This is a genomic window from Micromonospora sp. H61, assembly GCF_018070325.1.
Taxonomy (GTDB): Bacteria; Actinomycetota; Actinomycetes; order Mycobacteriales; family Micromonosporaceae; genus Micromonospora; species Micromonospora salmantinae.
Window position 1 is genome coordinate 1 of sequence record NZ_JAGPXY010000057.1, and the last position, 43,642, is coordinate 43,642.

The following is a 43,642-nucleotide window of genomic DNA, read 5'->3' on the forward strand; positions in this document are numbered from 1 at the left end:
GCTTGGTGGGCTGGAACATCGGGCTGCCGGTGTCCAGCACCCAGAGCCGGTCGGCCGGGTCCACCACGATGCTCTGCACCGAGACGAACGCGCCCGCGTCGTCGTCACCGGACGGGTCGTTCCAGGCCTGGTCGGGGTAGGGCATCTCCCGACCGTCGCGCAGTTCGACGACGGTGGCCGGCACCTCGTCGCCCCACTTGGGGAAGTTGACGAAGATCCGGCCCCGGTGCGAGACGCTCACCCCGGTCGGCATCGGGCCGGTGAAGGTGTGCACCAGCTCCAGTTCGCCCATCGGCTCGTCGCCGACCGGCCCGTTCATGACGTCCGCCCCACGGTGCTCATCGGCTCGCTCCCTACCGGTCGGCTGTTGCGGCGCTTCGGTGGGGTTGTTCCCGCCCTGGCGTCCGATATGCCTCCGATCAGCTCGCTGGCGAACTGGCCCGCGCGGCGGGCAGGCCGGGCACCGGGACGTCCACCGCGAGCAGCGCGCCGTCCTGGGGGCCCGCCGAGTCCAGCCCCACCCGGGCGGTGCCGATGAAGAGTCGCCGCAGGTCGGGGCCGCCCAGGCAGATGCCGGCCGGCTGCTTGGCCGGCAGCCGGATCTCCCGGTCGAGGGTGCCGTCGGGCCGGTAGCGGCGTACCGCCGAGCCGCCCCACAACGCGATCCAGAGGTGGTCGGCCGCGTCGAGCGTCATACCGTCCGGGCCGCCGTCGGCGGGGGACAACCGCAGGAACGGCTCCCGTCCGCGCAGGTCGCCGGTGGCGGGGTCGACGGTGAACCGGTCGATCTCGCCGCGCGGGGTGTCGGCCAGGTACATGGTGGTGCCGGTCGCGTCGAACGCCGGACCGTTGGGGATGGTCAGCCCGGTCACCGCGGGGACCGGCGCGGCGCCGGGGGTGAGGCGGAACAGCGTGCCCCCGCCGGGCACCATCGCGTACGTCATGCTGCCGGCCCAGAAGCGGCCGTGCGGGTCGGCGACCGCGTCGTTCATCCGGGTCGGCTCGGGCGCGTCGGCGACCAGCTCGGCGACCGGACGGGCGTCGCCGGTGGCGGGCAGCACCGTGACGCCGGTCCCGGCGGCGGCCAGCCAGTCGCCAGGTCGGTCGGCCACCGGGGCGACCGCGCCGAGCGGCACATCGAGGCGGCGTAGCTCCCGCAGCGGGGTCGGGGCGTTGCCGTCGGTCTCCAACAGTCGCCCGGCCAGCAGGTCGACGAGGACCAGCCGGTCGTCGACCCAGCGCAGGCCCTCACCCAACTCCAGCCGGTCGATGCTCCAGACGGTCGGCTCGGTCAGCTCCATTGTGCTCCTCCAAAGGATCGTCAGCGGACCGTACCGCCGGGGCCGTGGTCGAGCAGCGCCAGCTCGGCCCGGTCGGGCAGGCCCTCCCAGTCGCCCCGGCTGGCGACCGCGAACGCGCCGGTGGTGACGGCCCGGTCCAGTCGGGTCGACGCGTCGACGCCGTCGAGCCAGCCGGAGAGCAGCCCGGCGACGAAGGCGTCGCCCGCGCCGACGGTGTCCACCACCGGCACCGTCCGGGCTGGACGGTGGATGGTGCCGGCCGCGCTGTGGCTGGTCGCTCCATCGGCACCGTGCTTGACGACGACCTCGGTGACGCCGGCCGAGAGTAGCGCCGAGGCCGGGTCGGTCGCATCGGTGAGCACCGCCAACTCGTCGTTGGAGGCGATCACCAGGTCGATCGAGGACAGCAGCGGGCGCAGCGCGGCGGCGGCCTCGGCGACCGACCAGAGCCGGTTGCGGTGGTTGACGTCCAGGCAGATCGTGCTGCCGGCGACGCGGGCGCGCCGCACGGCCTCCGCCACCGCGTGGTACGGCTCGACGCCGAGCGCGCAGGTGATGCCGGTGACGTGCAGCAGCCGGGGTGGCGGCCCGGGCGCGTCGAAGGCCCGGGTCACGTCGGCCGGGCCCAGCCGGGAGCCGGCCGACCCGGCACGGTGGTAGGTGACCCGGTTGATGTCGGCGACCCGGTTCTCGAAGAGGATCAGCCCGGTGGGAGCGGTCGCGTCGACCCGGGACCAGGTCAGGTCGACACCCTCGGCGCGCAGCGTACGGCGGACCAGCTCGCCGGGCTCGTCGGCGCCGGTGACGCCGACCCAGGCCGCCCGGTGGCCGAGCCGGGCCATGCCGATCGCCACGTTCGACTCGGACCCGGCGACGGAGATGCCGGCCGTGCCGCCCAGTCGCAGTGGGCCGGTGGTGCGGAACGCCGCCATCGTCTCGCCGAGCGTGAGCAGGTCGGTCATGGCCGGACCGCCGCGAGGAAGGCGGCGGCGCGCTCGCGCAGCGCCGTCGTGTCGCCGCCTCGGACGGCGTCGCCGAGCAGCGGGGAACCGACGCCGACCGCTGTCGCGCCCCGGTCCAGGTAGCGTCGAGCACCGTCCGCGTCGACACCACCGACTGGCACGAACGCGGTACCGGGGAACGGGTCGCGCAGAGCGCCGAGGTAGTCCGGCCCGCCGAGCGAGGCCGGGAAGAGCTTGATCGCGGTGGCCCCGCCGTCGGTGGCCTGCACCACCTCGGTGGGGGTGAGGGCGCCGGCGAGCACCGGCAGCCCGAGCCGGCCGCCCTCGGCGAGGCTCGCCGCGATGGCCGGGGTGACCAGGAAACCGGCGCCGGCGTCGGCCGCCGCGCGGGCGTCCTCGGCGCTGAGCACGGTGCCGGCGCCCAGGGCGTAGTCGGGCCCGAGGGCGGCCCGGGCGCGGCGGATGACGCCGAGCGCGTCGGCGCTGGTCATCGAGACCTCGACCAGTGCGACGCCGCTATCGGCCAGGGTGAGTACGGCGGTCAGGGCGGCGGCCGGGTCCGGGCCGCGCACGATGGCCAACAGCCGGTGGGTACGCAGCTCGTCGAGCAGGTTCATCACGGTGTCCTCAGTGGGTGCGGTGGGCGGAGATGATGAGTCGCCAGGTGACCTCACCGGCGGGCGGGACGACCGCCGCGTCGGCGGGGCCGGCGTCGGCCAGGTCGAAGGCCGCGCCGAGCATCGGTTCGACGCCGACGCTGCGGTAGGGGCCGTTCGCCGGCCAGCCGCCCAGGTTGCGCCAGAGCGCTGTGCTGCGGGGCTGGCCGGCGCACTCCAGCTCCAGAGTGAGCCGGTCGGCTCCGTCGATCACCTGCACCCGGGCGCAGTCGAGCAGCACCGCGCCGAGCGCTGTCCCGTCGTCCGGGCCGAACGTGTCCAGGATCAGCCCGGCCGGGGCCGGCCACGACCCGGTCAACCACGGGTCGCCGGTGGGCCAACTGCCCGGTGGCAGGAGCGCGGCGGCTTCCGGGTGCAGCCGGGTCGGGGTGCCGGTGGGCGCGTCGAGGCGGGCGGCGGGGGAGAGGTCGAGCAGGGCGTGCGCGGCCCAGACGAACCGGTACCCGGGGTCGGCGGCCAACCGGTACTCGGCCACCACCACGCCGCCGGAGTCGCTGATCCGGCGGGTGAGGGTGAACGTCGGCCGCTCGATGACCGCACTGCCGGGGCCGCCGCCGCGCCACGGCCGCGACCACACCTCGCCGTGGTCGGGCTCGCCGCGCACTGTGGGCAGGCACTCCTCCAGACCGCCGGCGTCGACGAAGGCGTCGTCGGGGCGTACCTCGTGCCGGCCGGGTTCCGGGCCACGCCACAGCCACTCCCGGCTGCCGCCGCGCAGACTCGTCCACCGACCGCCGTGCGCCGCGTCGTACGCCACCCGCAGGGCCACCGGCCGCACGTCGGTCACCACTCGGCGAAGGACCCGTCGGCGTGCTGCCAGACCGGGTTGCGCCAGACGTGGGGCGTCTGGGCGGCCTTGCGGACCGCCGTCTCGTCGACGGTGATGCCCAGACCGGGCCGGTCGAGGCGGGCGATGTGCCCGTCCACGAACCGGAACGGCTCCGGGTCGACCAGGTAGTCCAGCAACTCCGAGCCGGCGTTGTAGTGGATGCCGATGCTCTGCTCCTGGATCAGGAAGTTCGGCGTCGCGAAGGCCACCTGGAGGCTGGCCGCCAGGGAGATCGGGCCGAGCGGGCAGTGCGGGGCGAGCAGCGCGCCGTACGTCTCGGCCAGCGCGGCGATCCGGCGGACCTCGGAGATGCCACCGGCGTGCGACAGGTCCGGTTGGACCACTGCGACCCCGGCCTGCAACGGGCCGAGGAACTCGGACCGGCCGTAGAGCCGCTCGCCGGTGGCCACCGGGATCGGCGTGCTGGCGACGATGTCGCGCAGGTGGTGAGCCTGGTCGGGCAGGACCGGCTCCTCCACGAAGAACGGGCGCAGGGCGGCCAGCTCGGGCAGGACCCGGCGGACGGCGGCCATTCCGGCGCGACCGTGGAAGTCCACGGCGATGTCCCGGTCGGGGCCGAGCACCTCACGGGCGGCGGCCACCCGGCCGATGACCGCGTCCACTTCGGCCGAGGTGGGGATCGGCGAGAGACGCCCGCAGGCGTTCATCTTGACCCCGGTGAGGCCGGCGGCGATCTGCGCGGCGGCGGCGTCGGCCACCTCGCCGGGTTCGTCGCCGCCGATCCACGAGTAGATCCGTACCCGGTCGCGCACGTGCCCGCCGAGCAGCGCGTGCACCGGCGCGCCGTACGCCTGACCGGCGATGTCCCAGAGCGCCTGGTCGAGGCCGGCGACCGCGCTGGAGAGGATCGGGCCGCCCCGGTAGAAGCCGCCCTTGGTGAGCACCTGCCAGTGCTGCTCGATGCGCAGCGGGTCCGCACCGATCAGATACTCGGAGAGCACCTCGACCGCGCTGCGCACCACCTCGGCGCGGCCCTCGACCACCGGCTCACCCCACCCGACCAGCCCGTCGTCGGTCTCCACCCGGCAGAACAACCACCGTGGCGCGACCAGGAAGGTCTCGATCCGCTCGATCTTCACTGACTGCCCCTTCGTCCCCGTGCCTTCTCGACGTCGCGGACGGCCTTGTCCAGCAACTGACGCATAGCGGTCTCGGCCGCCGTCTCGTTCCGGTCGCGCAGCGCGTCGACCACCGCGCGGTGGCTGGGCACCGGGTCGTCGTGCGGGCTGCCACCGTGCACCAGCCGGTCCCGTTCGGCGAGCCCGGTCTCCATCACCACCTCCATCCGCTCCAGCAGCTCGTTGTGGGTGGCGGTGAGCAGCGCACGGTGGAAGGCGAGGTCGGCGGCGATGGCGGCGGCGGGATCACCGTTGGCCTGGGCCATCTCGGCCAGCGCCCGGTCGAGGGCGGTCAGGTCGTCCTCGGTGGCGCGGGTGGCGGCCAGGCGTGCGGCGGCCGGCTCGATGATGGCGCGCACCTCGTGCAGTTGGTCGAGCAACCGCTGGTCGGTGCCCTCGGCGAACTGCCAGCGGATCACGTCACCGTCGAGCAGGTTCCAGTCCGCACGGGGTCGGACGAAGGTGCCGCGCTTCTGTCGAGCGTCGACGATGCCCTTGGCCGAGAGGACCTTCAGCGCCTCGCGGAGCGCGGTGAGGCTGACGTCGAACTCCTCCTGCAACGCGATGATGTTCAGCGTCGCGCCGGCGGCGATCTCGCCGGTGAGGATGCGACGGGCGATCGCTTCGACGGTCTGCCCGTGGACGCCGCGGCGTGCGTACTGTGCCAATGCTCCTGGCCTTTTCGCTGGTCGGTATCGATCTCTCAGGCCGAGGCTTTCACCGCTGTCCAGCCACCGTCCACCACGAGGCTCGCGCCGGTGATGTAGGCGGCGTCCGGCGAGGCGAGGAAGGCGACAGTGGCGGCCACCTCGTCCGGTGTGCCGAAGCGCTTCGCGACGGTCTCCGCGATGCTGCGCTGGCGGTCCTCTTCGGACACGTCGGCCCAGGCGGCGGTGAGGATCGGCCCGGGCAGCACTGTGTTGACCCGGACCTGCGGGCCGTACTCGACGGCGAGTTGGCGGCCGAGCGCGACCAGGCCGCCCTTGGCCGCCGCGTACGCGGGCCGGCCGGGCAACCCGACCAGCGCGTGCACCGAGGAGATCAGCACCACCGCGCCGGAGCGTGCCCGCAGGTCGTCAAGGCAGGCGCGGACGCCGAGGAAGGAGCCGGTGAGGCTGACGCCGAGCTGGTGGTCCCAGGACTGCCGGCTGGTCTCGTGCGCCGGGGCGACCCGGACGGCGTACGCGGTGCTGACCAGGATGTCGACCGGGCCGAGGCGGTCCCGTACGGCGCTCACGGTTGCCGTCCAGTCGGCCTCGTCGCTGACATCGCCCACTACGGACAGTGCTCGGTCGCCGCGCGCTGTCAGTTCCTCGGCCAGTGGGGCCGGATCGGCCACGTCGAGCAGCGCGACAGCTGCTCCTTCGGCGGCGAGTCGCCGGGCGATGGCCGTGCCGATCCCACCCATCGCACCGGTGACCAGCGCGTTCTTGCCCTCAAGCCGACGCATAAGCTGATCCACCTGACCCTCGCCTTGGTCTCGTCTAATCATTAATTACGAAGATATCTTGACAGTCGGCGACGGCCGATGCAACCTTCTCGTCACAGCATTCACATGGACGACACATCGCGTGGTGACGCTGAGTGTCGTAAAGGAAGGGATACCTCCGTGAGCGACTTCGACCCCGGTCGCCGGCGATTCCTTGGCCACCTTGGGCTCGCCGGACTGGGCGCGCTCGGCGCCAGCTCGTTCCTCAGCGCGTGCGCCAGCTCCGCCAGCGGGCCGACGAGCAACGGCTCGGGCGCGGTCACCATCCAGTCCAACCTCTCCTCGCCGCAGGCCAAGGCGGCGATGGAGAAGCTGATCGAGACCTTCAACGCGCAGGGCAAGGGCACGGCGAGTCTCAACACGATCGCCTCGGAGACCTTCCGGACCCAGCTGCCGACCTACCTGACCTCGGCCAACCCGCCGGACCTCTACACCTGGTACGCGGGCTCGGTCGCCAACGACTACGCCAGCAAGAACCTGCTGCTGGACGTCTCGGACGTGTGGAAGTCACTGGACGACTACCCCCAGTCGTTACGCACGCTCTCCACCGACGCCAGCGGCAAGCAGATCTTCGTGCCGATGAACAACTACTGGTGGGGCTTCTTCTACCGCAAGTCCAACTTCGCCAAGTGGGGCGTGCAGGAGCCGAAGACCTGGACCGAGTTCCTGGCGCTGTGCGAGACGCTGAAGAGCAAGGGCGTCCCGCCGATCGGCATCGGCCTCGGCGACACCCCGTGGGTGGCCTCGGCCTGGTTCGACTACCTGAACATCCGGATCAACGGCGCGCCGTTCCACCGCGAGCTGCTCGCCGGCAAGCAGCGCTTCGACGACCCGAAGGTCAAGGCGGTCTTCACCCGCTGGCGCGAGGCCCTGCCCTACTTCGATCCCAAGGGCAAGGCGTACCCGTTCCAGGAGGCGACCACCGCGCTGCTGGCCGGCAAGACCGGCATGTTCCTGATCGGCACGTTCTTCGCCGACGCCGCACCCAAGGACGCGCTCGGCGACCTGGACTTTTTCCGGTTCCCGATCATCGATCCGGCGGTGCCGCTGGCCGAGGAGGCGCCGACCGACGGCTTCTTCGCCAGCGCGAAGACCGCCAACCCGACCGGCACCAAGGCCCTGCTCAGCTACCTCTCCGGGGTCGAGGCCCAGGAGGCGTACGTCAAGGCCAGCTCCGGCATCGTGCTGCCGGCCAACCCCAGGGCCAAGGCGTCGGACTCGCCGCTGGTGGCCAAGGGCAAGGCGATGCTGGACGAGGCCAAGGAGCTGACCCAGTTCTTCAACCGCGACTCCAGCGACGCGCTCCAGCCGACCGCGGACACCGCGCTGACCAAGTTCATCGACAAGCCGGACCAGATCGACGCGATCCTGCGGGAGTGGCAGGCCGGCGCCGAGAAGGTCTTCAAGGGCTGACGTGACAGCAACGATCTCCACGACGTCGGTCACACCCACCCGGCGGCGGCGACGGTCGGCTCGACTGTCGCCGCTGCTGGTGGCGTTCGTCCTCGTGCCGTTCGCGGTCGAGAGCGTCTGGGTCTTCTGGCCGGCGATCCAGGGCTTCTGGTTCTCCCTCACCCGCTGGGACGGGATGACACCGCCGACCTTCGTCGGCACCGACAACTACGTCGAGCTGGCCGGCGACGCCACCTTCCGGGGTGCGCTGGTCAACACGGTGATCTGGCTGGTGCTCTTCGGCGGCCTCTCCGTGCTGGGCGGGTTCGGCATGGCGCTCGTCCTGCAGAAGGAACGGCGCTTTGTCGGCTTCTACCGGGCCGCGCTGTTCACCCCGGTGGTGTTCTCGCTGGTGGTGACCGCACTGGTCTGGCGGGTCTTCTACCAGCCCGACGGCATCGCCGACACGCTGCTGCGGGCCGTCGGCCTGGAGCAGCTGATCCGGCCCTGGCTCGCCGACCCGCAGACCGCCCTGTACGCGGTGATCCTGCCCGCGCTGTGGCGGCAGATCGGGTACGTGATGGTGCTGTTCCTGGCCGGGTTGAAGGCGATCGACCCGGCGCTGCACGAGGCGGCCCGGGTGGACGGCGCCAACTCCTGGCAGCGGCTACGACACGTCACGATTCCCCAGCTCAAGGGGGTCAACGCAGTGGTGCTGTCGGTCATCGTGATCGACTCATTGCGCTCGTTCGACATCGTCTGGTCGCTGACCAAGGGCGGGCCGTACCACTCGTCGGAGCTGCTCAGCACCTACATGTACTCGACCGCGTTCCAGAGCCTGCGGCTGGGCTACGCCTCGGCGATCGCTGTCGTGATCTTCGTGCTCGCGCTGGCCGTCATCCTCGGCTACCTGGTCCGCGCGTTCCGGGAGGAAGCGTCATGAACAAGCTCCGTACCGGGGCCTTCCACACCGGCATGATCCTGCTCTCGCTGCTCTGGCTGGGCCCGGTGCTCTGGGTGGTGGTGATGTCCACCCGGTCGTTCGACGACATCGCCGCGCACGGTGTGGGCAGCCTGCCCCGGTCGTTCACACTGGACACCTACCGGCAGGCGTGGACCGACGGCGGCGAGCTGCGGGCGCTGATCAACAGCATGCTGGTCACCGTCCCGTCGGTGGCGCTGAGCCTGGGGCTGGCCGCGACGGCCGCGTTCGCGCTGAGTCGCTTCCGGATCCCCGGACGGCGGACGATCCTGCTGCTGATGCTCGCCGGCAACCTGCTCCCACCGCAGATCCTGCTCATCCCGGTGGCCAAGTTCAGCGAGCTGACCGGCCTGTACGACACGCTCTGGGCGTTGATCGCGGTGCAGGTCGGCTTCGGGCTCGGCTTCTACACGTTCGTCCTGCACGGCTTCATGCGGGACCTGCCGGGAGAGATCCAGGAGGCGGCCACCATCGACGGCGCCGGCACGGCACAGATCTTCACAAAGGTGATGCTGCCGCTGACCCGGCCCGCGTTGGCCGCTCTCGGGGCGCTGTCGTTCACCTGGATCTTCAACGACCTGCTCTGGGCGATCACCGTGCTGCGTACCGATGACAACATGCCGGTCACCCCGGCGCTGCTCGCCCTCCAGGGCCAGTTCGTCTCGTCCTGGAACGTCATCGCCGCCGGTACTGTCATCGCGGCCGTGCCCACCGTCGCGGTGTTCCTCCGCTTCCAGCGGCACTTCGTCTCCGGCCTGGCGCTCGGAGCGGTCAAGTGACCGCCGAGGCCGGGCAGCGCTGGACGCTGCGGGGCACGCACACCGAGTACACAGTGCGGGTGCCCGCGCACGGTCGCTGGCTGGAACTCGTCGCGTGGGGGCCGCACGGCGTCTCCGACGGGCCCTCGCCGGTCGCCTACGACGGCCCGGTCCCCTTCCTCACCGCCGGGGACGCGGCCCCCATCGAGTACGCTACCGACGCCGACCGCCCGTTCACCGGCGCCGACCTGGTGATCGAAACCTCCAACGGGCAGCGCCGGGTGGGCTTCGTGCACACCGACGCGCGGATCGACGCAGACCAGCGGGAGCTGGCCGTCGAGTTCGCCGACCAGGTCACCGGGCTGCACGCCACGGTGCACTACCGGGTGCCCGTCGGCACCGACGTGGTGCAGCGGTGGGTCGACCTGACCAACGACGGCACCGGCGCGCTGGGGGTCGTCCGGGCCGGATCGGGCGGGTTCTGCGTACCGACGCCGCACGGCGCGCTGCTCAGCCACCAGTGGGGCCAGTGGGAGCAGGAGTTCCAGCTCTCCCACGTCGAGCTGGGCCACGGCACGTTCAGCATCGGCAGCTCCCAGGGCGTACCCGGGCATCTGCACGTGCCGTGGCTGGCCGTGCGCGACACCGCCGAGCCGGCCGGTCCGACGTGGGGGATGGCGCTGGCCTGGACCGGCTCGTGGGAGATCAGCGCCGAGCGGGACACCGGCGGCCTGACCCGGGTCCGGGTCGGCCGTCAGCTGGTCGACGGCCCGCTGGAGTTGGCCGCCGGCGAGCGCCTGACACTGCCGGTGGCCACCGGGGCGTACAGCCCGGACGGCCTGGACGGGCTGGCCCGGGTCTGGCACACCCACCAGCGGTTGCTGGCCGCCGACCGGCTCAGCCCCCGCCCGGTGCTCTACAACTCCTGGGAGGCGACCTACTTCGCGGTCGAGGCGCAGAGTCAGCTCGCGCTCGCCCGGATCGCCGCCGAGCTGGGCGTGGAGACGTTCGTCGTGGACGACGGCTGGTTCGTGGGCCGCGACGACGACACCGCCGGGCTGGGCGACTGGACGCCCGACCCGGCGAAGTTCCCGGCCGGGTTCGACACGTTCATCGCCGACGTCCGCGCGCTCGGGCTGAACTTCGGGCTCTGGGTCGAGCCGGAGTGCGTCAACCCGAAGTCGTCGCTGTACGCCGAGCACCCGGACTGGGTCTACTCCGTCGACGGCCGGCCGCTCACCCCGGTCCGCAACCAGTACCTGCTCGACCTGGGCCGGTCGGAGGTCGCCGAGTTCGTCCACTCCACAGTCGACGGCCTGCTGCGCCGGTACGACATCGACTACCTGAAGTGGGACTTCAACAGGCCGCGTACCGAGCCGGGTCGGTCCGGCGGGTCGGGCCCGCTCGACCTGGACGGCGCGCACGTCGCCAACCTGCACCGGATCTACGAGCGGTTGCGCCGGGACCATCCCGGTGTGCTGATCGAGGCGTGCGCCGGCGGGGGCGCGCGGACCGACCTGGCGATGGCCGCCCGGGCCGACGTCTTCTGGCCCAGCGACAACACCGGCCCGCTGGACCGGCTGGCCATCCAGTACGGCTTCCTGCACGCCAACGCCCCACACCTGCTCAGCTCCTGGGTCACCGACGCGCCCGGCCTGTTCGACGCCCGTCCCCGGTCGTTGGCGTTCCGATTCGTCCTGGCGATGGCCGGTGTGCTCGGCATCGGCGCGGACATCCGGGCGTGGACCCCCGCCGAGCGGGCCGAGGCGGCCGGCTGGATCGCCCGCTACAAGGACATCCGGGACGTCGTCACGCGCGGCGAGGTGCACCTGATCGGTGGCCCCGACCAGGCCCGCTGTGCGGTGCAGTACACCGCGCCGGACGAGAACCAGGTCGTCGTGCTGGCCTGGCACACCGGCCGGCTCGACGGCGCCGGGCTGCTTCCGTCCCGCCCGGTCCGGTTGCCCCTGCGCGGCCTCGACCCGGCGGCCCGTTACTCGCACGGCGATCGGCACTACTCCGGCAGCCACCTCGCCACCGTCGGCCTGCCCGTGCAGTGGAGCGCGACCCACGACGCCGACCTCATCGTGCTGACCCGCGACTGAGATCGGAGCACCACCACCCCCACCCCCGAGGGACAGGAGTACCTCCATGCGCCTGAACCGACAGCTGACCGCTGCCCTGGCCGTGCTCGGCCTGGGCCTGGCCAGCCCGATGCCGGCGATGGCCGGCCCACCCCCCGCCGACCCACCACGGGCCGGCCACGGGCCCGGCCGCCCCGGTCACGCCCCGCCGGCCACCGGCGCCGAGGACCAGGGCGCGCCGGCCTTCTTCAACAGCGGCCTCGCCCCGACGCCCTACCAGGGCTGGAACACCTACTTCGGTCTCGGTGGCGACCCCACCGAGGCCGAAGTACGGTCGGTGACCGACTACGTGGTCACCAGTGGTCTACGGGACGCCGGCTACACCTACGTGTGGATCGACGGCAACTGGGCCGCGCCCACCCCGCGTAACGACGCCGGTCAGCTCGTCGCCGACCCGGCCCGCTTCCCCGGTGGAATGGCCGCGCTGGCCGCGTACATCCACAGCAAGGGGATGAAGGCCGGCATCTACACCGACGCCGGCCCGTACCTGCCGGGACAGTGTGGGCTCGGCAGCAACGGCCACTACCGGGCGGACATCGCCCAGTTCGCCGGCTGGGGCTTCGACGCGCTGAAGGCCGACTGGCTCTGCGGCCGGGCCGCCGGCCTCGACCCGGAGACCACCTTCCGGGAACTGGCCGAGGCGGTACGCCAGTCGCCCCGACCGATGCTGCTCAACATTTGCAACCCGGTCAGCTCGGACTGGGGCGGCGGCCCGTACCCCCCGGAGCAGCTCTCCACCTGGAGCTACACGTACGCGCCCACCATCGCCGACTCCTGGCGGACCTACACCGACGTGGGGCTCACCGACCCGACTCCGCAGTGGGCGTACCCGTGGGTGCTGCGCAACATGGACGTCAACGCGTACCACCCGGCGGCCACCGGACCGGGGCACTACAACGACCCGGACTACCTGCTGCCGATGCGTCCACTGCCCGACGGCGGGTACGAGTTGAGCCTTGACGAGTCCAAGACGCAGCTCGGCATGTGGGCCATCATGGCCGCGCCGCTGGTGATCGGCTCCGACCCGCGGGGCCTGCCGAAGGAGATGATCTCGGCGCTGACCAACCCGGAGATCATCGCGGTGGACCAGGACCCGCTGGTCCGGCAGGGCGTCAAGGTCGCCGACACCGGCACCGACGCGCAGGTGTGGAGCAAGGTGCTCACCGGCTCCGGAAAGCGGGCGGTCGCGCTGCTCAACCGGCACGACACCGCCCAGCAGATCACAGTGAACTTCGCCGACGTCGCCCTCGGCGGGTCGGTCAGGGTCCGTGACCTGTGGTCTCGCTCCAACGTGGACGCCAAACCGGGCAGCCCGGGCGTACAGCCGTTCACCGGCTCGTACACCGTCGAGGTGCCGGCGCACGGGGTGGCCATGCTCGGCCTGACCGGCACCGACCAGGTCGCCGGCGCCGACCTCGGTGGCACCGCCAGCGCCAGCCCGGCGCTGGTCCGGGTGGACGACACCCACGCCACCGCCTTCGTCCGCGACGCTTCCGGTGCGCTGGCCGTCAACACCCGCACCGGTACGACGTGGGGCACGCACTGGACCTCGCTCGGCGGCCCGGTGGGCGGCCGGATCCTCGGCCAGCCGGCGGCGTACGGCTCCGCCGACGGGCGGCTCGACGTCTTCGTCCGCGGCACCGACAACGCCGCCTGGCAGCGCAGTTACGTGGCCGGTAGCTGGGGACCGTGGCGCAGCCTCGGCGGCACGCTGACCGACGCGCCGACGGTGGCGTGGACCAACCCGACGCAGTGGACCCTCGTCGCCCGCGGCGCCGACGGCAAGCTCTGGTCGCGTACGCCGAACGCCGGCTGGACCGGCGTCGGGGCTCCCGAGAATCGGCCGTTCTACGGTCGGCCGAGCGCTGTCGTCGACGACGCCGGCGTGCTGCACGTGGCGGTCCGCAGCCGCACCGACGAGGTGTGGTGGAGCAGCCGGACCGGCACCACCTGGTCGGCCTGGACCAACCTGGGCGGCACCACCAGCGGCAGCCCGACACTGCTCGCCACCTCCGGCCGGGTCTACCTGTTCGCGCTGGCCGCCGACAACCGGCTCTGGCAGCGCAACCTGGCCGACGGCGCCTGGGGCGGCTGGTTCCGACGCGGTGAGTTCGCCACCGACGCGTTCCGGGGGGCTCCCGGAGCCGCCGCCGGTGCCAACGGCAGCGCCTGGCTGGCGGTACGCGGTGTCGACGACCGGGTGCACCAGGTCATCCTCTGATCCAGGTGGCGGGCCGTCGACCGACGGCCCGCCACCGGCACCATCCGTGCCGGGCCGTCCCACGGGGGGACCCAGGCGGCGGCCTGGTCGGCCAGCGCCTCCGCCGCGTACCGGACGGGCTCGTCCGGACGCCCGGCCACTCTGAGCCGGGCCAGCGCCGAGAGCGCCTGCACCAGCGGCCAGATCGCACCGACCCGCCGAGCGTCGGCCACCACCTCCCGCAGCGCCCGTTCGGCCACCTCCACGTCGTCGCGTCCCTCGGCACTGCCGGCGCCCTCCTCGGCGTTGCCGCCACCCGGCCATCGTCCGTCCCATCCGGACAATCCACGGCGCGGCTGGTCAAGCCGTGGGTCAGGTGCGCGGTTGCTCGGAGTTCCACAGGCGTGCGGTCGGGCGGCTCTCCGCGTGGCCGAGCACCCGGAGCAGTACGTGCGCCATCGCCCAGGCAGAGCGGCTAGGCGCGGTGTAGGAACGGACGCATCTGCCTAGCCCGCGTCGTCAAGCGCGGAGCGGCGCCTGTGTCCCGTCGAGCGGGTGAAGCGCAGCCCCGGCCCGACCCCGGCCACCGGGAGCGAGCCCGTCGCCCGGAACGCGCGCATGTGGTTGCCCGGCTTGAAGGGCTGCGCGGGCGTTGGCTGGCTGCTCTTACGTTCGTCGGTGGTAGTGGTTGCGGCGGGGGAGTTGTTCGGGGTCGAGCCAGGCGGGTGGGATGAACTCGGGGTGTCCGTCGTCGCCGAGCCGGACGACCCAGTCGGCCTGGTGGACGTGTCGGTGGTGGTGGCCGCAGAGGAGGACGGCGTTGTCGAGGTTGGTGGTGCCGCCGTCGGCCCAGTGGTGGATGTGGTGGGCGTGGCACCAGCGGGGTGGTCGGTCACAGCCGGGGAAGGCGCAGCCGCGGTCGCGGATGACGAGGGCGCGGCGCAGTGGCCCGGTGATGAGGCGGCGTTGTCGACCCACGTCGAGGACCTGACCGGTCCCGCCGAGGACGGCCGGCAGGATAGCGGCGTCACAGGCGAGCCGGCGCACCGTGCCTGGGGTGAGTTCTAGGCCGATGTCGAGCGCCCCGGTCGACAGCTGCCGGGTCAGCCCGTCGTAGTTGGTGGTGATGACGATCTGGGCGGAGTCGCCGCCGCTGTCGGGCAGTTCGCCGGTTCGGAGGGCGAGTCGGCAGATGTCGGCGAGGGCGTCGTGGCGGCGTTGTCCGGGGGAGCGGGTGTCGTCGGGGCCGGATGGTGCGGTCAGTGGGTCGATGGCGGCGCGGAGTAGGCCGGCGGTTTCGGTGTCGAGGGTGCCGGTGAGTCGGAGGCGACCGTCGGTCTGTTCGGAGAGGGTGAGGTGGCGGTCGCGGGTGGCGCGGCGGTGTTCGGCGTCGAGTGCGGCTTGGGTGGCGGCGTCGGCGATGTCGGGGGCGACGTGGTCGAGGATGCGGGTGCCGAGTTTGCGCAGGTGGGTGGGGTCGAATTGTGCGGCCCAGCCGACGAGCACACCGACTGCTTTGTCGGCGGTCTCGGCGTCGGCCGACCTGTTCACGGTGTCGAGGGTGTCGGCGATGACCCGGGCCTGGTCCAGGCTGATGGCGCCATCAGCCAGCGCTTGTCGGATGCCGGGGTTGCCGGTGTCGAGGGCCGTGGAGAGGTCGACGAGGCGTCGGGCGGCGGGAACGGTCAGCCGCAGTCGCTCGCGGAGCCAGACCCCAGTGCAGGAGACGCCCTGCGCCCGGGGCGTGCCGCGGCCGTCGAGCTCGCGGACCAGAGCGAGTTTGACGGCGGCGAGCCGTTGCTCCAAGCGGTGCGCGGCATCGAGCGCGGCGATCAGGTCGTGCTCCGGCAGGGCCCAGGCGGCGGCGTCGACGCAGGCGGCGACGGCGTCGTCTGCCAGCGCCAACTCCTCGACCATGGCCCGACACTAGAACAGGTGTACGACACTTTCAGTCATCATGATCGATTGCTTCGCGGCAGGCAACGTGTAGCTGGCAGGGCAGGGCAGGGCAGGGCAGGGCAGGGCAGGGCAGGGCAGCCTGTCGGCAGTGTCGCTTCGGAGCGTGGTCGTTGGCCGGAGCGTCAGTCGCGCCGGACGAGGCCCGGGCCGGCGATGATGTCGATGTCGCCGTCGGCGATCTCATGGCCGGCGGCGCAGCGGAGCACCGCGCGGATCGGCTCGCCGCAGTCGTGGTGGGTGGCGACGACGGACGGGCCGGTGTCGGTGGCGGCCCAGGTGTCGCCCCAGTTGCGCAGTGCGGTGATGACGGGCAGGAGTTCGCGGCCCTTGCGGGTGAGTTGGTACTCGTGGCGGGTGCGCTGCCCGGGCTCCCGGTAGGGAATTCGTTCGAGCAGTTCGGCGGCGACCATCTCCTTGAGGCGGGCCGCCATGGCGGGCTCGCCGACGCCGACCCGGCGGACGAAGTCGTCGAAGCGGCGCGTGCCGAGCAGGGCCTCGCGCATGATCAGGACCGTTGACCTGCTGCCCACGATGTCCATCGCCCGGGCCACCGAGCAGTTTTCGCTCGTCCAGGAATCGCGATCGTCTCGTAGGTCCTCCATGCCTCCAGCGTACCTGACTTGCATGGAGGCTAGTCAGGTGCTTCACTGGGTCGAGCTGACTTCAGCATACGCAAGTCAGACCACCAGCCTGAAGGATCTTCAGTGACCACCAGCGCCACGGCCCCAACCCCACCCGGGAAGACCCCACCAGGACCGGCGGCACCCGGGTCGGCCGCCGTCGCCCGCTCATCCTTGCGCGGCTCCCGCGCGGTGACCCTGATCGCCATGTGCCTGGGCGCGATGATCACGTTCCTGCAGATCACCGCGACGGTATCCGCGTTGACCACGATCCAGCAGGACCTGCGGGTCGACCCCACCACTCTGGTCTGGATCCCCAGCGCCTACACCCTGATGGTGGCGAGCGCCGTGCTGTCCGCGGCCACCCTGGGCAGCCGCTACGGGCGTAAGCGCATGTTCGGCGCCGGGGTCGTCGCGATGATCGTCGGCGCAACCGTCGTGGCTGGCGCTCCGACCGTCGCATGGGTGATCGTCGGACAGTTGGTCGCGGGCCTCGGCGGAGCCCTGATCCTGCCGAACAGCCTGGCGATCCTCGGCGCGACCTTCACCGATCCGCACCGACGGACCGAGGTCATCACCGCGTGGTCGGCGGCCTCCGGCATCGGCCTCGCGATCGGCCCGCTCATCGCCGGCACCCTGCTGCGGCACTACCAGTGGCACAGCGTCTACCTGTCGACGATCGCGCTGGGTCTGGTCACCCTCGTCGTCGCCATCGTCGGGGTGGCCGAGTCCCGGCCGAGCGCCGCCCGACTCGACGTGCCCGGCCTGCTACTGGGCACCGTCGCCATCGCGGCCGCCGTCTACGCGCTGATCCAGGGCGGCAAGGTCGGCTACACCAACCCGGTGGTGTCGACGGCCTGGGTCGTCGCGGTCGTCGCACTTGTCGCGTTCGTGCTGGTCGAACTGCGGGCCAACGCGCCAATGCTCGACGTGCGGCTGTTCCGGTCCCGGTCGTTCAGCGCCGTCATGGTCGTCGGCGCGGTGTCGCTGTTCGGCTTCACCGGCGTGGCGATCCTGCTGGTCCTCTTCCACGAACGTGCCCAGGCGCTCAGCCCGCTGGACACCGGCTGGCGCATGTTGGTGCTCTTCGGCGCGTACGTGCTGGTCGCCTTCGGTGCCGGGCGCGCGATTCGTCGTACCGGATTCAAGGCGCCGTTGACCCTCGGCCTGGTCCTCGGTGCGGTGGCCAGCTTCGCGTTGGCCAACCAGGGGCCGACCACGTCGTTCGGTGACCGCTGGGCGCTGTTCGCATTGTTCGGCGCGGCCAGCGGTCTGGTGGTGGCCCCGGCGACGGCGGCGGCATTGGCCAGCGTCGCGCCCGCCCAGGCCGGCATGGCCTCCGGCGCGGTCAACGCCGCCCGACAGGTCGGCTCGGTGCTCGGCTCGTCAGTGCTCGGCACTCTCCTCACCACCACGATGGTGGCCGACCTGCCGGACCGGCTCGCCGCGCACCAGATCGGCGAACCCACCCGTACCGCCGTGCAGGCAGCGGTGGCCTCCGGCGCCAACGGCGGCCAACCGCTGCCCGACCCGGTCCGGGCGGCGATCGCCGAGGCGCTGACCTCCGGTGTCCAGGCGGGGTTGCGGGTCAACGGCGTCGTCTTCCTCGTCACCGCAGTGCTGGCGCTCACCCTGATCCGCAACCGGCCGCACCAGCACTAGTCAGGAAGCCAACGCGTCCAACTCCTCGACGGCGTCGGTCGGCAGTTTCAGGTCGGCCGCCGCCATGTTCTCCCGCAGGTGCGCCAGGCTGGAGGTGCCGGGGATCAGCACTGTGGTGGGGGAGCGCTGGAGCAGCCAGGCGAGGGCTACCTGCTGCGGTGAGGCACCCAGTCGGGCGGCCACGCCGTCGAGCGTGTCGGACTGCAACGGCGTGAACCCGCCGAGCGGGAAGAACGACGCGAACGCGATGTTCTCCTCCGCGCACCGGTCGAGAAGGGCGTCGTCCTGCCGGTTCGCGAGGTTGTAGAGGTTCTGCACGGTGACCACCGGCGCGATGGCCTGCGCCTCGTCGAGCTGGTCGAGCGTCACGTTGCTGAGCCCGAGGTGCCGGATCAGGCCCTCCTGCCGCAGCTCCGCCAGGGCGGCGAACTGCGCACCGAGCGGCGCGTCGCCGGTGCCCTCGGCCATGCCTACCCGCAGGTTGACCACGTCGAGCACGTCCAGGCCGAGGTGTTCCAGGTTCTCCCGTACCTGGGCCTTGAGGTCGTCCGGCTCCAGAGCCGGGATCCAGGAGCGGTCGGCGCCGCGGCGCGCGCCGACCTTGGTGACCAGGTGCAAACCCTGGGGGTACGGGTGGAGCGCCTCGCGGATCAGCTCGTTGACCACGACGGGTCCGTAGAAGTCGCTGGTGTCGATGTGGCGGACGCCCAGGTCGACGGCCTCGCGGAGCACGGCGAGCGCCTGCTCGCGGTCGCGGGGCGGGCCGAAGACACCCGGGCCGGCCAACTGCATCGCCCCGTAGCCCATCCGGCTCAGGGTGAGGCCGTCAGCGGGGGTGAGGGCACCGCCGGGAAGGTTCTCGCTCATCTCATCCTCTGTCCGTTGTCGTCGTGACATCTGCGGCCGTTCGGAACCGGCCCTTCGACGACTGTCCGCCGGCAGCCGCCCAGGCGGCAGGGCGAGCTGTTCCTGGTAGTGACACAGCCAGTCACCGGGCCGCCCGGCGATCTACCGTCGGTGGCATGGACGCAACGAACCCGCTCGGCGACTTCCTGCGCGCCCGCCGGGAGCAGACCCGGCCCGAGGACGTCGGGCTCGGCCCGGGCGTGGGCCTGCGCCGGGTGCCGGGCCTGCGGCGTGAGGAGGTGGCGATGCTGGCCGGCATCAGCGCCGACTACTACCTCCGATTGGAGCAGGGTCGCGAGCGGCACCCTTCGGTGCAGGTCCTCGATGCCCTCGCCGGGGTGCTGCGGCTGGATCCGGAGGCGACCGCGTACATGATCGGGTTGAGCCGTGCGCGGTCGCGCCGGGCGGCCCGACCGGCCGCCGAGCGGGTGCCGGCCAGCATCCTGCACCTGCTGCGGCAGCTCTCCATGCCGGCCTTCGTGCAGAATCGCTACCTCGACATCCTGGCGTCGAACCCGATGGCGAGGGCGTTGTCGCCGAATCTCGCCCCGGGCGCCAACCGACTCCTGGCGGTGTTCCTGGACGAGGCCGAGCGGGAGCTGTTCCGCGACTGGCGGCAGGCGATGCAGAGCGTCGTGGGGCAGATGCGTGCCGACTCGGGCGGGGCCACCGACGACCCACGGTTGACGGCGCTGGTGGGCGAGTTGTCACTCAAGAGCGACTGCTTTCGGCAACTGTGGGCGCGCCACGAGGTGCGTCGGCGGGAGGGCATCGTCAGCCGGCTGCACCACCCCGAGGTGGGCGATCTCGACCTGTACTGCGACAAGCTCGCGGTGGCGGGCGCCGACGGGCAGCTGCTGGTGATCTACCACGCCGAGCCCGGTACGGAGTCCGCCCGCTCGTTGGCGCTGCTCGGCTCGATCGCCGCCAGCAGCGCCGACGACGTGCCGGACAGCCTCCGCCCCGGCGACCCGGCCCGCCTCCATCCGCTGGAGTGAGCCGGTCAGGGCCGCTGCGGGGTAACCCGGGTGGGGATGTGCTCGTAGCGTTTGCGCATGGTCTCGCTGGCGGCCGGGCCGGCGGCGAACACGAAGTCGGCGTCGTCGAGCGGGCGACCGGTGCGGCGGTCCACGATCACCGGGTCGGCCTCCACCCCTGTGGTCCGGTCGACGAGGATCATGCTGCGCTCGCTCGGCTCGAGGCGTGAGTTACCCCAGGCGGCGAGGGCGACGACGACGGGCCGCAGGCTGCGGCCGAGGTCGGTGAGGACGTACTCGTAACGGTCGGGCCTGGTCTGGTAACGGCGACGTTCGAGCAACCCCTGACCGGTGAGGGTCTTCAGCCGGCTGGTCAGGATGCTGGACGAGACGCCCAGGTTGGCCTGGAACTGGTCGAACCGGGTGTAGCCGTCGAAGGCGTCGTGCAGGATCAACAGCGTCCACCACTCGCCCACGTGGCCGAGCGCGCTCGACAGCGGGCATTCGCGGTCCTCCAAGCGGATCTTCCCGGCCACAACTGTGCCCTCTCCCGAGTAGGTGCTAGTGTCGAAGTTAGTAGCTGCTGTTTCAGCAGTAACTATACGACTGCCGCTTCATGCTGCCCAGACAGGAGTAACAGATGTCCCAGCGGGACTCACTGCACGGTCGCCGCGCGCTGGTGACCGGAGGTACGAAGGGGGCCGGCGCGGCGATCGCCGCCCGGCTGCGCGAGGTCGGGGCGGACGTGTGGGTCAGCGCCCGCAGTGAGCCGGCGGGGTACGAGTTCGCCGATCGGTTCATCGCCGCCGACACGTCGAGCGTCGACGGCGCGGGGACGGTGGCCGAACGCCTGCTCGCCGAGGGGGGCGCGGACATCGTCGTGCACGTCGTCGGTGGGTCGCACGCTCCGTCCGGTGGTTTCGCCGCGCTCACCGAGCAGGCCTGGATGGACGAGCTGAACCTCAATCTCCTCGGCGCGGTACGCCTGGACCGGCGCCTCGTTCCGTCAATGATCGAAAAGCGCGCCGGCGCGATCGTGCATCTCACCTCGATTCAGCGGCGCAAGCCGATGTACCAGGCCACCCTGGGGTACGCGGCGGCCAAGGCGGCGCTGACCGCGTACAGCAAGGGTTTGGCCAACGAACTCGCTCCGTACGGCATCCGGGTGAACAGCGTGGCACCCGGCTTCATCCAGACCACCGCCGCCGACGCGCTCGTCGACCGCCTCGCCGTGGGGAGTGGTGTCGACCGCGACACCGCCCTGGGGCAGTTGATGGACTCGCTGGGTGGGATCCCGCTCGGCCGCCCGGCGCGGCCGGAGGAGGTCGCCGACCTGGTGGCCTTCCTGGTCTCCGAGCGTGCCTCGGCGATCGTCGGCGCCGAACACGTCATCGACGGCGGCACCATCCCGACGGTCTGACCTGATCTTCACAACGTCCAGGGAGAACGCCAACCATGACCGCCACCCAGGCCGCACCGGCCATCATTCGCCGCTACTTCGAGCTCGCCGGCCAGCCCGACTCCGAGGACTACTTCGCCCTCTTCGCCGAGGACGCCGTGGTCGAGGACGAGTCGACCGAGCACCGGGGCGTCCAGGCCATCCGTGCGTGGCGTCGTGCCGTGCCGCTGGTGTCGTACGAGATCACCGACGTCGAGGTCGCTGCCACCGGCACCGTCGTGACCACGACGATCACCGGCGACTTCCCCGGCAGCCCGTTCGCCGGTCTCCGGTACCGCTTCGGTGACTACGACGACAATGCGATCCGGCTGCTGCGCATCGCACCCTGACAAACCGAGCGACTTGACGACCCTTGTTTGTGAGTGCACACTTACAAACATGCGATCCACTGCCGAGGCCCGCCGGGTCACCGTCCTGAACACCGCCGTGTCGGTGTTCGCGCGCGCCGGCTTCCACGCCACCCCGGTCACCGCCGTGGCCGCCGCCGCCGGCATCTCCGAGGCGTACGTCTTCCGGCTCTTCTCCGGGAAGCTCGGCTTGTTCGTGGCGGCGGCCGGGGCGTGTTTCGACCGGATCGCCGACGCGATCGAGGCGGGTGCGGAGCGCGCCCGGGGTGACAGCCCGGAGGAGGTCCTCGACGCCATGGGCGGTGCCTACGCGGAGTTGATCGCCGATCGCGACCTGCTGCTCTTCCAGGTGCAGGCGCAGGCCGTCACGGACATCCCGGAGGTCGCCGAGGCGGTGCGGGCCGGCTACCGGCGGGTCGCGACCTTCGTGCAGAGTCGGGCCCGGGCCAGCGACGCGCAGGTGCAGCAGTTCTTCGCGTACGGCCAGTTGTGCCACCTGATCGTGACCGCCGGCCTGGAGCAGGTCCCTGAGCCCTGGGCCCGAGCCCTGACCGCCGGCATTCGCCACCCCTGACCGACCCCGACGTTGGGCCGCTACGGCGGCCCAATCTTTTGGTCCAACAAGTGTGTGAGTGCACACTTACAAACAAGGGAGAACCTCGATGACCACCGAAACGACGATCACCGAAGTGGTACTGCCCGGCGTGGTCGAGCCCGACGGCCTCCTGCTGCACCGGCGCGCGATGCCCGTGCCCGCCCGGGGGCAGGCGCTCGTCGAGGTCGAGGCCACCGGCATCTCGTTCGCCGAGCAGCAGATGCGCCTCGCCCTCTACCCCGGCCAGCCGAAGTTCCCGTTCGTGCCCGGCTACGACCTCGTCGGCACCGTCCGGGAGGTCGGTCCCGGCGGCGACGACGCACTGGTCGGCACCAGGGTGGCGGCGGTCACCAAGACCGGTGCCTGGGCCACGCACGCGCTTGTCGACATCGATGCCCTGGCCCCGGTGCCCGTGGGTCTGGACCCTGCCGCGGCCGAGACCGTCGTCGTCAACGGGGTGACCGCCTGGCAGATGCTGCGGGACGCCGACCTGACGGCCGGACAGACCATCCTCGTGCACGGCGCGAACGGCGGCGTCGGGAGCGTGCTCGTCCAACTCGGCCGACACCTCGGCCTGCGAGTCATCGGCACCGCCGCCGAGCGGCACCACGCCGGGCTGCGCGCACTCGGCGTCGAACCGCTCGACTACCGCGACCCGGACATGGCCGCGCGGGTCCGCGAGCTGTCGCCGGGTGGCGTCGACGCCGTCTTCGACCCGGTGGCCGGCCCGGGCGTACGCACCTCGTACGCCCTGCTCGCCCCCGGCGGCAAGCTGGTCGTCTACGGCAATGCCGCCGCCGTCGGCACCGGGCAGTCGGTCGTGTGGGTCTTCGTGAAGCTGCTGACCCGCCTCTACACCTGGAACGCGCTGCCCAACGGCCACCGGGCCGGCTTCTACAACTTCTGGGCCGGCCAGCTCACCCGGCGCGCCGCGTTCCGCCGTCGCCTGCGCACCGATCTCGGCATCGTGTTCGACCTGCTGCGGCAGGGAGTGATCGTGCCGCAGATCGCCGCCCGCTATCCGCTCAGCGAGGTCTCCGCGGCACTGGTGTTCGCCGAGAACCGCACCCGGGCCGGCAAGGTGGTGCTGGAGCCCTGACCTCCGGCCCGTCCAGGGCTGGTGCGGCGGACCGCCGCGAGGGCGTACGGTGAACATGTCGCCCGGGACCCCGGTGGCCGCCAGACGCCGTCGCCACCAGCCCGCCAGGGGCGTTACCGCTCATCTTCTCCATCGCCGCGACGTACCGGTCGTGTCGGCTGATCGCAGACCGCGTCCCGACCGACCGGCGCCGCGTCGTCGGTGTCCGGCGGTCGGTTGCCCGACGCGCGCACCTGGGTACACCCTCCGTGCGAATTGTTCCGAACGCCTTAACTAGGGAGTACCAGATGAGGATCGCCAGGGATCGGATCGTCGCCGCACTTCGCGACCGGGGTCAGGTGGCCCGGGCCGCCTGGGTCGAGCGCGAACTGCCCGAGCAGGTGGACCCGGCCAAGCACTCAGGGCTGCTCGCCACCCTGAACCTCAACCCAGCTGACCTCGTCGACGCGTCGTCTTCCCCTTGAGGGTTGCGCTGCTCGGACCGGTCGCCTGGCGTACGCCCCCACATCACTACGGCCCGTGGGAGCAGGTGACCGGCTTGCTCGCCGAAGGGCTGGTCAGCCGCGGGATCGACGTGACGCTCTTCGCGACACTGGACTCCGTCACGTCCGCCCAGCTCGACGGAGTCTGCCCACGGGGGTACGCGGACGACCCGGACCTGGACGGTCGGGTGTGGGAGGCGATGCACGTCTCCCACGCGATGGCCCGCTCGGCGCAGTTCGACCTCGTGCACAGTCACCTGGACTGGCTGCCGCTGGCGTTCGCGGAACACTGCCGCGCGCCGCTGCTGACCACAGTGCACGGTTTCTCCGGCGCGGGGATCCTGCCCGCCTATGGCCGAGCCCGCTCGTCGTACGTGTCGATCTCCGACGCCGACCGGGCGCCGGAGCTGGACTACGTGGCCACGGTCTACCACGGCGTCGATGTCGCCGGACTGCCGTTCACCAACAAGGCCGGTCCTGGGCTGGCGGCCTTCGGCCGGATCCACCCGGACAAGGGCACCCACACCGCGATCGAGATCGCCCGCCGCGCCGGCCGGCCCCTCACCATCTGCGGGATCGTCCAGGACGAGCGGTACTTCGCCGAACAGGTGGCCCCGCACATCGACGGCGACCAGGTCGCCTTCCTCGGGTCGGTGGGTCCGCGACGGCGTGCCGAGGTACTGGGTGACAGCACCGCACTGCTGCACCCGATCGCCTTCGACGAGCCGTTCGGGCTGTCGGTGGTGGAATCGATGGTCTGTGGCACCCCGGTCGTCGCCTACAAGCGAGGCTCCATGCCCGAGGTCGTCGACGAAGGGGTGACAGGTCTCCTCGTCTCCACCGTCGACCAGGCCGTCGAAGCGATCACCCGGGTCGCCGGCCTCGATCGGGTGCAGTGTCGGGCGCGGGCTCTGAAGCGCTTCAGCGCGGACCGGATGGTCACCGACTATCTCGCCGTCTACGACAATCTCGTCCGCAACTGACTGAACTGCACCGCTCTCCGTTCCGCCGGTCACACACGCTGACCGGCGTGCGCCGTCCCCGCGTGAGGCTCACTCGTACTCCTGCGGTGGCCGACAACCGGAAGGCCCGATGTTCATGCTCAGCTACGGATTCCTCAGCACCCACCCACCGACCCGGTGCGGACTGGCCACCTTCAACGCGGCCCTCGCCGCCCAGTTGACCGCCGACGGCACCCGCAGCGGCATCGTCCGGGTCACCGATCAGGGCGACGACCAGCGACCCGTACCCGGGGTCGTGCACACCTGGTCGGCGCGTAACCCGGCCGGCTGGCGGGAGGCGGCGGCCGCTCTGAACGCGTACGACGTGGCGATCGTCCAGCACGAGTACGGCATCTACCCCGGCACCGACGGCGAGGAGGTCCTGCCGTTGCTGCGGCGGCTCAGCGTGCCGAGCATCGTGGTTCTGCACACAGTGCTCAGCCAGCCCTCGGCCCGGCAGAAATCCCTGTTGGAGCAGATCGTGGCGACCGCCGGGGCGGTCGTCACGATGACCGACACGGCCCGCGACCGGCTGCTCGTCGGATACGCCGTGCCAGCGGGCAAGGTGACGGTTATCCCGCACGGCGCGGCCGAGCTTGCCGGCGTACCCGTCGACCGGCGTACCCGCCCGCACCTGCTGACCTGGGGGCTGCTCGGGCCGGGCAAGGGCATCGAGTGGTCGTTGCGGGCCCTCGCGCGGTTGCAGGATCTGGAACCGACTCCGACCTACACGGTGGCGGGGCGGACCCACCCGAAGGTGATCGAGCACCACGGTGAGGTGTACCGGGCGGGGCTGCACCAGCTCGGTGCCCAGCTGGGCGTCGCGCACGCCGTCGACTACCAGGACGTCTACCACGACCAGGAGGCGCTGGGCCGGTTGATCCGCTCCGCCGACGTGGTCGTCCTGCCCTACGACTCCCGCGAACAGGTCACCTCCGGGGTGCTCATCGAAGCGGTGGCCGCCGGAGTGCCCGTCGTGGCGACGGCGTGCGGGAACGCCGTCGAGCTGCTGACCGGTGGGCCCGGTCTGGTCGTACCCCACCAGAACCCGACGGCACTGGCCAAGGCGATCCGGCGGGTCCTGACCGAACCGGGCCTGACCGCCCGGTTGGCCGGACGGGTTCGCCCGCTGGCCGCGCACCTGCGTTGGCCTGCGGTGGCGGCCCGCTACGGCGCCCTCGCCGAAGAGCTCGTCGACGCCCGCTCACCCGCCGTCAGCGCCGTGCCGGCGTGACGGCGACCACCGGACGCCCCCGGACGTCGACGCGTGGGCGCTGGGTGACGGCACCCGCGCCGAGCTTCGCGCACCTGGCTCGGCTCAGCGATGACACCGGTCTGTTCGAGCACGCACGGCACGCCATCGTCCGGCGTGAGCATGGTTACTGCACCGACGACGTGGCCCGCGGCCTGCTGGTCGTCAGCCGCGAGCCGGAGCCGAGCGAGGAACTGCTCCGGCTGGCGGAGGGATACCTGGCGTTCCTGACCCACGCACAGGACGCCGGCGGAGCGTTCCGCAACCGGCTCGGGTACGACCGGCGTTGGGTCGACGAACCAGGGCTCGGCGACTGGTGGGGTCGAGCTCTGTGGGGCCTGGGCACTGCCGTCGCCCGCAGCCCCGCCCCATGGGTACGCGAGGAGGCGCTGGTCGCCTTCAGCCGGGGCGCCACCCGCCGAGCCAAGGCCCCGCACACGATGGCCTTCGCCGGTCTGGGCGCGGCCGAGGTGCTTCGCCGTCATCCGGGCCACGTCGCCGCCGCGTCCCTGCTGGCGGACGCGGCCAGCACGATCGGCCCGCCGGCCTCCGATCGGGGGTGGCCGTGGCCACGGCAGGAGCTGACGTACGCGAGTGCCGCCCTCGCCGAAGTGGTCATCGCCGCGAGTCAGCTTCGCGAGGGTGGCCCACCTCTCGACGATGGCCTGCGCATGTTGACCTGGCTGCGCGATGTCCAGCTCCGCGACGGACGGCTGTCGGTCGTACCCGCCGGGGGTTGGCGGCGCGGCGCCGTACGGCTGCACCACGACCAGCAGCCGATCGAGGTCGCCGCCCTCGCCGATGCCTGTGCCACGGCGGCCACTGTCACCGGTGACCCGGAGTGGGACAACGGGGTGCGGCAGGCGGTCGGATGGTTCCTCGGCGACAACGACCTCGGCACGCCGATGTGGGATCCGGCGACCGGCGGTGGCTACGACGGGCTGACCGCGCACGGGCCCAACCTCAACCAGGGCGCCGAGTCCACCCTCGCGCTCATCTCCACGCTGCAACACGCCCGGCGGTGGTCGTGACAGGGAGTCTGGCCGTCCGGCAGGACGTCACTCTCACCCCGGACCCACGCCGTGTCATCGTCAAGCTCTTCGTACCGGGTGAGGACGCCGCGGTGGTACGTAACCGCGCGCGGGCGCTCATCGACCGGGTCGCGCACCTCGACGACGAGGAGACCGGCCGGCTGTTGCGGGACACGTTCGACCGGTTCGGCGCCCGGCACCGCGACCTGGCTGGCACCTTCCACCACCACTACGAGCTGGTCCGGCACCGCGCCGCGCGGGCCCGGGACCTCTCACCGAACAGCCGGCTGCTGGTCGGCGCCTACTTCAGCCACGAGTACGCAGTCGAGGCCGCCGCCCTGTGCAACCCGTCGATGGTGGTCCACCCGGACCAGAGCGGTCTCGGCCCGGGGCAGCTGCGCGTCGCCATCAGCCTGCGCCAGGTAGGGGAGGGCCACGTGTCCTCGATCGGTTTCGCCACCGCGATCGTCGGACCAGGGGAACAGCTCACGATCGCCGACCGGGCCGGGCCGTTGGTCGTCGGGCAGCGGATGGGCGTACGGCACCGCCGGGACCTGCTCGTTGCCGGCCTGGCCGAGGAGGAGTGCGACAACGAGGTCGCGGCCACGGTGCTGGACGCGTTGCCCGAGTGGTACGACGAGGCCGCCTTCGAGCGGGTGCTCGGCACCCTGCCACCCGATCTGCTCTCCCGCAGCACCGGGTTGGGGACCGTCGAACAACTTCGTCGCACCAACGCCGGTAGCTACGCCACGGCCTTCCCCGCGGACACGGTCCTGCACCAACGGGTGCTGTGGCCGGCGACCCCGGCGGAGAGCAACGGCATGGAGGACGCCCGGTTCGTCCGCTTCGTCGATGAATCCGGGCCGGTGTATCGGGCCACCTACACCGCCTACGACGGCCGGAACATCGCCACCCGGGCGCTGGCCAGCGACGACCTGCGCCGGTTCGAGATGACCCCGATGCGCGGACCGGGTGCCCGCAACAAGGGGCTCGCGCTGTTCCCGCGTACCGTCGGCGGCCGGCACCTGGCACTGTGCCGCGCCGACGGCGAGACCATCGGCCTGACCGCCCTGGACGGCGAGAGCCGCTGGCAGGCCCCGACCCCGTTGCACGCACCGGGCGAGAGCTGGGAATTGATCCAGGTCGGCAACTGCGGATCACCGATCGAGACCGACGTCGGCTGGCTCGTGCTCACCCACGGCGTCGGGCCGATGCGTCGGTACGCGATCGGTGCGCTCCTGCTCGACCTGCACACACCCGAGCGGGTCGTCGCTCACCTGCCTGGTGCGCTTCTCGCACCCGACGAGGACGACCGGGACGGGTACGTGCCGAACGTCGTGTACTCCTGCGGCGCGCTCGTGCACGACGGTGAGTTGTGGGTGCCGTACGGGGCGAGTGACGCGCGAGTGGGATTCGCCACCGTGCCGCTGTCCGCGCTCCTCAGCGCGATGGTCGAGGCGGGCGGAGAATGCGCTGGGGCGGGGTAGCCTCACCGCTGGACAGGGGGAGGTGAAGCATGGCCGACATCGGCGAGGTGGTGCGTTGGTTGCAGCTCAACGCGCCCCGGGGTGGCCCGGACGAGGTGTCGCAACTGGTCGCCCGTGCGGCGCCCGCTCTCGATGCCAGCGAGATCGTGATCTATCTGGCCGACTACACGCAGACCCTCCTCGTGCCGCTGCTCGGCGCGGGACTCGACCGGGATCAGTTGCCGATCGAGACGACGCTCGCCGGTCGGGCCTTCACCACCCTCGCCATCCAGCGCGCGCCCGACAACCCGGACCGGGTCTGGGTGCCACTGCTGCTCGGGTGTGAGCGGATGGGCGTACTGGAGATCGTCTCCCCGGCCGCCGCCGACGAGACGATGGACGCTCCGGCCTGGGAGGTGGCGGTCAACGTCGCCCAGATCCTGGTCAACCGCCGGCTCTACGGTGACGTGGTCGAGCGGATGCGGCGGCGGATGCCGATGCAGGTCGCGGCCGAGATCGTGTGGGGCCTGCTCCCGCCGCTGACCTTCGCCACCGACGACCTGGTGGTCACCGCCATCCTCGAACCGTGCTACGACGTCGGCGGCGACATCTTCGACTACGCGTTGAACGACGACGTGCTCAGCGTCGGGCTCTTCGACACCTGCGGGCACGGCATCAAGGCGAGCACCCTGGCCTCGCTGGTGGTCAGCGCGTACCGCAATGCCCGTCGGTGTGGCCTCGACCTGGTCGACACGGCGATCAGCATCGACCGGTGGGTGCGCTCCGAGCACCCGAACTTCTTCGCGACCGGGTTGCTCATCGAGTTGGACCGCCAGACCGGCCAGCTCAGCATGATCAACGCTGGGCATCCCGGTGCGATGTTGCTGCGTGACGGCAAGGCAGTTCGGGAGCTACCCGGGCCGACCGTGTTGCCGCTGGGCCTGGGTCACCTGTCCCCTCGCCGACCGCGGGTGCACGTGGAGAATTTGCACCCGGGCGACCGCATTCTCGCCTACACCGACGGCATCACCGACGCCCGTAGCGCGGAGGGGGAGCAGTTCGGGTTGGACCGGCTCGTCGACTTCGTCAACCGCGCCCTGAACGACGGGTTGCCCAGCCCGGAGACGATGCGTCGCCTGGTCCGCGCGGTCGTCGGCTACCAGGACGACCAACTCGATGACGACGCCACTGCCCTGTTCGTGGAGTGGCGGCCACCGCACCTGCCGCTCGCGCACCTCCGCGACCTCGCCGCGCTCCGACACTGACCGGGCGCAGTGGGATTTTGCACTCCCAGTGCACTTGTCTCCGATTGCGAGGCTGTCTAGCGTCACCTCATGGCTGACTCATGGACCTTCGCCGTGGCGCGTGACGACCTCGGGCAGACTACGCTCGTCGATGGCTCCACCCCCGCCCTGGCCGACGGTGAGGCGCTGCTGCGCGTGGACCGCGTCGGCCTCACCGCCAACAACGTGACCTACGCGGTGCTCGGCGACTCGATGCGGTACTGGCAGTTCTTTCCGCCGGCCGCCCAGGGCCTCGGGCCGCAGTGGGGCCTGCCGCCGCTCTGGGGCTTCGCCGAGGTGGTCGCCTCGGCGGTGGCCGGTGTCGAGGTGGGGCAACGGATCTACGGCTACCTGCCGCCCGCCGGTCACCTCGTGGTGCGGCCGGACCGGGTGGACGCGTCCGGGTTCCGCGAGGCGAGCCCGCACCGGGCCGAACTGCCGTCGCCGTACAACGCGTACCGGTCGACCACCGGCGACCCGGCGTACCAGCGCGACCAGGAAGATCTGCTGATCCTTTTCCGTCCGCTGTTCTTCACCTCGTTCATGCTGGCCGACCAGGTCGTCGACAACGACTTCTACGGTGCCGGGGCGCTGCTGGTGTCGTCGGCGTCGAGCAAGACCGCGTACGCCGCAGCGTTCGAGCTGCACGGGCGTGGGCCGCGCCTGGTCGGTCTCACCTCGCCGGGCAACCTGGCGTTCACCCGGTCGCTCGGCTGCTACGACGAGGTCGTGTCGTACGACGACATCGACGCCCTCGACGTGGTCCCGACGGTCTATCTCGACCTGTCCGGGGCGCCCTCGACCCGTGCCGCAGTGCGTCGACGCCTCGGCGATCGGCTCGTCCGGGACATCGCGGTCGGGCTCACCAACCAGACGCCGAACGCCGCCGCCGCCGAGGAGGTGTTCTTCGCGCCGGTGCAGATGCGCAAGCGCAGCCACGACTGGGGCCGCGACGTCCTCGACCAGCGGTTCACCGAGGCGTGGCAACGCTTCGCCGCGGTGGTGAGCGGGTGGCTGGACGTTCGGGTGGGTGCCGGGCCGGAGGCGCTGCGACACGCGTGGCTCGAGGTTCTCGCCGGTCGTACGCCGCCACGGGTGGGCCACGTCATCCAGCTCTGATCGGGCTCAGGCAGCGATGTCCGGGTTGAGCTGTAGGCGCAGCGCGGCCAGCGAGCGGGTGATCAGCCGGGACACGTGCATCTGTGAGACGCCGATCCGCTCGGCGATCTGGGCCTGGGTCAGGTTGCCGTGGAAGCGCAGGCTCAGGATCTGGCGCTCGCGTGCCGGCAGCGTGGCGAGGGCCGGGCCGAGGGCAACGCGGATCTCGACGAGGTCGAAAGCGCGGTCGTCGTCGCCGAGGGTGTCCCCGAGCTCCCGGCTGCCGTCAGCCCCGGTCGGGGTGGACAGAGACGTGGCCCGGTAGGCGCGCGCGCCCTCCAGCCCTTCCAGCACGGTCTCCTCGGTCACGTCGAGGTGGGACGCGATGTCGGCGACGGTCGGCGAGCGGCCGAGGGTCTGGGTAAGGGCGCTGTTCGCCGCGCTGATCGACAGGCGCAGCTCCTGGAGGCGGCGGGGCACCCGCACCGCCCAGGTGCGGTCCCGGAAGTACCGCTTGATCTCGCCGATGATTGTGGGAATGGCGTACCCGCTGAAGTCGACACCTCGGTCGTGGTCGAAGTTGTCCACGGCCTTGATGAGCCCGACGAAGGCGGTCTGGGCCAGGTCGTCGTCGGGTGCGCCGCGCCCGCCGTAGCGGCGCGCCAGGTGCCGGGCGAGCGGCAGCCACGCCTCGATGGCGCGGTCCCGCACTGCCGGGCGGCGGGGATCGTCCGCCGGGGTCGCCGCCAAGGCGGCGAGGAGGTCATCCGGGCTCTGCTCGCTGCTCCGCTGATCGGCGCTGCTGGCGTTGTCGACGATGGTGGCCATGTGGGTGGTCCTTCCCGCAGGCCCGTCGATCGAGTCGACCGGAAGAGTCTCCGAACCGGCTGCCGCCGGGGCGCACGTACGGGCGAAGGTGCGCTGTCGCAAGGCCACGAGCACGGGCCTCGCCACCGCGTCATGTCGTTCACTTGATGACCCGGACACTACCCGAAAGACCGATTATTTTCTAGCCGAAAGTATGAGGCTAGGCGTTTGGGGAGGGAGCTGGCGGGGATCAGCCGCGCTGATCCAAGGCGTCGACAGCGGTCGTGGCCGGCTGGGCCGGCTTCACCGCGAACGGGTGGCGCAGTCGCCGCATGGCCTCCTCGCTGCTGTCGAAGGTCACCGCCGGTCCGTCCAGCACGTCACCGTGGGACGTGGCGAGGAACAGGGCGGGTCGACCGTTGTCGTTCGATGTCATGCAGGGATCCTGTCTCTACGAAAGGGGTGCGTCTGGGGCCTCGGCAACGTCGGCCGTGCGACCTGGTGACGCTTCGGCGCACACGCTGGCGCCCGAATGCTGGTGTCCTGTGCACGGGCGAGCGCCCGGCGACACCGACACCCCGCACCATACCCGCCACCGCCACCACATATGCGCCGGCGACGGACCCGTCTCGCTTGTGGCGAGCCGGCGGCCCGGGAATTCTGTAATCCCACCCGCTGCCGCGAGTCTCCGATCTTGAGGGCGGTCAGCACACCCAGCGTGGGCGCCGCGCGGATCAGCATCCAAGGAGTGAGACCCATGTCGTCAGCCGGTCGAGCACTGCCCGATGTCGGGTTGGTCGTCGCGGCCCGGCAGGGCGACCAGCGCGCTCTCGACGACGTCGTCGCGGCCTCGCTCCCGCTGGTCTACAACATCGTCGGGCGTGCGCTGCGCGGGCACGCCGACGTCGACGACGTGGTCCAGGAGACGTTGGTACGGGTGATCCGGTACCTGCCCGCGCTCAACGACCCGGCGGCATACCGGTCCTGGCTGGTGGCGATCACCATCCGCCAGGTGCGTGACTGGGAGACGCGCCGGCGTGTCGCGCTCAACCGCGATGCCGGTCTCGACGCGATCCACAACGTGCCCGACCCCGCCTCCGACTTCGCGGGGATGACCATCCTCCGGCTCGGCCTCACCGACCAACGACGCGAGGTCGCCGAGGCGACCCGCTGGCTCGACCCGGACGACCAGGAACTGCTCTCGCTGTGGTGGCTGGAGGAGACCGGCGAGATCACCCGGAACGAGGTCGCCGACGCGCTCGGGCTGTCACCCGGGCACGTCGCGGTGCGGATCCACCGGATGAAGGAGCAGATCCAGAGCGCCCGCGGCGTCGTACGCGCGCTCCGCGCCCGCCCCGGCTGCCCGGACCTGGGAGCCGTGACCGCCGAGTGGGACGGCACGCCCAGCTCGCTGTGGCGCAAGCGACTGGCTCGACACGTCCGCGACTGCGCGTTCTGCGGACGGCTGGGCACCACCCTGCTGCCGATCGATCGGCTGCTCGCCGGTATGCCGTTGCTGCCGCTGCCGGCGGGTCTCGGCGCCCACCTGCCGAGCGCGGCCACCCCGGCAGCCGCCGCGCAGGCCGTCGCGCCGCCTGGCCCGACGGCCGGACCCGCCGCCGGGTCGACCCCACCGGGCGCGGTGCCCACCGATGCGGGCGGCGGCCCGAGCGTCGTCGACCTCGCGGTGAACCGGCCCCGTGGCCTCGTACCGTCCCTCGCCGCCGGTGTGGCCGCCGCCGTCCTGGCCATCACCATGGCGGTGGTGATCCTGCCGGACGAGCCGTCCGCACCCTCGTGGGCGGCGCCGCCGTCTGCCGCGCCCACCGCCGTCGCCGCCCCGAGCGTCGCGCCCTCGCCGAGCGCACGGCCCTCGTCGAAGGCTGCGGTCGCGCCGGCGGTCAGCTCCGCCCGCAAGGGCGTCGGGGTGTGGAACTTCGCCGGGGCGAGTCAGGCGTTGGCGAACTCCAAGGCCGGCTGGTACTACACCTGGGGCACCCAGCACCCGGGGATCAGCACGCCGCGCGGTGCGACGTTCGTGCCGATGATCCGCAGCGCGGAGAACGTCACCGCCGCGGAGCTGGCACGGGCCAAGGCCGCCGGGCCGTACCTGCTCACCTTCAACGAGCCGGACATGCCCGAGCAGGCGAACATGACAGTCGAGCAGGCGTTGGACCTGTGGCCGCAGCTGATGGCGACGGGCAGCAAACTGGGCAGCCCGGCGGTCGCCTGGGGCGGGCCGGACCCGCAGGGTTGGCTGGACAGGTTCATGACCGGCGCGCAGGCCCGGGGCCACCGGGTGGACTTCATCACGCTGCACTGGTTCGGCGCCGACTTCACGACCGCCACTGCGGTGGCCCAACTCCGGCAGTACCTCCAGGCCGTCTACCAGCGCTACCGGAAGCCGATCTGGCTGACCGAGTTCGCGCTGATCCGCTTCGCCGGGGGCGGTTCGCAGTTTCCCACTCAGCAGCAGCAGGCGGCCTTCCTCACGGCGGCCACCGCCATGCTCGGCCAACTCCCCTACCTCCAGCGCTACGCCTGGTTCGGGCTACCCGCCACGGACAAGGACCGGTCCGGGTTGTTCAGCGACGGGACCGAGGCGACAGTGGTCGGCCGCGCGTTCCAAGCCGCCCGTTGAGCACCGGCGAACGGATGGACGAGCAGATCATGGTGGTGCGCCGAGGGCGTCGCGTACGGGCCGGGCGGCTGGTCGGCGTCGTCGCGACCCTGGTCGCCACAGCATTGGCCGTCGGGCTCAGTCAGGGCTGGGGCCGCACCGACCAGGCACCAGCAGCGTCGTCGGTAGCAGCGTCGCCGACCGCTGCGGTGCCGACCGCGCAGGTGGTGCTCAACGGCACCGACGACGCCTTCATCCAACTGCTGATTCCGATGAACGAGGGCGCGCTCGCGCTGATCGACCAGCTCGACAACCGCCCGGCGGATCCGTGGCTGCGGGCCCTCCTCGGCGAGGTCCGGAAGGCCCATCAGGCGGAGTTGCGGGACCTGCGTGGGCTGTTGGCAGCGGGCAACGTGCCGGAGCTGAACATCCACGAGGGGCATCAGATGCCCGGCATGGTCACCGAGGCCAGCCTCGCCGAGCTACGAGCCGCGTCCGACGCGGAGGTGTCGTCCCGGGCGGCTGGTCTGATCCGGGCGCACCTCGCGCAGACAGTGGTGCTGTGCCGGGGCGAGCAGGCCGCCGGGGGAAGCCCGGAGCTGAAGGCGCTCGCCGGCCGGATCCAGCAGGCGCGGGCCGCCGAGCTGAACACGCTGGACAACCGGCCCGGCGCGCCCACCGCCGCTCCGGGCGGCTGAACATGCGGCCCAGAGGACCGGCCGATGCGGACGTCTGACCTGCACACCGACGTCCACCCCCCGTCCCGGGCGTCCCGTCCCGCCCACCGTGCCGTCACGTCGGACGCCGTCCGCCCCTTGCGGCGCGCGACGCACCGGACCCGCAGCGCGGCACCGGCCGACGCGGTCATGCCGATGCCGGCGGCCGGTTGGCGCGGCGGCCACCGTCGCGCCGCCGGCCGGGCCACCATCGTCGCCTCGGTTCTGACGGTCAGTCTCGGATGGCTGGTCGCGATCCTCGTCGCACCGCACGTGACCCTCTCTCCGGGTGCGCGGATGGTCGCCCTCTTCTGCCACCTGACCTGCCTCGTGGTGGGCTTCGGCGCGGTGCTGACGGTGGACTGGTTCAGCCTCCGCTGGCTGCTGCGCCAGGAACCGCTCGGCACCGTGCTGACCGCCGCCCGCGGAGCGCACCTGCTCATCTGGCTGGGTCTGGTGGGTCTGCTCGCCAGTGGGGCCGCCCTCGGACCGGACACGTCGTCCGGGCTGGTCTGGGTCAAGTTGCTGGCGGTGCTCGTGGTCGGCGTCAACGGGCTGTTCCTCGGCCGGGTCCGGGATCGACTCGTGGCCGTGCAGGGCCGCCCACCCTGGTCCGCCCTGCTGCCCGGCGTCGCCGCCGCCACGATCTCGCAGCTCGCCTGGTGGACCGCGACCCTCGTCGGCTTCTGGAACGCCAACGGCTGACAGTCGCCGGCTGCGTCGCTGGTCAGGCCGGCGTCGGGTGCCTCTCCGCGAACCGGGCGCGGGTCAGGAACGCGAGTTGGGCCCGCTTGTCCGGCATGTCGATCTCGGAGTCGAAGGTGAAGCCCTCGATCTCCAGTCGGCGTAGGGCGAGGTGGTTGCGGACGTCCGGCTCCACGACGATCCGCTGCGCGGCCGGATCGCGGAACAGGAAGCGGGCGACGGCCGGGCCGGCCGCGTTGGTGAGGCTGCGGGCGAGGCGTCGGTCGGGGCTGAGCAGCAGGTGCATCCCCACGTCGCCGGGCTGGACGGGGTAGCGCTCGCCGACCGGGTCCGCCTCGGGCTGATAGCTCTGGAAGAGGCCGACCGGCTCCCCGTCGACAGTGATCAGGTACGCGTGGTGCGTGGGCAGACTGTCCACAAAGGCGTAGATCTCGCGGACCTCTTCGAGGGTGTGCGAACCCATGCCCCAGAAGGAGTTGCGGGGCAGGGTCACCCAACCGTGCAGAAGGGCGGCGTCCCGGTCCGGGTCCACGGTCACCAACGACAGCTCGCCGAGACCGGCGATCTTCTCCTGGTACGTCATCGGGCGCTGTCCTCTGTTCCATCCGGGGCGCAACTTAGGTTAACCTCCCCTAACCAAGGATGACCTTACCTGGAGGGGTGCGTGAAACGGAACTGGGAGGCCCTGGTCCTCAAGGCCATGGGAGGGCGGGACTTTCAGTTGACCGTCCTGAGCACCGAGTCGATCGACGGGCACTACCAGCGGCTCCTCCTGGACGGGGGCGGCCTGCTGGAGACGTGCGGGGTGCACCCCACGATGTGGATCCGGCTGTGGTTCGACAACGACGGCAGGGCCCACCAGCGCGCGTACACGCTGGTGGACCCCGATCCGGCCACCGGCCGATTCACACTCGAATTCGCCATCCACGACGGCTGTGCGGCCCGCTGGGCCACCACGGCCAAGGTCGGCGACACCATCAGCGCGACAATGCAGGGCAGCGCCTTCGAGCTGCCCGACCCCGCGCCCGAGCACCTCTACCTGGTCGGCGACGCGGCCTCGCTGCCTGCGGTGAACAGTCTGCTCGACGCCGGTGCCGACATTCCGGCGACGGTGTGGCTGGAGTACGCCCACGAGGGCGAGAAGGCACTCGCGCTGCGGGCCCGGGCGCACCACGACGTCACCTGGGTGCCAAGGCGCGACGCGGGTCAGCATCTCGTGGACACGGTCTGCGCGGCAGTGCCGACCAGCGGCGCTGGCCACTACTGGGTGGCCTGCGAGGCGGCCACCACCCGGGGCATCACCCGACACCTGCGCAAGACGCTGGGCGTCGACAAGGACCGGCTGACCTCCCTCGGCTACTGGAAAGCGGCATGAAGGGCCGGCTCGGCACCCTGACCGCGCTGTACGTCACCCAGTACCTCGGCGTCGGCTTCATCACCGTCGGGCTCACCGCCATCCTGCGCGACGGTGGTACCTCGCTGGACACGCTGGCGCTGTTGCAGATCGTCGGCCTGATCTGGCCCATCAAGTTCCTCTGGGCGCCGATCCTCGACCGGTACGGCTCACGGCACCGCGGCCACTACCGGTCCTGGCTGCTCGTGCTCCAGACCGCCCTGGTGCTCGCCCTGCTGGCGCTGCTGCCGTTCGCCAGCCCGGCCGACGCACTCGGCCCGATCATCGCGATCTGCGCCGCGTACGTGTTCTTCTCGGCCACCCAGGACATCGCCGTGGACGCCGTCGCGGTCCGGATGCTGGCCGACTCGGCCCGGGGCACCGGCAACGGCATCCAGGTCGCCGCGAGCTACCTCGGCAACCTGCTCGGTGGTGGAGCCTGCGTCCTGGTCTACGACCAGTTCGGCTGGGTGCCGGCGATCGGCCTGCTGGCCGCGATGACAGCGGTCGGTCTGCTGGTGGTGTGGCGGTTCCGGGAGCCTCCCCGTACCGATCGGGTGGAACGAATCGGCGCTGCCTACCGGGCGTTGCTGTCGGTGTTCGGCCAGCCGGGCTGCCGGTGGTGGACCTTCGGTGTGGTGCCGCTGGTGTACGTCGGTGCGGGCATGGCGTACGCCCTGGTCACCCCGGCGCTGGTCGACGCCGGGTGGTCGTTGGGTCGGATCGGCGTCGTCACCGGCGTGGTGATCAGCGCCCCGGCCATCGTGGCGGGCCTGGTCGCGGGTCTCGGGATCGGGCGGTTCGGGCGCGGTGGCGTGCTGGTGGTCGGCGGCGTGGCGCTCACGGTGTCGACGTTGTTGCTGCTGCCGCTGATGAACGGCAGGGCTCCGCTGGGCGGAACGGTCGCCGCGCTCTGCTGCTTCATGGTGGCCTACACCATCGCCAACGTCGTGCTCTACACGGTCAACATGGACTACTCCCGGCCCGACACCGGCGGCACCGACTTCACGGTGCTGTCGTCGTTCGGCCTGGTCTGCTCGTTCGTGGCCGCGTCCATCGGTCTCGCGGCGGCCGAGCGGGTCGGCTATCCGGCGGTAGCTGTCGCGGCCATCGTGCTGGTGGCCGCCGGGGTCGCCCTCGGCCTCTCCCACCAGCGGCGATTCCCGCACCGGCCCGGCCCCGCCGTCGGCCCGACCGCCGAGCCGCCCACCGAGCAGCCCGCAGTGGACGGCGTCAAGGCGGTGGCGTGACCACCGTCCAGCCGGCCACCGACACCGCGACACCGGCACGACTGCCACAGCGATGGCTCATCCTGGCCGTGCTGTGCGTCGCGCAACTGGTGGTGGTGTTGGACAACACGGTGCTGACAGTGGCGGTGCCGGTGCTCACCACCGAGTTGGGTGCCAGCACCGCCGAGGTGCAGTGGATGCTCAACGCGTACGCGTTGGTGCTGTCCGGGTTGCTGCTCACCGCAGGTAGCGCCGCCGACCGGTACGGCCGTCGTCGGATGCTGCTCGCCGGGCTGGTCCTGTTCGGGGTCGGCTCGCTGGCCGCCGGTCTGGCCAGCACCAGCGGACAGTTGATCGCCGCGCGGGCCGGGATGGGCGTCGGTGGGGCGCTGCTGGTCACCGCGACGCTCGCGGTGGCGATGCAGGTCTTCGACGCCGCCGAGCGATCCCGGGCGATCGGCATCTGGGCCGCCACCAGCGCGTTGGGCTTCGCCATCGGGCCACCGATCGGCGGCACGATCCTCGCGCATCTGCCGTGGGGCGCGATCTTCCTGATGAACGTGCCGATCGTGCTGGTCTGCCTGTTCGTCGGTCGTGCGCTGGTCCCCGAGTCCCGCGGGCCGGCCGGCGGTCGACTCGACGTGCTCGGCGCGCTGCTCTCCACCGCCGGCCTGACCGCTGTCGTCTGGGCGATCATCTCCGGGCCGGAGCGCGGGTGGGCGTCGACGGAGGTGATCGGCGCGGCGGTTGTCGGCGTACTCCTGCTCGGGATCTTCGTGCGGTGGGAGCGACGGATCGCGCACCCGATGCTGGACATGCGCTTCTTCCGGGACCGGCGCTTCGTCGGTGCGATCTCCGGCGTCGTGCTGATCACGTTCGGCGCGACCGGCGCGCTGTTCCTGCTCACCCAGCACCTCCAGTTCGTCAGGGGTTATCCCGCCTGGGAGGCCGGTCTGCGGATGGCGCCCTTCGCGCTGTCCATCGTGCTGCTCAACGTCAGTGGCGTCGTCGCGAGTGTGATCCGCCGGCTCGGCCTGGCGGTCGCCATCGCCGTTGGCATGACGCTGCTCGCGGCCGGTCTCGCGCTGGTCACCCTCTTCCCGTCCGACGGGTACGGGGTGCTGCTGGTCGGGCTGCTCGTCATGGGTGTCGGTTGCGCGCTTGCCAATCCGGCCATCGTCGAGGCGGTGATGAGCGCGATCCCGGCGGCGAAGGCCGGCGCGGGCGCGGGTGTCGACGGCACCATGACCGAGGTCGGCAGCAGCCTCGGCATCGCGGTGCTGGGTGCCGTGCTGAACGCCCGGTTCGCGGCGCTGCTGCCGGCGGCCCTGGCCGGCGCCGGGTCGTTTCCCGCGGCTCTCGCCGCCGCCGGTGAAGGAACCGAGCGGGAGGTCGTGACTGTCGCCTTCGCCTCGGCGCTGGAGACGGGGCAGTTGGTGGGCGCGGCTGCGGTGTTGATCGGTGGCCTGGTCGCCGCCGGGTTGCTACACCGGGCAGATCGCACCAAAACCTCCTAATAAGGGTAGGCTACCCTAATAGTCACATCGTGGTAGTCGACGGAGGCGGTATGCGGCTCTACCTGACCGCGCTCAACCCCACCGACGCCGTCCTGGACGGGTTCCTCCCGGCGGCGGCGTCGCTCGGGCTGCCGGCCACAGTGCTGACCGACCGGCCCGCCGAATGGCCGGCCGCCGTGCCGGTGGCGCGCTGCGCGGTCCGCGACCCGGCCGCTGTGGTCGCGGCGGCGGCACCCACCCGACCGGTGGCGCTACTGTCCAACAGCGACCATCTCCAGGAGGCCACCGCGATCGCCGCCCGAAAGCTCGGCCTGCCCGGCAAGGACCCGGACGCCGCCCGTCTCTGCAAGGACAAGGCCGCGGCCCGCCGGGCGATCGCCGCTGCGGGCCTCGATCTGGTACGCGCCGTCACCGTCGACCCCGGCGCCACGCCGGAGGTGCCGACCGGCATGTTCCCGGCGGTGCTCAAACCCCGCGAGGGGGTGGCCAGTGAGGACGCGTACCTGGTGGCCGACCACGCCGAGCTGGTCGCCCGGGTCGCCGAGATCCGTGGCCGGCGGCCGGACGTGGCACTGGTGGTCGAGGAGTACCTCGCCGGCGAGCTGCGAACCTTCGAGACCCTCGGCGACGGCACCGAGCTGGCCTCCCTCGGCGGATGGCGCACCGGTCTCGGCCCGCCGCCGACCTTCACCGAGGAGAGCCTCGCCTGGTCGCCCCCGGCGGAGCAGGCGCGCACCCAGCTGCGGGCGCGGCTCGACGCGCTCGGGGTCGGCTTCGGCGCCTGTCACACCGAGTACGTCGTCTCCGACGGCCGGGTCCGGCTGATCGAGGTGAACTACCGCCTCATCGGCGACCGGATGGACCTGATCCTCGCCGAACTGCTCGGTGTGCCGTTGTTCGAGTACGTCATCCGGCTGCACCTCGGCGAGCCGCTGGCCGCCCTCGGCCTGCCCGACACCGTCGACCGCTACGCCCAGGTGGAGTACGTCTGCGCGGCCCGGTCCGGCCGACTCGTCGCCGCACCGGGCCCCCTCGACACCGTCCACGGCGAGGTCCGGCTGGGCTGCCGTCCGCTGCGCGAGGTGGGCCGCACCGCCGAGCGCACCGGCACGAACCGCGACTACCTCGCCGTGTTGCACGGAATCGGCCCCGACGAGGGCACCGTCCGGCAGTCGCTGGCCGCCCTCCGCAACGACCTCCAGTGGACCATCGTCGAGTGAGCGACGACTGTGAGCGGGAGGTCTTCGCCCGGGTGCTCGACGCCCTGCTGCGCGAGGACCACCTCGGGCTGCGCAGCGCCGGCCGACCGGACGGACCCGACTGGTGGCAGGTGCCACACCCCGCTGGTCTGCTGCGCATTCCGGTCCGGGCGGACGGGTTCCAGCAGGCCCTGCGCAGTGCCGCGCCGACGGTGCTGCTGGTGACCCGCGCCGGCGACTTGCGGCGTACGGAGACGCTGGACGGACTGTTGACGCTGCTCGCCCCGCGCGACAACGCCGAGGCCGAGGCCGGCTGGCGGGACTTCGGCGTCGAGTGCCGCGCCGACCTGGGGGCCCGACGGCTCGCCGCCCGCAACCGGGCGCGGGTGCTCACCGAGGTGGCCGCCGAACGCGCGCTCACCCCGACCGGCCTGCCGGCGGCGGTCCTGGACGACGTGCTCGCCGCCCACCACGGCCACCCCGTCTACCCCACCGACCGGTGCCGGCACGGTCTTCGCGACGACGAACTGCTCCGGTACGCCCCGGAGCACGCCCCACGGTTCGCGCTGCGCTGGTACGCCGCCCCGGCCGAGGACGTCCGGCTCGCGGGCGAGCTGCCGTCGTGGTGGCCGCGCGCACCGCGACCGGATCAACTGCTGCTGCCAGCGCATCCGATCACGGTGGCCCGCGACGCGCTCCCGGTGGTCGACCTGCCGGTGACCCCGGTGCGCCCCACCCTCTCCATGCGGACGGTGGCGCTCGACCACGACCCGTACCTGCATCTCAAACTGCCGCTGCCGACCGCGAGTCTCGGTGCGCGCAACCGACGCACGCTGCAACCGGGCTCGCTCGCCGACGGCGCGGCCGTCGCCGCACTGCTCGACCGGATCGCCACAGCCGAACCCAGCTTCGTCGGTCGGATCCGGCACGCCGACGAGAGCACGTGGGCGCACGTCGACGCCGACGAGCACCGCGGTTTCCTGCTGCGCCGATTTCCGCGCGACCTGGCCGGCGTCCAGGTGGTGCCGGTCGCGGCCCTCGCCGCAGCCGACCCGGTGGCGGGCACGGTCCTCGAACGGATCAACCCGCAGCGGCCCGTCGCGCTGCTGGAGTCCTACCTGGACCTGCTGCTCGACTGGCACGTCTTCCTCTGGCTACGCCACGGGATCGCACTGGAGGCGCACCCGCAGAACATCCACCTGCTGGTGCACCCGGACGGCACTGTCGGCCTGCTCTACAAGGACAACGACGGCGCCCGGCTCGACAGGCGACACGCCGGCACGAACGGGCTCGCCCTGCACGACGACCGGATGTGGGCGCGCGACCCGCACGAGTTGGCCGACGTGTTCACCACCATCACCCTGCACCTTGCCGCCGCCGCGCCCCTGGTGGCCCTGGCCGCCCGAGGGCTGCCCGTGCCGACACCCGCCGAGGCGCTGGCGCCCCGGCTCGCCGCCGCCCGCGACCGCTGGGGCGACGGACCGGCGGTGCGGACCTTCACCGAGCGGGTCCTGAACGCCACCCAGCTGCCCATCAAGGCGATGGTCACCGCCGGCACCCTGCTGCCCAAACAGCGACTCGGCTGCGCCGACATCAACAAGTACTACCTGCGTACCGGCCCGAACTACCTCCGGGAGACACGATGACGAGCGCCCAGTTGCGCTCCCGGCCGGCCAGCGACACCGGTCAGCGCGCCGACCTGGCCGCCGCCCACGCCGTCTTCGGCTGTCTGCTGCGCGAGCTGGCCCCGCCGGACGGCACCCCGACCGTTGTCGACGGTGCCGTACGGCTGCGACTGCGGCACCTCGACGTCACAGTGCGCTGCGAGGTCGCGCGCACCTCGCCGCTCGGCGCGCACCGCTACACCGGCCCGGTCCAACGCAGGACCGGCGGCGGGCGGTGGGAAGACCTGGACGCGGACGGGCTGGCCGCCCTGGTCGCGGCGGAACTGACCACCCGTACCGGCCTGGTCAACGACGAGTTCGCCGAGCAGGTCCGGGCCAGCCGGGACACAGTGGCCCGGCTGCTGGCCGATCGACCGGCCGAGGATCCGACCCCCACCGGTGAGCCCGCCATCGACGCGTACGTCGACTCCGAGCAGTCGTTGGTCTTCGGCCACCCGCACCACCCCACCCCGAAGTGGCGCAGCGGTGACCCGGACAGTTGGCGGGCGTACGCGCCCGAGCTGCGCACCGCGTTCCGGCTGCACTGGCTGGCCGTACCGGACGACCTGATCGCCGACGCCGGGCCGTTCGACCCGCTGGTGGCCGCGCTCGACCCGCCGCGGCCCCCGCGCGGGCACCGCGTCCTGCCGGTACACCCCTGGCAGCTGTCGCTGATCCCGCC

General features: G+C 71.9%; 42 protein-coding genes. 27 read left to right on the forward strand and 15 right to left on the reverse strand.

What is annotated here, in order from left to right; all coding sequences use genetic code 11:
• From KBX08_RS24120 to KBX08_RS24155, 8 genes are all read right to left on the reverse strand, one after another.
• A partial coding sequence (locus KBX08_RS24120) for a major royal jelly family protein (protein ID WP_247669967.1) occupies positions 1-319 on the reverse strand: 319 nt, incomplete at its 3' end.
• 100 nt (positions 320-419) lie between these two features.
• Positions 420-1,301, reverse strand: coding sequence for an SMP-30/gluconolactonase/LRE family protein (locus KBX08_RS24125; protein ID WP_210785670.1), 882 nt, complete (start codon positions 1,299-1,301; stop codon positions 420-422).
• A gap of 20 nt (positions 1,302-1,321) precedes the next feature.
• Positions 1,322-2,263 (reverse strand): sugar kinase, encoded by a 942-nt coding sequence (locus KBX08_RS24130; protein ID WP_210785671.1) that lies wholly within the window; start codon positions 2,261-2,263, stop codon positions 1,322-1,324.
• A complete protein-coding gene (locus KBX08_RS24135) occupies positions 2,260-2,880 on the reverse strand; it encodes a bifunctional 4-hydroxy-2-oxoglutarate aldolase/2-dehydro-3-deoxy-phosphogluconate aldolase (RefSeq protein ID WP_210785672.1) in 621 nt (206 codons plus the stop codon). Before KBX08_RS24135 ends, KBX08_RS24130 begins: the two co-directional genes overlap by 4 nt.
• A 10-nt stretch (positions 2,881-2,890) precedes the next feature.
• Positions 2,891-3,718 carry a hypothetical protein gene (locus KBX08_RS24140; protein WP_307850634.1) on the reverse strand — a complete coding sequence of 276 codons (828 nt, stop codon included), beginning with the start codon at positions 3,716-3,718 and terminating at the stop codon, positions 2,891-2,893.
• Positions 3,719-3,723: 5 nt separating this feature from the next.
• Positions 3,724-4,869: a galactonate dehydratase gene (dgoD, locus tag KBX08_RS24145; protein ID WP_210785674.1), complete on the reverse strand. Its 1,146-nt coding sequence runs from the start codon at positions 4,867-4,869 to the stop codon at positions 3,724-3,726.
• Positions 4,866-5,576, reverse strand: coding sequence for a FadR/GntR family transcriptional regulator (locus KBX08_RS24150; protein WP_210785675.1), 711 nt, complete (start codon positions 5,574-5,576; stop codon positions 4,866-4,868). The genes dgoD and KBX08_RS24150 overlap by 4 nt, the downstream gene beginning before the upstream one ends.
• A 35-nt stretch (positions 5,577-5,611) precedes the next feature.
• Entirely contained in the window at positions 5,612-6,358 is a 747-nt protein-coding gene (locus tag KBX08_RS24155) for an SDR family NAD(P)-dependent oxidoreductase (RefSeq protein WP_210785676.1), read from the reverse strand.
• 159 nt (positions 6,359-6,517) lie between these two features.
• On the opposite strand from KBX08_RS24155, the gene KBX08_RS24160 reads away from it, so the two are divergent.
• Genes KBX08_RS24160 through KBX08_RS24180 form a run of 5 tightly spaced genes read left to right on the forward strand, consistent with a single transcriptional unit; the run spans position 6,518 to position 13,894 of the window.
• Positions 6,518-7,810, forward strand: a complete 1,293-nt coding sequence (locus KBX08_RS24160) for an extracellular solute-binding protein (RefSeq protein WP_210785677.1) — start codon at positions 6,518-6,520, stop codon at positions 7,808-7,810.
• 1 nt (position 7,811) lies between these two features.
• The gene (locus KBX08_RS24165; RefSeq protein WP_210785678.1) at positions 7,812-8,732 is read left to right on the forward strand and encodes a carbohydrate ABC transporter permease; all 921 of its coding nucleotides are present in this window, start codon (positions 7,812-7,814) and stop codon (positions 8,730-8,732) included.
• On the forward strand, positions 8,729-9,550 hold the full coding sequence (locus KBX08_RS24170) for a carbohydrate ABC transporter permease (RefSeq protein ID WP_210785679.1): 822 nt from the start codon (positions 8,729-8,731) through the stop codon (positions 9,548-9,550). The genes KBX08_RS24165 and KBX08_RS24170 overlap by 4 nt, the downstream gene beginning before the upstream one ends.
• Positions 9,547-11,634, forward strand: a complete 2,088-nt coding sequence (locus KBX08_RS24175; protein WP_210785680.1) for an alpha-galactosidase — start codon at positions 9,547-9,549, stop codon at positions 11,632-11,634. Before KBX08_RS24170 ends, KBX08_RS24175 begins: the two co-directional genes overlap by 4 nt.
• 46 nt (positions 11,635-11,680) lie before the next feature.
• The gene (locus KBX08_RS24180) at positions 11,681-13,894 is read left to right on the forward strand and encodes a glycoside hydrolase family 27 protein (RefSeq protein ID WP_210785681.1); all 2,214 of its coding nucleotides are present in this window, start codon (positions 11,681-11,683) and stop codon (positions 13,892-13,894) included.
• Between the two features lie 645 nt (positions 13,895-14,539).
• Here the strand turns inward: KBX08_RS24180 and KBX08_RS24185 are convergent.
• Positions 14,540-15,790: an HNH endonuclease signature motif containing protein gene (locus KBX08_RS24185; protein WP_210785682.1), complete on the reverse strand. Its 1,251-nt coding sequence runs from the start codon at positions 15,788-15,790 to the stop codon at positions 14,540-14,542.
• A gap of 164 nt (positions 15,791-15,954) precedes the next feature.
• The gene (locus tag KBX08_RS24190) at positions 15,955-16,434 is read right to left on the reverse strand and encodes a helix-turn-helix domain-containing protein (protein WP_210785683.1); all 480 of its coding nucleotides are present in this window, start codon (positions 16,432-16,434) and stop codon (positions 15,955-15,957) included.
• A 102-nt stretch (positions 16,435-16,536) separates the two neighbouring features.
• Between KBX08_RS24190 and KBX08_RS24195 the strand changes: the two genes are divergently transcribed.
• A complete protein-coding gene (locus KBX08_RS24195; protein ID WP_307850635.1) occupies positions 16,537-18,114 on the forward strand; it encodes an MFS transporter in 1,578 nt (525 codons plus the stop codon).
• Here KBX08_RS24195 and KBX08_RS24200 read toward each other — a convergent pair whose 3' ends face one another.
• On the reverse strand, positions 18,115-18,981 hold the full coding sequence (locus KBX08_RS24200) for an oxidoreductase (protein ID WP_210785684.1): 867 nt from the start codon (positions 18,979-18,981) through the stop codon (positions 18,115-18,117). It lies immediately after the preceding gene.
• A 155-nt stretch (positions 18,982-19,136) separates the two neighbouring features.
• Between KBX08_RS24200 and KBX08_RS24205 the strand changes: the two genes are divergently transcribed.
• On the forward strand, positions 19,137-20,018 hold the full coding sequence (locus KBX08_RS24205) for a helix-turn-helix domain-containing protein (RefSeq protein ID WP_210785685.1): 882 nt from the start codon (positions 19,137-19,139) through the stop codon (positions 20,016-20,018).
• Between the two features lie 5 nt (positions 20,019-20,023).
• On the opposite strand, the gene KBX08_RS24210 is transcribed toward KBX08_RS24205, so the two are convergent.
• On the reverse strand, positions 20,024-20,515 hold the full coding sequence (locus tag KBX08_RS24210) for a helix-turn-helix domain-containing protein (protein WP_210785686.1): 492 nt from the start codon (positions 20,513-20,515) through the stop codon (positions 20,024-20,026).
• A 122-nt stretch (positions 20,516-20,637) separates the two neighbouring features.
• On the opposite strand from KBX08_RS24210, the gene KBX08_RS24215 reads away from it, so the two are divergent.
• The 11 genes from KBX08_RS24215 (at position 20,638) to KBX08_RS24265 (ending at position 31,131) form a co-directional block, all read left to right on the forward strand.
• On the forward strand, positions 20,638-21,417 hold the full coding sequence (locus KBX08_RS24215) for an SDR family oxidoreductase (RefSeq protein ID WP_210785687.1): 780 nt from the start codon (positions 20,638-20,640) through the stop codon (positions 21,415-21,417).
• 35 nt (positions 21,418-21,452) lie between these two features.
• Positions 21,453-21,785 (forward strand): nuclear transport factor 2 family protein, encoded by a 333-nt coding sequence (locus tag KBX08_RS24220; RefSeq protein ID WP_210785688.1) that lies wholly within the window; start codon positions 21,453-21,455, stop codon positions 21,783-21,785.
• Between the two features lie 49 nt (positions 21,786-21,834).
• Positions 21,835-22,377: a TetR/AcrR family transcriptional regulator gene (locus tag KBX08_RS24225; protein ID WP_210785689.1), complete on the forward strand. Its 543-nt coding sequence runs from the start codon at positions 21,835-21,837 to the stop codon at positions 22,375-22,377.
• Positions 22,378-22,465: 88 nt separating this feature from the next.
• Complete coding sequence (locus KBX08_RS24230) at positions 22,466-23,497, forward strand: medium chain dehydrogenase/reductase family protein (protein WP_210785690.1); 1,032 nt, start codon at positions 22,466-22,468, stop codon at positions 23,495-23,497.
• Positions 23,498-23,784: 287 nt separating this feature from the next.
• Positions 23,785-23,961: a hypothetical protein gene (locus KBX08_RS24235; RefSeq protein WP_210785691.1), complete on the forward strand. Its 177-nt coding sequence runs from the start codon at positions 23,785-23,787 to the stop codon at positions 23,959-23,961.
• Complete coding sequence (locus KBX08_RS24240) at positions 23,958-24,962, forward strand: glycosyltransferase family 4 protein (RefSeq protein ID WP_210785692.1); 1,005 nt, start codon at positions 23,958-23,960, stop codon at positions 24,960-24,962. Before KBX08_RS24235 ends, KBX08_RS24240 begins: the two co-directional genes overlap by 4 nt.
• A 115-nt stretch (positions 24,963-25,077) precedes the next feature.
• Positions 25,078-26,214 (forward strand): glycosyltransferase, encoded by a 1,137-nt coding sequence (locus tag KBX08_RS24245; RefSeq protein WP_210785707.1) that lies wholly within the window; start codon positions 25,078-25,080, stop codon positions 26,212-26,214.
• Positions 26,211-27,263 carry a glycosyltransferase gene (locus KBX08_RS24250; protein ID WP_210785693.1) on the forward strand — a complete coding sequence of 351 codons (1,053 nt, stop codon included), beginning with the start codon at positions 26,211-26,213 and terminating at the stop codon, positions 27,261-27,263. The genes KBX08_RS24245 and KBX08_RS24250 overlap by 4 nt, the downstream gene beginning before the upstream one ends.
• Complete coding sequence (locus KBX08_RS24255; RefSeq protein WP_210785694.1) at positions 27,260-28,750, forward strand: glycoside hydrolase family 130 protein; 1,491 nt, start codon at positions 27,260-27,262, stop codon at positions 28,748-28,750. The genes KBX08_RS24250 and KBX08_RS24255 overlap by 4 nt, the downstream gene beginning before the upstream one ends.
• Before the next feature lie 29 nt (positions 28,751-28,779).
• Positions 28,780-29,994 carry a PP2C family protein-serine/threonine phosphatase gene (locus KBX08_RS24260; RefSeq protein ID WP_210785695.1) on the forward strand — a complete coding sequence of 405 codons (1,215 nt, stop codon included), beginning with the start codon at positions 28,780-28,782 and terminating at the stop codon, positions 29,992-29,994.
• 69 nt (positions 29,995-30,063) lie between these two features.
• Entirely contained in the window at positions 30,064-31,131 is a 1,068-nt protein-coding gene (locus KBX08_RS24265; protein WP_210785696.1) for a DUF2855 family protein, read from the forward strand.
• A gap of 6 nt (positions 31,132-31,137) precedes the next feature.
• Here the strand turns inward: KBX08_RS24265 and KBX08_RS24270 are convergent, their stop codons facing one another.
• Both KBX08_RS24270 and KBX08_RS24275 read right to left on the reverse strand, forming a co-directional pair.
• Entirely contained in the window at positions 31,138-31,938 is an 801-nt protein-coding gene (locus KBX08_RS24270) for a SigB/SigF/SigG family RNA polymerase sigma factor (protein ID WP_210785697.1), read from the reverse strand.
• A gap of 229 nt (positions 31,939-32,167) precedes the next feature.
• Positions 32,168-32,353 carry a hypothetical protein gene (locus tag KBX08_RS24275; protein ID WP_210785698.1) on the reverse strand — a complete coding sequence of 62 codons (186 nt, stop codon included), beginning with the start codon at positions 32,351-32,353 and terminating at the stop codon, positions 32,168-32,170.
• A 321-nt stretch (positions 32,354-32,674) separates the two neighbouring features.
• Here KBX08_RS24275 and KBX08_RS24280 point away from each other — a divergent pair, with 321 nt between their 5' ends.
• From KBX08_RS24280 to KBX08_RS24290, 3 genes are read left to right on the forward strand one after another with little or no spacing between them, the layout of a single operon-like run.
• Positions 32,675-34,558 (forward strand): sigma-70 family RNA polymerase sigma factor, encoded by a 1,884-nt coding sequence (locus KBX08_RS24280; protein ID WP_210785699.1) that lies wholly within the window; start codon positions 32,675-32,677, stop codon positions 34,556-34,558.
• Between the two features lie 14 nt (positions 34,559-34,572).
• Positions 34,573-35,235 carry a DUF305 domain-containing protein gene (locus tag KBX08_RS24285; RefSeq protein ID WP_238690761.1) on the forward strand — a complete coding sequence of 221 codons (663 nt, stop codon included), beginning with the start codon at positions 34,573-34,575 and terminating at the stop codon, positions 35,233-35,235.
• Between the two features lie 24 nt (positions 35,236-35,259).
• A complete protein-coding gene (locus KBX08_RS24290; protein WP_210785700.1) occupies positions 35,260-35,958 on the forward strand; it encodes a hypothetical protein in 699 nt (232 codons plus the stop codon).
• A gap of 22 nt (positions 35,959-35,980) precedes the next feature.
• Here KBX08_RS24290 and KBX08_RS24295 read toward each other — a convergent pair whose 3' ends face one another.
• The gene (locus KBX08_RS24295; protein WP_210785701.1) at positions 35,981-36,541 is read right to left on the reverse strand and encodes a GNAT family N-acetyltransferase; all 561 of its coding nucleotides are present in this window, start codon (positions 36,539-36,541) and stop codon (positions 35,981-35,983) included.
• Positions 36,542-36,622: 81 nt separating this feature from the next.
• Between KBX08_RS24295 and KBX08_RS24300 the strand changes: the two genes are divergently transcribed.
• The 6 genes from KBX08_RS24300 to KBX08_RS24325 all read left to right on the forward strand — a co-directional run.
• Positions 36,623-37,333 (forward strand): siderophore-interacting protein, encoded by a 711-nt coding sequence (locus KBX08_RS24300; RefSeq protein ID WP_210785702.1) that lies wholly within the window; start codon positions 36,623-36,625, stop codon positions 37,331-37,333.
• Positions 37,330-38,601: an MFS transporter gene (locus KBX08_RS24305; protein WP_210785703.1), complete on the forward strand. Its 1,272-nt coding sequence runs from the start codon at positions 37,330-37,332 to the stop codon at positions 38,599-38,601. Before KBX08_RS24300 ends, KBX08_RS24305 begins: the two co-directional genes overlap by 4 nt.
• Positions 38,598-40,097 (forward strand): MFS transporter, encoded by a 1,500-nt coding sequence (locus KBX08_RS24310; RefSeq protein WP_210785704.1) that lies wholly within the window; start codon positions 38,598-38,600, stop codon positions 40,095-40,097. The genes KBX08_RS24305 and KBX08_RS24310 overlap by 4 nt, the downstream gene beginning before the upstream one ends.
• Before the next feature lie 50 nt (positions 40,098-40,147).
• Positions 40,148-41,317, forward strand: a complete 1,170-nt coding sequence (locus KBX08_RS24315; RefSeq protein WP_210785709.1) for an acetyl-CoA carboxylase biotin carboxylase subunit family protein — start codon at positions 40,148-40,150, stop codon at positions 41,315-41,317.
• Positions 41,314-42,942 (forward strand): IucA/IucC family protein, encoded by a 1,629-nt coding sequence (locus tag KBX08_RS24320; protein WP_210785705.1) that lies wholly within the window; start codon positions 41,314-41,316, stop codon positions 42,940-42,942. Before KBX08_RS24315 ends, KBX08_RS24320 begins: the two co-directional genes overlap by 4 nt.
• Positions 42,939-43,642 (forward strand): IucA/IucC family protein (locus KBX08_RS24325; RefSeq protein WP_282102887.1); only part of this gene is annotated, 704 nt, incomplete at its 3' end. The genes KBX08_RS24320 and KBX08_RS24325, both read left to right, overlap by 4 nt.

Coding starts and splice junctions, on each gene's coding strand:
- KBX08_RS24125 (WP_210785670.1), bottom strand. CDS start 1,301: ATGGAGCTGACCGAGCCGACCGTCTGGAGCATCGACCGGCTGGAGTTG.
- KBX08_RS24130 (WP_210785671.1), bottom strand. CDS start 2,263: ATGACCGACCTGCTCACGCTCGGCGAGACGATGGCGGCGTTCCGCACC.
- KBX08_RS24135 (WP_210785672.1), bottom strand. CDS start 2,880: ATGAACCTGCTCGACGAGCTGCGTACCCACCGGCTGTTGGCCATCGTG.
- KBX08_RS24155 (WP_210785676.1), bottom strand. CDS start 6,358: ATGCGTCGGCTTGAGGGCAAGAACGCGCTGGTCACCGGTGCGATGGGT.
- KBX08_RS24170 (WP_210785679.1), top strand. CDS start 8,729: ATGAACAAGCTCCGTACCGGGGCCTTCCACACCGGCATGATCCTGCTC.
- KBX08_RS24180 (WP_210785681.1), top strand. CDS start 11,681: ATGCGCCTGAACCGACAGCTGACCGCTGCCCTGGCCGTGCTCGGCCTG.
- KBX08_RS24185 (WP_210785682.1), bottom strand. CDS start 15,790: ATGGTCGAGGAGTTGGCGCTGGCAGACGACGCCGTCGCCGCCTGCGTC.
- KBX08_RS24190 (WP_210785683.1), bottom strand. CDS start 16,434: ATGGAGGACCTACGAGACGATCGCGATTCCTGGACGAGCGAAAACTGC.
- KBX08_RS24200 (WP_210785684.1), bottom strand. CDS start 18,981: ATGAGCGAGAACCTTCCCGGCGGTGCCCTCACCCCCGCTGACGGCCTC.
- KBX08_RS24205 (WP_210785685.1), top strand. CDS start 19,137: ATGGACGCAACGAACCCGCTCGGCGACTTCCTGCGCGCCCGCCGGGAG.
- KBX08_RS24215 (WP_210785687.1), top strand. CDS start 20,638: ATGTCCCAGCGGGACTCACTGCACGGTCGCCGCGCGCTGGTGACCGGA.
- KBX08_RS24220 (WP_210785688.1), top strand. CDS start 21,453: ATGACCGCCACCCAGGCCGCACCGGCCATCATTCGCCGCTACTTCGAG.
- KBX08_RS24225 (WP_210785689.1), top strand. CDS start 21,835: ATGCGATCCACTGCCGAGGCCCGCCGGGTCACCGTCCTGAACACCGCC.
- KBX08_RS24230 (WP_210785690.1), top strand. CDS start 22,466: ATGACCACCGAAACGACGATCACCGAAGTGGTACTGCCCGGCGTGGTC.
- KBX08_RS24235 (WP_210785691.1), top strand. CDS start 23,785: ATGAGGATCGCCAGGGATCGGATCGTCGCCGCACTTCGCGACCGGGGT.
- KBX08_RS24245 (WP_210785707.1), top strand. CDS start 25,078: ATGCTCAGCTACGGATTCCTCAGCACCCACCCACCGACCCGGTGCGGA.
- KBX08_RS24260 (WP_210785695.1), top strand. CDS start 28,780: ATGGCCGACATCGGCGAGGTGGTGCGTTGGTTGCAGCTCAACGCGCCC.
- KBX08_RS24265 (WP_210785696.1), top strand. CDS start 30,064: ATGGCTGACTCATGGACCTTCGCCGTGGCGCGTGACGACCTCGGGCAG.
- KBX08_RS24270 (WP_210785697.1), bottom strand. CDS start 31,938: ATGGCCACCATCGTCGACAACGCCAGCAGCGCCGATCAGCGGAGCAGC.
- KBX08_RS24275 (WP_210785698.1), bottom strand. CDS start 32,353: ATGACATCGAACGACAACGGTCGACCCGCCCTGTTCCTCGCCACGTCC.
- KBX08_RS24280 (WP_210785699.1), top strand. CDS start 32,675: ATGTCGTCAGCCGGTCGAGCACTGCCCGATGTCGGGTTGGTCGTCGCG.
- KBX08_RS24285 (WP_238690761.1), top strand. CDS start 34,573: ATGGACGAGCAGATCATGGTGGTGCGCCGAGGGCGTCGCGTACGGGCC.
- KBX08_RS24290 (WP_210785700.1), top strand. CDS start 35,260: ATGCGGACGTCTGACCTGCACACCGACGTCCACCCCCCGTCCCGGGCG.
- KBX08_RS24295 (WP_210785701.1), bottom strand. CDS start 36,541: ATGACGTACCAGGAGAAGATCGCCGGTCTCGGCGAGCTGTCGTTGGTG.
- KBX08_RS24305 (WP_210785703.1), top strand. CDS start 37,330: ATGAAGGGCCGGCTCGGCACCCTGACCGCGCTGTACGTCACCCAGTAC.
- KBX08_RS24315 (WP_210785709.1), top strand. CDS start 40,148: ATGCGGCTCTACCTGACCGCGCTCAACCCCACCGACGCCGTCCTGGAC.